This window comes from Stenotrophomonas sp. YJH_SMC_48-3 (assembly GCF_059369375.1).
The window spans coordinates 54355-112025 of record NZ_JCAFSQ010000013.1 but is presented as its reverse complement, the minus strand read 5'-3'; the positions used below and the strand labels follow the sequence as shown (position 1 = coordinate 112025).

Below are 57671 nucleotides of genomic sequence, written 5' to 3'. Positions count from 1 at the left end.
GTGCGCGGCCGCAGTCTGGGTCGCCGTAGCTGTCATCGTCCTGTCAGCGGTTTGTGCGGTGCAGCGTAAATGGTCGCCAGGCATGGCCCGGCGGGCGGCCCCGGCGTCATGCGGTAGCATTCGCTTCCCCTCCCACCGTCGTGCCCATGCGCCTGCTGCTGGTCGAAGACAACCCGGATCTGGCCGATGCGATCATCCGTCGCATGCGTCGCAGTGGCCATGCCGTGGACTGGCAGGCCGACGGCCTGGCCGCTGCCAGCGTGCTGCGCTACCAGAGCTTCGACCTGGTGGTGCTGGATATCGGCCTGCCCAAGCTGGACGGCCTGCGCGTGCTGGCCGGCATGCGCGAGCGCGGTGACAGCACGCCGGTGCTGATGCTGACCGCGCGCGATGGCATCGAGGATCGCGTGCAGGCGCTGGATGTGGGCGCCGACGACTACCTGGGCAAGCCCTTTGACTTCCGCGAGTTCGAAGCACGCTGCCGCGTACTGCTGCGGCGCGCGCGTGGGCAGGCCAGCGAAGTGGTGCAGATTGGCGGCTTCCAGTTCGACAACGCTGCGCACCGGGTCAGCCTCGACGGGGAGCCGATCGAACTGCCCAATCGCGAGTACCGCCTGCTGGAGATCCTGGTCGGCCGTCTTGGTCAGGTGGTCGGCAAGGACGAGATCGGCAACGGCCTGTTCGGTTTCGATGACGAAGCGGGCCCGAATGCCATCGAGTTGTATGTTGGCCGCCTGAGAAAGAAGCTGGCGGGCGCACCGCTGCGCATCACCACGGTGCGCGGTGTCGGCTACCTGCTGGAAGCCAGCGATGGCAGCGCCGACGCCGATGGCTGACGCACGCGCTGCGAACGCCGCACCGGGTTCGCTGCGGCGCACGCTGCTGCTCTACCTCGGCGCGCTGCTGGCGGTATTCGCGGTGGCGCTGCTGTTCGCCGCGCGCGACTATGGCCAGCGTGCGGCAAACCGTTCCTACGATCACCTGCTGGTGTCTTCGGCGCTGTCCATCGCCGATTCGGTGGCGCTGGTCGACGGCCAGTGGCAGGTCGATCTTCCCTATGCGGCGCTGGACCTCCTGGCGATGGCCCCGGAAGACCGCGTGTTCTATCGGGTGGCCGACAGCCGCGGCAACCTGATCACAGGTTATGGCGATCTGCCGTCGCCGCCGCGCCGTCCGGGCACGCAGCCGCAACTGTTTGATGCGGCGTACAGCGGCGAGACCGTGCGCTTCGTGGTGGTCGGCCGCAGTTTCGCCGCGGCCTCGGCGCAGGGCGAGGTGCAGGTGCAGGTGGGCCAGACCCGGCGTGCGCGCGAAGCCGTCGCGCAGGACATGGTCAATCGCGCACTGCTGGCGATCGGCGTGCTGTCCGGCCTGCTGCTGGCGCTGGTGGCGTTTGGCGTGCACCGCGCGTTCCGCCCACTGGTGCGGGTGGAACGCGAGCTGTCGCGCCGCGAACCGTCCGACCTGAAGCCCCTCGACGCGCGCGTGCCGCGCGAGATGGACCAGATGGTGGCGGCGTTGAACCGCTTCATGGAACGCCTGTCCAGCAGCAACGAGACACTGCGCGCATTCATGGCCGAGGCCGCGCACCAGATGCGCACGCCGTTGGCTGCCCTGCGCGCGCAGGCACAGCTTGCGCTGGACGACGACGACCCCGAAGACATGCGGCGCAGCCTGCAGGCGATCGAGCGCAATGCCACCCACATGAGCCGGTTGCTGAACCAGCTGCTCAGCGATGCCAGCGTGATCCATCGTTCGCATCTGCAGCGCTTTGCAGCGGTGGACCTGGCCGAGACCGTGCACCAGGCCCTGCATGAAGCGCTGCCGCAGGCCGGTCCGGCGCCGCGCGTGCAGTTGGCGATGACCGCCGAACCGGCACTGGTGCACGGCGATGCGCTGCTGCTGCGCGAGGCGATCAAGAACCTGGTCGACAACGCACTGAAGTACGGCGGTGACGGCGACCTGCAGATTGCCCTTACCGTGGAAGGCGAGCAGGCCGTGCTGACCATCGCCGACCACGGCGCAGGCATCGCCCCGGCCGATGCCGAGCGCGTATTCGAGCGTTTCGCACGTGGCGAAGGCGCGCCCTCAGGTGGTGCCGGGCTGGGCCTGGCCATCGTCAAGCGCGTGGTCGACAGCCATGGCGGCCGCATTGACCTGAGCAACCGCCCGCAGGGCGGGCTGGTCGCCACCATCCGCCTGCCACGGAGCAGTCCATGATCCGCCTGTTCGCTGCTGCCGTTGCCTTGCTGCTGGCCCTGCCGGTACTGGCCGCGCCCGGCGACGTACGCCGTTTCCCGGCCCAGGCAAAGGCCACTGCGCAGCTGCGCATTCACGGCACCACCGACATCGAAGTGTTCGCGGTGGTGATCGCCGATTACCAGCGCCTGCATCCCGGCACCGAGGTGGTGTACGAGGACATCATCACCCAGGACCTGTACGCGCGTTACCTGCACGACCGCGCCGGACCGGCATCGCCGGACCTGCTGATCTCCAGCGGCATGGATCTGCAGACCAAGCTGGTCAACGATGGCCACGCGCTGCCACACCGTTCGGCGCAGACCGCCGCACTGCCGGCCTGGGCACAGTGGCGCAACGAGGCGTTCGGTATCAGCTACGAGCCGGTGGTGATGGTCTACAACACCCGCATGCTGCCGGCCGCGAAGGTGCCGCACACGCGTCGGCAGCTGCTGGACCGGCTGCGCGCCGAGGGAGCACCGCTGCGCGGCAGGGTCGGCACCTATGACATCGAGCGCAGCAGCGTCGGCTACCTGCTGTCTACCCAAGATGCGCAGCGTGGCAGCATCGCCGGTGCGTTGCTGGGCGCGCTGGGTGACAACGACGTGGTGCGCGAGGAGCGCACCGGCGTGCTGCTGGACAAGGTGGCCAGCGGACAGCTGTCGCTGGTCTACAACGTGCTCGGCTCCTACGCGCAGGCGCGCGTCGATGCGGGTGCCCCGCTCGGCATTGTGGAGCCCGAGGACTACACGCTGGTGGTGCTGCGTACCGCAGTGATCCCGCGTACCGGCCCACACCCGGAAGAAGCCCGGCGCTTCCTCGACTACCTGCTGTCGCCACGCGGCCAGCAGGTGCTGTCGCGCGAGGCACGGCTGATGCCGATCGTGACCGGCAACGCGCGCGGCGATGATGCGCCGGGCCGCAGCCGCCGCCCGATCCAGCTCGGCCCGGGCCTGCTGGTGTACCTGGACGCGCTCAAGCGTCGCCAGTTCCTCGATGCCTGGCGCAGCAGCGTCGAGCCGGCCGGGCGCTGAGGCGGCGACCTGCCCGTACAATGGCGGCATGAGCGAATACACCATCCTGATCGCCGATGACCACCCGCTGCTGCGTTCGGCGGTGGTGCAGTCGTTGCGGCAGAGCCTGCCGCTGGCGCAGGTGCGCGAAGTCGCCAGCGCCGAGGCATTGGCCGAAGCGCTGGATGCCCACCCGGATGTGGACCTGGTGCTGCTGGACCTGACCATGCCCGGCGCGCACGGTTTCTCCGCGCTGCTGCACGTGCGCGGCTCGCATCCGGACATTCCGGTGGTGATCCTCTCCTCCAACGACCATCCGCGGGTGATCCGTCGTGCCCAGCAGTTCGGCGCGGCGGGTTTCATTCCAAAGTCTGCTCCGGCCGAGACCATCGGCGAGGCGGTGCAGGCGGTGCTCGACGGCGGCCTGTGGTTCCCGGCGATGGCCGCCGAACGTTCCGAGGCAGACGCGTTGCTGGCCAGCCGCCTGGCCCAGCTGACCCCGCAGCAGTTCCGCGTGCTGCTGTGCCTGGCCGATGGCCTGCTGAACAAGCAGATCGCCTACGAGCTGGGTCTGGCCGAGAACACGGTGAAGGTGCACGTCACTGCGATCCTGAAGAAGCTCGAATGCCATAGCCGCACACAGGCCGCGGTACTGGTGAAGGCGCTGGAGCCTGAGGGCGACGCCGGCATCGGGTTGTAGTTTCCAGCCAACGGCGCAGCCCCTCGTGGGTGGACACGTAGAGCAGTTCATGGGTGAGGCCGGGCAGGTGGACTGCGCAGGGGCCGCTGCAAGTACGTCCATGTAAGCTCGGTCGCCGCATCCATGCGGCTCACGCCCCTGCGCAGCCCACCTGCCCGGCCACGGACACGTTCCGTGCGCGTCCACCCGCGGAAGAGAAAAGAAGATCAAAAGCAAAGACAGCCTGACAGGCTGCTTTTTGTAGAGCCGAGCCCACGCTCGGCTGCTTTCTGGACGGTCCGTGAAGCCGAGCATGGGCTCGGCTCTACACGAGCAAGCGCAGCGCGCGACCCGCTTTTGATCTTATTTTCTTCTTCGTGGGTGCAGGCCACCGAAATCTGTCGGAGGCCGGTCGGGTTGGGTGCGCGGGGGTGTCAGCCGCATGGATGCGGCTGCCAAGTCTCCAGGGACGGATTCACGGCGTCCCCCGCGCACCCAGCCCGACCGGCCCACCCACGGCTTTTGCTTTCCACGACCAACCAGACACCAACCACGAGGGGCTGCGCCGTTGGCTGGAAACTACCCGCGATGCCGGATCAGCAACTGACTCATCAGCGCCCGCAGCGCCGGCGGCTTCACCGGCTTGGCCATCATTCCCCAACCGCGTTCGGCAGCCATCTCACGCAATCCCGCATCGCGCTCGGCGGTGACCAGCACCACCGGCGGACGGGCCTGCCACAGCTCTGCCAATGTCTCGTACAGCACCGGGCCATGGTGGTCACCCATGCGCACATCCAGCAGCACCAGCTCTGGCACCGCGCCTGTTGCCGCCAGCTGCAGCGCCGCCTGCGGGCCGTCGGCCAGCGCCACCTCGCAGCCCCAGCGCTCCAGCAGCGCGCGGCTGGCGGCGCAGACGTGCGGATCGTCGTCGATCACCCACACCCGGCGACCGCGAAGCGGGTTGTCCGCGGCCGGTTCCTGCATCAGCACCGGCACAGGAGCAGTAGCGGGAATCGCGCTGGCTTCGCCGAACGGCACGCCCACCGCGAACACGCTGCCCTGGCCCAGCTGCGAGCGCAGGCGGATCGGGTGGCCGAGCAGCCGACCGATGCGGTCGACGATCGCCAGGCCAAGGCCGGCGCCGCGCTGCTGGCCGTCGTGCAGGCGGCGGAACTCCTCGAAGATCTCGCCCTGCAGCGCATCGGGAATGCCGGGGCCCTGGTCGTGAACTTCGATCCACAGCAGGCCTTCGCGGCGACGGCAGCCGAGCAGCACGCGGCCACGTTCGCTGTAGCGCAGTGCGTTGGACAGGAAGTTCTGCAGGATGCGGCGCAGCAGCGCTTCATCGCTGACCACCACCGCAGCGGTATCGACCCAGTCGACCACCAGCCCACGTGACTGCGCGGCGATGCCGAACTCGCGTGCCAGCGTCTGCAGCAAAGGCCCGAGCCGGAACGCCTGTACGCGCGTGGGCAGGCTGCCCGATTCCAGGCGCGCGATATCCAGCAGGCTGTTGAGGATCGCATCCTGCGCGGCCAATGCAGCATCGATGTGGTCGCTGGTCTGTTGCTGCGCCGGGTCACTCAGCTTGCCGCGCAGCACCGAGACGAACATGCGCGCCGCGTTGAGGGGCTGCAGCAGGTCGTGCACGGCCGAGGCAACGAAACGGGTCTTGTAGCGGTTGGCCTGCTCGGCTTCGCGGCGTGCTTCGTCCAGGTCGCGGGTGCGTTCGGCGATGCGGTGTTCCAGCGCATCGGCCAGGGAGCGCAGTTCGCGCGCGGCGTTCTTGTAGCTGGTGATGTCGGCATAGCTGGTGACGAAGCCGCCGTCAGGCAGCGGATTGCCACGGATCTCCAGCACCGTGCCGTCGTCCTTCTCGCTCTCGCGCATGTGCGGGCGGCCGCTGCGCAGGTGGTTCAGGCGACGCTCGATTGCTTCATCGACGGGGCCCGGACCGAGCAGGCCACGGCGTGCGTTGAAGCGGAACAGTTCCTCGATCGGCCGGCCCACGCGGACCAGGTCTGCCGGGAACCGGAACAGTTCCAGATAGCGCGAATTCCACGCGACCAGGCGCAGTTCGCGGTCGATCACCACCACGCCCTGCGGCAGGTGTTCGAGGCTGCGGCTGAGTCCGCTGTCGGCGTCGGTGGCCGCCTGCAGCAGGCCATCCTGTGCGGTGCGCAGTTCCTGTGCATGCTGCTTGAGCAGGGTTTCCAGTTCGCGGCGGCTGCGCAGGCGATGCTTGGCCAGGCGTCGGCGCTGCTGCACGAACAGCACCAGGAAGCCCAGCGCCAGCCACGCGGCACCGCCGGTGAGTGCGGCCGCGCGGCCGGCGGCGGTGGCGGCGCCGGCGTCGTGCAGCAGATGCAGGTTCCAGCCTTCGGCGGGCAGCGGCAGGCTTTGCCACAGCATCGGCTGCGGCAGTACGGGATCGAGCAGGCGCACCATGCGGCCACCATCGGCAAGCACGTCTTCAGTACGCGCGCGCAATGGCTGCAACGCGCGGTCGGCGTATTGGCGGGCGTCCAGCATTTCGCGGCGCTCATCGGCGCCCAGCGGGCGCAGCAGGCGGTAGCGCCAGCTGTCACGGTTGGCCAGGAACACCACGTCATGGTCGTCGCTGGCCAGCACCACGTCCGGGCTGCTCAACCATTCCTGTTCCAGCGCCGACAGCTCGACCTTGATCACCACCACGCCGAGCCGCTTGCCACCTTCCTCGATGGCCTGCGACAGGTAGTAGCCGGGTACGCCGGTGGTCATGCCGATGCCGTAGAAGCGGCCGCGGCCCTGCGCCAGTGCCTGCCGGTAGTAGGGGCGGTAGCTGTAGTTCTCGCCGACGTTGCTGGTCGGCTGGTCCCAGTTGCTGGCCGCCACTGCCACGCCGTCGTGGCCGACCAGGGTCAGGGTCGAGGCACGGGTGACTTCATTGGCGCGTTGCAGCTTGAGGTTCAGCCGCTGCTGTTCGGTGGGCGAGGGCGGCACACGCAGGGCGTGCAGCAGATCCGGATCCAGCGCCAGTACCTGCGGCAACGTGCCGAAGCGGTCGATGCGCTGCTGCAGGCCCTGGCCGTACAGCTGCAGCTGGCGTTGCACCTGGCTGCTTTCCTCGCCGAGGGCGCGCCGCCAGGCGTAGTGGCCGGCGGCGACCGCACACAGCACGGTGCCACCGACCATCACCAGGAGGGTCAGCAACAGCATCCGGTGGCGGCTGAGCCGGTACATGGCGGCAGTCTACGCAGGGCCGGCGGGCGTGACGTGCACGCCCGCCGGGGTCTGACGTGGAAGGGGTCAGAAGTGCATCTGCGCGCGCAGTTCGAAGATCTCCGGCGTGCTGTGCACACCGCGACGGCTGGCGTCGACCTTCACATAGTTGGCCTGGAACTTGAAGTGGCTGGTCAGGTACCAGTTCGCGCCCAGGGTCAGGTCGTGCTGGCGGCCACCAAGGATGCTGCCATCGTCGAGGTCCAAGCGGCTGTAACGGGCCACCAGTTCCACCGCGCCGTAGTCGTGCGCCGGCTTGATGTTGGCCACGGCACCTGCGTTGTACGGGCGCGACTCGCCGGTCAGCACCCAGCTGGCCATCGCGTACTGGCCGCTGCCGGTGTAGTCGGGCTTGCCGTCATGGCGGGTGACCGTGGCACGCAGGGCTTCGGCCTGCAGCGAGAACGGACCGCGGATCCAGATGCCTTCCAGGCCGGTGCGGCGGATCTGGTCGGCGGTGACCAGCGCGCCGGAATCGACATAGCGGATGTCGGTCAGGCCGGCTTCCGGGCGTGCACGCAAGCGCGCGCTGGCCTCGTGGTGCACGTCACGGCCATCGCTGTAGCCGCGCGGATTCTCCTGCGAATAGGCCAGGCCCAGGTGAATCACGTCACCCGGCGCCTTCACCGGGGTCCACACCGCACGCACGGCCTGGGTGGTGCCGGGGTTGTCACCCTGCAGGTCCTTGCCGCCATAGGCGCCGGCCTGCAGCAGGTACTGCGGGCGCTCCAGCACCCATTCCACGCCGGTGCGGCGGCCGGCGTAGAAGGCCTGCACGGGCAGCGCGGTTTCCAGGAAGCTGCCGGCGCGCGAAGAGGTGTTCGCGTCCAGGCCGACCGGGGTCTTCATGTAGCCGAAGCGGAAGCGGCCGATGTCGCGGCCGAAGAAGGCCTTGCTTTCAAAGCGCACGAACACGTCCAGCCAGGTATCGGACTGGAAGTCGTAGTAGACCATCGCGTCGTAAACGCCCTTCTTCTTCAGCGTCGCACCGAACTCCTTGCGACGCACCGCGTCGTCATCCTCCAGGCCACTGCCCGAGGAGAAATCGTTGTAGTCGTAGGCGATGTTGGCGGTAGCGGCCAGTTCGGTGCCGTCGCCGAAGGCGTACTTGGTCGGCCAGTTGTCGAAATCGGCGGCCGAGGCGAAGGCGGGAAGGGCGGCCAGCGACAGGGCCAGCAAGGTGGGATTCGGGCGCATGTTGGGTGCGGCTCTCTCGGATTGCGTGTGGACAGGACAACAACGGCCGCAGGGGCCGAAACTTTCGCAAGGACGCGCCCGGCCGTTCAGCCCGGGCCACCGGCCTTCCCGTGTCTGGGCGGTGTGGCGCCAGTGTAGGCACCTGCGCCACCTGAACCGGGGGGCTAGTACCAATAGGTTATCTGCGCCGACGTGCCCAGCGCGTACAAAGGCGTCCATTGGTCGCACCTCCTGCGCGTGCAGCACAGGGCGATCAGTTTCCACGGTAGCGGTTCCCGTGCAGTCCCGGGGCCGTACGTGCCTGAAAACGCCCCTTCCGGAGTCCGCCATGCACATCCCGACCGCAGCCCCGGCGCCTGCAAAGCCGTTGCCGATCTATCGCCAGCTGTACTTCCAGGTGATCGTGGCGATCGTCCTCGGCGCCATCCTCGGCCACTACGAACCGTTGGTGGGCGAAAAGATGAAGCCGCTGGGCGATGCCTTCATCAACCTGGTGAAGATGATCATCGCACCGGTGATCTTCCTGACCATCGTCACCGGCATCGCCGGCATGACCCACCTGCGCACGGTGGGCCGGGTGTTTGCCAAGGCGATGGCGTACTTCCTGTTCTTCTCCACGCTGGCGCTGATCGTCGGCATGATCGTGGCGCACGTGGTGCAGCCCGGCGCCGGCATGAACATCAACCCGGCCGAGCTGGACCAGACCGCGGTGCACAGCTACGTCGAAAAGTCGCATGACCTGACCCTGGTCGGCTTCCTGATGGACATCATCCCGAAGACGCTGGTGAGCGCCTTCGTCGATGGCAACATCCTGCAGGTGTTGTTCATCGCGGTGCTGTTCGGCATCGCGCTGGCCTCGGTGGGCGAGAAAGGCAGGCCGATCGTGAACTTCCTGGAGGCGCTGGTCGCCCCGGTGTTCAAGCTGGTGCACATCCTGATGAAGGCCGCCCCGATCGGTGCCTTCGGCGCGATCGCCTTCACCATCGGCAAGTATGGCGTCGGCTCACTGATCAACCTGGCCTGGCTGGTGGGCTCGTTCTACCTCACCGCCTTCCTGTTCGTGGCGGTGATCCTGGGCCTGGTCTGCCGACTGTGTGGCTTCTCGGTGTTCAAGCTGGCGCGCTACCTGAAGGCCGAGCTGCTGCTGGTGCTGGGCACCTCTTCGTCGGAGTCGGCGCTGCCGTCGCTGATGGAGAAGATGGAACGCGCCGGCTGCAGCAAGTCGGTGGTGGGCCTGGTGGTCCCGACCGGCTACTCGTTCAACCTGGACGGCACCAACATCTACATGACCCTGGCGGCACTGTTCATCGCCCAGGCCACCAACACCGAACTGACCCTGGGACACCAGATCGCCCTGCTGCTGGTCGCGATGCTCAGCTCCAAGGGCGCGGCCGGTGTCACCGGCGCCGGTTTCATCACCCTGGCCGCCACCCTGGCCGTGGTGCCGGAGGTGCCGGTGGCCGGCATGGCGCTGATCCTGGGCGTGGACCGCTTCATGAGCGAATGCCGCTCGCTGACCAATTTCATCGGCAATGCGGTGGCCACCGTGGTGGTCTCGCGCTGGGAAGGTGCGCTGGACCGCAACCGCCTGCAGCTGGCGCTGGACGGCCGCGAGAGCGAACTGCCGCCGCCGGTCGATGCGCTGCCCGAGGCGCTGCCGGCCAAGGGCTGATCCAGGTGTGTGGTACCGCGGGGCCGGCCACGACAGTGGTACGGCCCCGCGGCGTTTCAAGGCGTCCCATGACTGTCATGGGCAACGCCGATGCTGGTCTGGGGCCCCGCCGCATACGGCACGGAATTGTGCGGTCGCAGCATGGCTGCGACAGGATAGCGACAGGTCCAGACGCTCCAACGGGGGTATGATCCCCTGTCCCTTCTGCCCATTCATGTAACCCACATCGATGTCCAACGAAGATTTCAAACAGGCCGCCCTCGATTACCACCGGATGTCCCCCCCGGGAAAGATCAAGGTTTCCGCTACCAAGCCCATGCTGACGCAGCGCGACCTGTCGCTGGCGTATTCGCCGGGCGTGGCGTATGCCTGTGAAGCGATCAAGGCCGACCCGCAGCAGGCCAGCGAGCTGACCGCCCGCGGCAACCTGGTGGCGGTGATCTCCAACGGCACCGCGGTGCTGGGCCTGGGCAACATCGGCGCGCTGGCCGGCAAGCCGGTGATGGAAGGCAAGGGCGTGCTGTTCCAGAAGTTCGCCGGCATCGATGTGTTCGACATCGAAGTGGATGAAACCGACCCGGACAAGCTGGTCGACATCATCGCCTCGCTGGAGCCGACCTTCGGCGGCATCAACCTGGAAGACATCAAGGCGCCGGAGTGCTTCGTGGTCGAGCGCAAGCTGCGCGAGCGCATGAAGATCCCGGTGTTCCATGACGACCAGCACGGTACGGCGATCATCGTCGGCGCAGCGGTGCTCAACGCCATGGCGATCACCGGCAAGAAGATCGAGGACGTGAAGCTGGCGACCACGGGCATGGGCGCCGCCGGCATTTCCTGCGTGAACATGCTGGTGCAGCTGGGCCTGAAGCCGGAAAACATCCTGGCCTTCGACCGCGAGGGTGTGATCCACACCGGCCGTACCGACCTGGACCCGGAAAAGCAGCGCTATGCGCGCGATACCGACAAGCGCACCCTGGCCGAGATCGTCGACGGCGCGGACATCTTCCTGGGGCTGTCGGCACCGGGCATCCTGACCGCCGAGATGGTCAAGACCATGGCCCCGGATCCGGTGATCTTCGCGCTGGCCAACCCGACTCCGGAAATCATGCCGGAGGTGGCGCGCGCCGCCCGTCCGGACGCGATCATCGGCACCGGCCGCTCGGACTACCCGAACCAGGTCAACAACGTGCTGTGCTTCCCGTACCTGTTCCGTGGTGCGTTGGACGTGGGCGCGACTGCGATCAACGAGGAAATGAAGATCGCCTGCGTGCGTGCCATCGCCGCGCTGGCGCGCCGCGCGGCCACCGACATGGGCTCGGCCTATGGCGGCGAGACCCCGAGCTTCGGCCGTGAATACCTGATCCCGCGTCCGTTTGACCGCCGCCTGCTGGTGGAGCTGTCGGCGGCCGTGGCCCAGGCCGCGATGGACTCGGGCGTGGCTTCGCGCCCGATCGAGGACATGGGCGCCTACCGCGACAAGCTGGCCCAGTTCGTCTACCGCACCAGCCTGATGATGAAGCCGGTGTACGACCGCGCGCGCAGCGACAAGCAGCGCGTGGTGTACGCCGAGGGCGAAGAGGAAGTGGTGCTGCAGGCGGTGCAGAACGTGGTCGATGACGGCCTGGCGCATCCGATCCTGATCGGCCGCCCGGAAGTGATCGAGTCGCGCATCGAGCGCCTCGGCCTGCGCCTGAAGATCGGCGAGAACGTTGAAGTCACCAACATCAACGACGACCCGCGCTTCAACGAATACTGGCAGTACTACCACGGCCTGACCGGCCGCCGTGGCGTGACCGTGGCCGCGGCGAAGAACCTGATGCGTTCGCGCCCGACCCTGATCGCAGCGGTGATGGTGGCCCGTGGCGAAGCCGATGCGATGCTGACCGGCATCGTCGGCCGCTTCCACAAGAAGCTGGGCTACGTGCGCAGCGTGCTGCCGCTGGAGCCGAAGGTCACCTCGACCTCGGCGATGACCGGCGTGATCAACCAGCAGGGCGTGTTCTTCTTCGTCGATACCCACGTGCAGGAAGACCCGACCGCCGAGCAGCTGTGCGAAGCAACCCTGCAGGCGGCCTACCGCATGAAGCTGTTCGGCATCGAGCCGAAGGTGGCGCTGCTGTCGCACTCCAACTTCGGCAGCCACGATTCGAAGGATGCACTGAAGATGCGCCAGGTGCGCGAGCTGCTGCTCAAGCGCAACCCGCGCCTGAACGTGGATGGCGAAATGCAGGGCGACACCGCATGGGATGAAGCGCTGCGCCAGAAGCTGCTGCCGGGCTCGACCCTGCAGGGCCGAGCCAACCTGTTCGTGCTGCCGAACCTGGAAGCGGCCAACATCGCCTACAACCTGGTGCGCGTGTTCACCGACGGCGTGGCGATCGGTCCGATCCTGATGGGCGTGAACAAGCCGGTGCACATCCTGACCACCAGCGCGACCTCGCGCCGGATCCTGAACATGACCGCGATTGCGGCGGTCGATGCGCAGATCCGCAAGCAGATCGAAGCGGAAAAGAAGGCGTAAGCCTTCGTTCCGCTGCGATCTGCAGAAACGCGCCCTTCGGGGCGCGTTTCGTTTCCGCCCAGCGGAAACGGGTAGAGTCGACTGTTAGTCGACTGCCTTTCCTACAACCACCGAAAATCCCGCGCGATCGCGCGATAGTCGACTAACAGTCGACTCTACCGGTCCCGATGCCGGTCCCACCGCTGCCACACGCGCTACGCACCCCGGTCATTTCCCTGCAACGCCGCTGCGGCCCAATACGCCCACGCGGCCTGGCCGTGGGAAGGGACCGGACCGGCCTCCCCACCCTGGGCCCGACCAACTTTCCATGGACGAGGGTGTCATGCGCAATCGAGTGACGCGGCGGTACTTCCAGCAGTTGTTCGCGCTGTACGCCGGCTTCGTGCAGTCGCGCTGAGGCCGCGATGCGGTAGCGCCGGGCAATGCCCGGCGAACGTAAAGTGCGTTGGGGCTCAGCGCCGCTTGCCGCGGCGCGCTGGTGCCGGCGGCGGTGCATCCGAACGCGGCTTGGCATACTGCGTCCACAGCGCAGGCAGTGCCTTGCCGGTGTGCTTCTGCCACAGCACCGGTGCATAGCGGCCGTCGCGCAGGGCCTTGTCCAGTGCCAGCACCAGGCCCGGATGTTCGGCGTCGGCCCATTTCAGGAACGCACCGGTGACCCGGTAGCCGCTGTCGAAGTTCTGCCCCGTCTCGACCTTGCCCGGCAGTGCCCAGCCCGCAGCGGCATTGTCCATGCCGTAGCGGTCGCGTGCGTAGTCGGCGATGCCCTCCACCAGCCAACCCGGCACCCGTGCGTCGCCATAGCCCGGATAGCCCTGCACGATGTGCATGGCCTCATGGGTGACCAGGTCGATGTCGTTGGGGTGCTGCGCAAGCCAACCCGGGTTGATGGTGATCGTTGCGGCCTGGTCCTTGTCACCGACGAAGGCGATGCCGGTGTAGGCCGGGTCGATCACGATGCGCACCATCGCCGGCGCGGCCGGGTGGAAGTCCGCACGTTCGCGCAGGTAGGCGAAGAAGAACGTATCGATCACCCGCTTGCGCTGCGGCGCGGCCAGGGCGCCACGGGCGTCCTGGTAGTTCAGCGTCACGCCGTCGCGGGTCAGCTGCGTATCGAACGCCTGGGTCTGGCCGAAACTGGAGAAGGACAGGGCAACAAGGGCCAAGGGCAGAAAACGGAAGCGCATGCCGCTCATTGTACGGTGCCGGCCGCCAGCAGTTCGATCTCCGCCAGCGGCAGCCGTGCCGGTGCCGCCAGGCGCAGGCGGTATTCGCTGTAGCGACCGGGTTTTGCAATGCGGAATGGACGGGTCTGGCGGGCGGATTCGAAGTCTTCGCCGCTGCGCTGGTCGAGCACGGCCCAGCTGCCGCTGCCGTTGCGCGCCTCCAGTGTCCACTCACCGCCCTGGATACGGCTGTCACCGCTGGTCAGCGTGTACATCGTCGGGGTGCCCTCAGCCAGGCCGGCCAGCGCGATGGTTGCACCGCCGCCCAGGCCCACCGTCGTGCCGGCATCGTCATCGACCAGCGCGGGCAGGGCGCGGCCATCGGCCAACGTCGCCTTCGCGCCGCTGCCGAGCAGGTCGTGCAGCAGCTGCGGGCGCTGGCCGCGTGCGGTCAACGAGCGCGGCACATCATCCACGCCACTGCCCCAGCGCGAGGGACGGGGGCCCATCACGAAGTCGAGGGTCGCGCCCTTGGCGATCAGCTCGTGCGGCACCCAGGTCTTCGTCCACGGTTTGCCGTTGATCGTCAGCGACTGCACGTAGACGTTCTCACGCGAGTTGTTGGCCGCGTTCACGGTCAGCACGGCACCACCCTGCAGTTCCACGCGCGCATGTTCGAAGGCCGGCGAGCCGATCACGTACTCCGGTGCGCCCATGCGCAGCGGGTACAGGCCCAGCGATGCCAGCACGTACCACGCCGAGGTCTCGCCGTTGTCCTCGTCACCGGGATAGCCCTGGCCGATCTCACTGCCCACATACAGCCGCGACAGGATCTCGCGCACATGCTGCTGGGTCTTCCACGGCTGCCCGGCGTACAGGTACATCCACGGGATGTGGTGCGCCGGCTGGTTGCTGTGCGCGTACATGCCCATGCGCACGTCGCGCGCTTCGGTCATCTCGTGGATGGTGCCGCCATAGGAGCCGGCCAGTGCCGGGTCGGCGGTTTCCGGCGTGGCGAAGAAGGCATCCAGCTTCGCCGCCAGCTTGTCGCGGCCACCGTACAGCGCGGCCAGGCCTTCGCCATCGTGGGCGGCGGTGAAGGCGAAGGTCCAGCCATTGGATTCGGTGTAGTCGTGGCCCCATACGCGCGGGTCGTAATCCTTGGCGTCCACGCGCCAGCGGCCATCGGCCTTGCGGCCCTGGAAGAAGCCGGCGGCCGGGTCGAACATGGTCGCGTAGCTGGCGGCGCGATAGCGGAAGTACTCGGCCTCGGTGCTGTAGCGCTCGCGTGCAGCCGGCGTGGTGGCGCGCTTGGCCAGTGCATCGGCCATGTTGGCGATGCCGAAGTCATTGAGCGCGCCTTCCATCGTCCATGACATGCCTTCGTGCACGTCCGCGCTGGCGTAGCCACGGAAGGTCGAACGGTCCATGCCCTTGCGGCCGACATGACGGTCGGGCGGGACCACGGTCGCGTTCTTCAGCGCGGCGGCGTAGGCCTCGGCCGGATCGAAGCCGCCGATGCCCTTCAGCCAGGCATCGGCGAAGGCCACGTCCGAGCTGGTGCCGACCATCAGGTCGGCGTAGCCCGGCGACGACCAGCGCGCGATCCAGCCGCCGGCGCGGTACTGCTCGATGAAGCCTTGCACCAGCTGGCCGGCATCGTCGGGCGTAAACAGCGCATAGGCCGGCCAGGTGGTGCGGAAGGTATCCCAGAAGCCGTTGTTGACGAAGACCTTGCCGTCGCGCACGGCCGCATAGCTGCGGGTCGCGCTGCCATCGGTGTTGTCATCGCTGGCGCTGGCCTGGTTGGCGTAGCGCCAGTCGGGTAGGGCCGCGCTGCCCACGTTTTCATGGCCGGAGTTGGGGTACAGGTACAGCCGGTACAGGCTGGAGTACAGCGTGGTCTTCTGGTCGTCGCTGGCGTTGCCGATGTCGAAACGGGCCAGGCGCGCGTCCCATGCATCCTGCGCACGGCTGGCCACGCTCTCCAGCGTATCGGCAGCGCTGATTTCCAGTGCCAGATTGTGCCGCGCCTGCTCGACCGAGATCAGCGAGGTGGCGATGCGCATCGTCACCCGCCGGTCGCTGCCGGCGTCGAACTTGATGTAGCCGGTCGGGCGGCCGGTGTCGAGGCGGCCGCTGCTGCGCCACGGCTTGTCGAAGCTGGCCACCACGTACATGCGGCTGGCTCCGTTGGACAGGCCGCTGCGCGTATCGGTGTAGCCGGACAGCGTCTGCGTGGCGGCGTCCAGGGTCAGGCCACCGCGCGCATCGACATTGTCGAACAGCAGGTTGGCGTCGCCGCCCTCGGGGAAGTCGAATCGGAACAGTGCGGCATGATCGGTCGGCGCGATGGCGGCAGCGATGCCATTGTCAAAGCGCACGTCGTAACGGTACGGGCGGGCGCTTTCGTGGCGGCGGTCGAACGACAGCGCGCGTTTGCGGCGGTCGGCGTCCGGCGCGCCACGGCTGGCCGAAGGCATCACCTGGAAGGTCTGGCGGTCGCCCATCCACGGGCTGGGCTGGTGGCTCAGTGCCAGCGCCTGCAGCTGCGGGCGGTTCTGCGCATCGTTCTGTTCGTTCCAGCGGTACAGCCAGTTCAGTGCGCCGGCATCGGTCACCGGGGTCCAGAAGTTGAACCCGTGCGGCACCGCCGTGGCCGGGAGGTTGTTGCCGCGCGAGAACGTTCCGTTGGCCTGGGTGCCGCGTGTGGTCAGCACCCAGTCCGAGACGCGCTGCGGCTGCTGGCGCGGCTGCGCATCCAGGCATACGTCGTCGATCCAGCCGGAGACCGGCGCACCTTCGGCACTGGCCACCTCCAGCTCGATCGCCACCACGCGGCGGCCTTTCAGCGCGGGCACGTCGCCCAGCCGCACCGCCTTGCGCGCCCACTGCTGTGGGTACAGCGTCTTCGACTCGCCCTGCGCATGGGCGCCAAGGGCCACGCCATGCTGGTCGCGTGCCGTGCCAGCCGAAACGCGGCTGCCATCGTCCAGCAGCAGGTCCAGCGATACATAGGTCGAGGCGACGGTGTCCTTGCCGACGATTTCCGGCAGCACCAGCCACGACAGCGTGGTATCGGCCTCGATGGGCAGGTCGGCCTTGAACAGTTCGCGCCGCGCGCTGCCGCCTTGGCTGCTGTAGCGCAGCGCATGCAGGCCGCTGTAGCCGGCGTCGCGCTTGGCGGCGTAGGGCGCGGCCGGTCCATTGCCGATCGTGACCTGAAGCGCACTGGTGGCCTGCGCCGGGACAGGCTCGCCCGGTTCGAACGAGGTGTGCAGCCCCTGCGCCAGCGCCGGCATCGCAGTGGTCACGCAGGCCAGGGCCAGAGCGAGCGGAAGCAGGGCGCGGCGTGGATCAGACAGGGTCATGCAAGGGTCTCCCGAGAGGCAGGCGGCAGGCAGAACCCGCATCGGCGGACACCACGGACAGCATCGCTCCGCCCGCCGGGAGGGCAGTGGAAGAGGCGATGCCGGTCCGGTGGGGGCGGGCCATGCGATCGGGTCGGATTGGGGTGGGCCGATTCACGGCCTGGCCCGATCCTGCAACAGCGGCAGCAGCCTGACAAGTGCCATTTAGTTCGATCCAAATGCGGCAAATTTCGCAGTCGGCGGGTTTCCAGCGTGAACCCGCTGGATCGATTGAAGGATTTCCGCCAGTGCGAGGCCTTGGATCTGCCGCGCAACCGCGCAAGGAGACGCCCTGCGGCGGGCAAAGACCTGTTGTTGCGCAATGTCGGGGCGGCCCGGATGCTAGAATCACAGGCCTCGCAACCCGTTCATCGACATCCGCCATGAGCCATACCGCCACTGCGCCCGCCAACGCCGAGAAGCGCTACACCGTGCACCGCAGCGATCTGCCGCTGAGCTGCCCGACCCCGGAAATGGCGCTGTGGAACTCGCATCCGCGCGTATACCTGCCGATCGAGGACGAGCCCAATGGCGAAGCGCAGTGCCCGTACTGCGGTTCCGTGTTCGTGCTGGCCGACTAAACGGCGGCCTTTTCGATGCGCCGATTGACCGTGGTGCAGTTGCTGCCGGCGCTGCACTCCGGCGGTGTCGAGCGCTCGACCCTGGAAATCGCTGCGGCCCTGGTCGCTGCCGGCCATCGTGCGCTGGTGGTCTCCGCCGGTGGCCGCCTGGTGCAGCCCCTGCTCGATAGCGGTGCCGAGCACCTCACCCTCGACATCGGCCGCAAATCGCTGCTGACGCTGCGCCACCTGCCGACCCTGCGCCGCCTGTTCGCTGAAGTCGGCGCGGACATCGTGCACGCCCGTTCGCGGCTGCCGGCATGGCTGGGCCTGTACGCGATCCGTGCCATGCCCGCCGCCCAGCGCCCGCACTGGGTAACCACCGTGCACGGGTTGAATTCGCCCAGTCGCTACAGCGCGGTGATGACCAGCGGTGAACGCGTGATCTGCGTGTCCAACACCGTGCGCGACTACGTGCAGCGGCACTATCCGACGGTACCCGAAGCGAAGCTGCAGGTGATTCCGCGCGGCGTCGATGTCACACAGTTTCCGCGTGTGGCCCGCGCCGACCGCCGGCCACGACTGGCGCTGGCAGCCGACTACCCGTGGCTGGCGCAGGTTGGGGGCCCGCTGCTGCTGCTGCCGGGGCGGGGCACCCGGCTGAAGGGACATGCCCATGCGCTGCAATTGCTCGCCGATGTACGTGCAGCTGGTGTGCCGGCACAGCTGTGGATGCTGGGCACCGATGAACCGGGCCGCGAAGCCTACGTGGCCGACCTGCGCCGGCAGGCCACTGCCTTGGGCGTGACCGACGCCGTGCAGATCAGCACGCCGACCGCGCGCATCGCCCAGGCCTATGCAGCCAGCGATCTGGTGCTGCAGCTGTCGGACAAACCGGAAGCGTTTGGCCGCACCGTGGTCGAGGCGCTGTCGGTCGGCCGTCCGGTGCTGGGCTGGGATCATGGTGGCGTCGGCGAACTGCTTCGGCAGCTGCAGCCCGCTGGCGCGGTGCCGCTGGGCGATGCACGCGCGTTGGGTGAACGTGCGCTGGCCCTGCTGGCGCAGCCGCCGTTCTTGCCGACCCGCATCCCGTTTACGCTGCAGGCCATGCAGCGCGATACCCTCCGCCTCTATGCCGACCTCGCTGGCTGACTCCGCCGTCACCGTGCGCGACGACCGCGCCGGGCGCTGGGCGCCGTGGTGGGTGCTGACGTACGTAGCACTGTGGCCATTGCCGGGCATCGCGGAGACCGTGCTGGGCCTTGGCGCGGTCTACGCCGCCGCGCGCATGGTCATGCGCCGCCTGCAGCGCCGCCCGCATCTGTTGAGCACGGCAGCGTGGGCGCTGACCTCCATCCTGTTCCTCGGCTATTGGCTGCCGCAGGCGTTCTCGGCGTTTGATGCAATCGATCCGGCAGCGTCGTGGACGAAGGCGGCTGCCGGCCTGCGCTACCTGCCCTTCATGTGGCTGGTGGCGATCGCGGTGGCCACGCCGGAACGCAGGCGGCTGACCTTCGGTGGCCTGGCGCTGATCACCGGCGCATGGACGCTGGATGCGCTGGTGCAGGCGCTGGCCGGAACCAGCCCGTGGTTCTGGTCGCTTGAGCAGCTGAAGCTTGCGGTGAGTGGTCACGCGTTGTGCCCGGCCACTGAGGCAGCCGTGGTCGATCGCCTCAGTGGGGCACTCGGGCCGTGCAACCTGAAGTTCGGCCAGGTCCTGGCCAGTCTCTCACCGTTCCTGTTGTTGCCGCTGGCGCGTCGCTTTGGCAATCCGGGTTGGGTACTGGCCGCGGCGGCGCTGGGCTGCGTGCTGCTGCTGGCCGGCTCGCGCGCGTCGTGGATCACCTTCGCGCTGGTGCTGGCCTACAGCGGCGTGCGCCAGTTCGGTGTGAAGCGGATGCTGCTGCTGGCGCTGCTCGGCGTGCTGGGCGCCGGCGTGCTCACCGCAGGCGTGCCGCAGCTGCGCGAACGCCTTGCGCGTACCGCGATGGCGTGGGATGGAAGCGAACGCGGTGTCGACGAGGCACTGTCGGGGCGCGCGCGTATCTGGGAAGCCGCCGTCTGCATGATCGAAGAACACCCGTTCAACGGCGTCGGCGCACGCGGTTTCCGCGATGCCTATCCCGCCTGCGTGGCCGAAGAGGGGCTGGCGGTATGGGGGGATGCTCCCGCCCTGCACGCGCATCAGATCGTGCTGGAAATCCTGGCAGAAACCGGGGTGATCGGCCTGCTGCTGTGGCTGGCAGCCGTGGCCCAGGCCTGGCGGGCCTGGCGCTATGCACCGACGGCCGCGCGTGACCGGGCCCGCCCTGCGATGCTGGCGCTGGCGGTCACCGTGTTCCCGCTCAACACGCATCTGGCGTTCTATTCCGCGTTCTGGGGCGGCCTGACCGTGCTGCTGGCAGCCCTGTTCGCCGGCAGCCTGCTGGCCCGCGACGCAGATGATTCCCCGCCGGTGAAGTGACCGCGCATCCGCGCATGGTAGGGATCAACCATGGAGTCGATCAGTAGATCCACGCCATGCGTGGATGAGGCTTTCCCGACCTGAACACGGTGACATCTCCACTATCGGTGCCCCGGCAGTTCGCGCACGCTGGAGGCATGGCCAGCCCCAGACTTCGCTACGGTCGGTATTCCCGAACCGGCAACGTGTACTCATTGACCACGGCAACCCTTGGCCGTGAACCGTTATTCGCCGATGCGGCGAACATGGCGATCCTAATCGACACCCTGCGCTTCGTCGAGCGTAGGGGCTTCAGCCACAGTCTCGCCTGGGTGGTGATGCCTGACCATCTGCACTGGTTGATGGAACTGCGCAGTGGAACCCTGGCCGAGTGCATGGCCCTGCTCAAATCACGCAGCAGCCGACTGCTGAACCGGCGATTGGAGCGACGAGGGGCGCTGTGGCAGCACGGTTACCACGATCATGCCGTACGCAGCGATGAATCCCTTCATGAGAAGGCGATGTACATCCTGGCCAATCCGGTCCGTGCGGGCCTGGCCGGCACGTTGGGTGAGTACCCGCACGCATGGTGCCGTTGGCCGTTGTAGGTGCCGGCACCCGGATTAGAGCATCCACGCATGGCGTGGATCTACTTCAGAATGCTCCGCGTCATCAAATTCACGCCATGCGTGGACGAAACCCTCCCGCCCCACCGTTATTTGTAGAAATCACTCCGGCCGCCGGGCTGGCGCTTGAAGCGGCGGTGGATCCACAGGTACTGGTCGGGAGCCTCGCGCACCATCGCTTCGATGGCCTGGTTGACCCGCGTGGTATCGGCTTCCACATCCTCGCTGGGAAAGTTCTCCAGCGGCGCGCCGATCTTCAGGAAGTACTTCCCGCCCTCGCGGCGGTGGAAGTAAGGAATCACCGCACAACCGGTCATCCGCGCCAGCTGGTGGGTGGCGGTAATGGTGGATGCGGTATGGCCGAAGAAGGGCACGAACACGGTGTCCTTGCCGCGCATGTCCTGGTCCGGCGCGTACCAGAGGAAGCCGCCCTTCTTCAGGTGGCGCACGGTCGCGCGGATGTCCTCGTTGGCGAACATCGCCTTGGCATAGCGCAGGCGGCCGAACTTCACCGCCCACTCGTACACCGGGTTCTTGTGCTTGCGGTACATGCCTGAAAGATCGACGTAGTCGCACAGCAGGCGGCCGCACATCTCCAGGGTCATGAAATGGCCGGACACCAGCAGTACGCCGCGGCCTTCGGCCTGCATCCGCCGCAGATGTTCCAGGCCTTCGATCTGCACCTGTGGGCGGATGCGGTCGATGCTGCCCCACCACGCGCGGATGCACTCGAACACGCCCACACCCAGTGCGTCGAAGCTGTCGCGCACCAGGCGCTGGCGCCAGGCTTCGTCCTTTTCCGGGAAACACAGCCGCAGGTTGACTTCGGCGGCGCGACGGCGGCTGCCGAGCAGGCGCCAGCTGATCCAGCCCACGCCCCGACCGAGCGCACGCTGCAGCATCCATGGCAGGCGGGCGATGGCGAAGGCGCCGAGCATGGCGGCGAACATCGGCCAGTTGCGGGGATCGCGCAGCGACGGACGGACGGCGGTGGTGGCATCGGACATGGCGCCATTCTACCAACCCGGCAGCGTGTCTTTCCCGGGGGGCTCCCGTATCCTTGCCGCATGCGCAAAGACCCTGCCGAATGGATCCTGCGCGGCCTGTACTCGGCCGTGCTCTACATCCTGCTGCCGATCACCGTGTACCACCTGGTCTGGCGCGGTTTCCGGGTCCGTGAATACTTCCGGCGCTGGGACGAGCGCTATGCCTCGTATCCGCAGCCGACCGGCCAGCCGCGGGTCTGGCTGCATGCGGTCTCGGTGGGCGAAGTCAATGCCGCCGCGCCGCTGGTGAATGCCCTGCGCCAACAGCGTCCGGACATCCGCTGGGTCATCACCACCATCACGCCGACCGGTTCGGAGCGCGTGCGTGCGCTGTGGGGGGACGCGCTGGACCACGTCTATCTGCCGTACGACGTGCCGGGCAGCGTCAACCGCTTCCTCGGCCACTTCCAGCCCAGCCTGGCGCTGATCCTGGAAACCGAGCTGTGGCCGAACATGCTGTTCGGCTGCCGCGACCGCCATGTTCCGGTCTATATCCTCAACGCCCGCCTGTCTGCGCGTTCGCTGCGCGGTTACCGGGTGCTGGCGGCGCTGATCCGCCGTGCGCTGCGCACGGTCACCTGCGTGGCCGCGCAGTCGCAGGACGACGCCGCGCGCTTCGTGCAGCTGGGGGCGGCGCGGGAACAGGTGCAGGCCCTGGGCAACCTCAAGTTCGATATCGCCACGCCGGATGTGCAGGGCTTCGTCGAGCAGTTCCACGCCTGCGTGCCCGCCGGGCGCCCGGTGTGGATCGCGGCCAGTACCCATGATGGCGAGGAGCAGGCGGTGATCGACCTGCATCGGCGCCTGCGCCAGCAGCACCCCGACCTGTTGTTGCTGTGGGCGCCGCGGCACCCCGAGCGCTTCCCGAAGGTGGAGGCGCTGGCGCGCGAGCAGGGCTGGAGCGTGGCGACCCGTCGTGCGAAGCAATGGCCCGAGGCCGGCACGGATGTATTCGTCATCGACACCCTGGGCGAGCTGATGCCGTTCTATGCCTGCGCGCAGGTTGCCTTCGTCGGCGGCAGCCTGCAGCCGATTGGTGGCCACAACCTGCTGGAACCGGCGGCAATGGGTACTGCGGCTGTGACCGGCCCCCACCTGCACAACTTCGCCGAGATCTCCCGCCGCATGCGTGAGGCCGGTGCCTTGCTGATCGGCGATGACGTGCAAGCGGTGGGTGACCTGCTGCAGCACCTGCTCCAGGACCCGCAGGCGCGCGAGGACATGGCGCGGGCAGGCTGCACGTTGATCAGCAATGGCCGTGGCGCTTTGCAGCGCACGCTGGCCCTGGTCGCGCCACATCTGCCGCCGCCGCGCGGCTGAGTCCACCGGCCGCACAGGCCTGCGCCCAGTCCGTCGACTGACGTGATCGACTGCATCAATTCTGCTTAGCGGGCGGAGTTCTGTCGCGACAGAACCGGGTGCGCGTCGCTGGGCGTGTCTGCGGTCACATCGCGGCGTGCACGGCAAGGATTCTGATACCGCCCTTCGGCGCAGGCTGCCAGCCTGCTGTCGACCGCGCTTGGACGGATATCAAGGGAGCTTGCGATGGATGGGGGCAGCAGGCCGGAGGGCATCGGTGATGCCCGGCCCGGCATGGAGTATCTTGCAGTGGTGGCGCTGACGCTGCTGCTGGGGGGCAATGTGGTCGCGCTGATCGGCCAGCACACGGCGGCCGAGGCTGGGCCGGCCATCGTGCTGAGCCTGTTGCTGGCCGCACTGGGTACGATGCCACTGCTGTATTGCCTGCACGCCCTCAACCAGCAGCTGCCGGCTGTCGATGGCCTGCAGGGAGTGTTGCGTGCGTGCTGGGGCCGGGCATCCGCCGGTGTGCTCGGCGGCGCGCTGTTGTTGGAACTGGTGGCGACCATGGGTGGCGTGGCGCAATCGCTGGCCCGTCATCTGCGTGCACTGCTGGCCTATTGTGGAGTCGAGGCCGACTACGCGGTGCCGGGTCCGCTGATGGCCAGCCTGGCGGTGCTTCTGATTGGTGTAGTCGGGTTGCTGCCGTGGCGACGAATGGTTCTGGTGGCGTGTGCGCTGTTGACGATGAAGATCGGGACCGGCCTGCTGCTGGTGGCACTGGCAGCCCGTTACATGCACTACGCGCACTGGATTCCCTGGCTGCCGGAGGCGACGGCTCCCTATCGCTTTGGGCTTGGTGGTGTATTGGCGGCGAGCGTGCCGCTGCTGGGTGCGTTCGCCAGCGTGGGCCTGGCGGTTGGATTTCCCGGCTTGGGCGGGCAGGTGAAGGCGCGCCAGTCGCGGCTGCTGGCGGGCATGCTGCTGCTGGCCATGCTGTTGCTGATCGTGGTCGCTGCATTGCAGGCCGGGCTGGTCGAGTTCCCTGCATTGGACAGCACGCGACCGCTGGCGGTAGCCCTGCAACCGCACCCGCAGTTGCAGTGGCTGATGCCGTTGCTGCCGCTGGCCGGCGCGGCCGGATTGGCCGCGCTGCTGCTGGTGCTGCTGCGGGTGGGCCTGTGCTTGGCGATGCAGCTGTGGCCGGCACGGCATGACGAAGCAATCGGCATGCATGTGCAGGCGGTGCCGGTCGCGTTGATTCTGTCAGCGGCGGTGCTGGCTTTCGGCGTGCCCGCGGGCATCCTGCCGGTGCTGCCCGGCCCGGTCGTGCTGGTGGTGATGGCCGCCCTGTGCCTGGCCGTACTGCGCGGGCAGTCACCGTTGGCACGTGGCCTTGCGCTGCTGGCGCCTGTGGCCGCCGGACTGTGCATGCTGGCCGCCATCGGGTGGCTGCGGGCCTGGCCCGGCTGATGGCCGTGCATCGCGCACAAAAAAGCCACCCTCGCGGGTGGCTTTTCGTTGCCGGCTGGCGACGGCTCAGTGCGTCGTCGTTGCCGGATTGCCCGCGTCCTGGGTCAGCAGGCGGTTCACGTCCTGCAGCTCGGCCACGTCCAGTGCACCCAGCGACTGGCTCAGCAGCAGGCGGTTCTGCAGGAAGGTGTAACGGGCCTGGGCGTAGTCCAGCTGCGCCGAGAACAGGATGCGCTGGTTCTGGATCACATCCAGCACGGTACGGGTGCCGACCTCCAGGCCGACCTGCGAAGCGTCGTACGCGCTCTGCGCCGAGACCACCGCCAAGCGGCGGGCTTCCACTTCGCTGATGCCCTGCACCAGGGTCTGGTAGGCATTGCGGGTATTGCGGTCCAGGGCACGCTTCTGCTGCTCGTAGCCGTCCTGGGCGATGTCACGCTGGGCCAGCGCCTGGCGCACGCCCGACTGGGTGGCACCACCGGAGAAGATCGGCACGCTCAGGGTCAGGCCGATGCTGTTGGTGCGTGCGTCCGGCGACAACGAGCCGGCGCCGGTGCTGTCGCCCCAGGTCGCGCTCTTGCCCCAGCTGCCGCCCAGCGACAGGGTCGGGTAATGGCCGCCGCGGGCAGCCTGCACGCCAGCTTCGGCCGCACTGACCTTCAGCTCCTGCGCCTTCAGCGCCGGATTCTGGGTGGTGGCCTGCTGCACCAGCTCATCGATGTTGCCGCGGTTGGCCGGCACTTCCGGGCGGAAGTCCGCCGGCAGGCCACGCAGGTTGGTCACCGGCTGGCCGGTCAGTTCGGTCAGGGCCTGGTAGTTATCGGCCAGGGTGTTCTGCGCAATGATGGTGTTGGCACGCGCCTGGTCGTACTGGGCGCGTGCTTCGTGCACGTCGGTGATCGGCGCCAGGCCCACTTCCAGGCGCTTGTCGGCGAAGTCGAACTGCTTCTTCGCGGCCGCTTCGTTGGTCTGCGCGGCGTTCAGCGATTCGATCGCCACCAGCACGTTGAAGTAGGCCGCCGAGGTGCGCACGATCAGGTTGTCGTTGGCCGATTCGAGGGTGAAGTCCGCCGCCTTGCTCAGCTCACGCTGCGAGCGCAGGTTGTTGATCTGGGTCCAGTTGAACAGCGTCTGGCTGCCGTCGATCGTGTAGGTGCGGCGCTTGTTGGTGAACGAGCCGGAGTTGGCGTCGGCGTTCGGCTCGCTGCGCGTGCGGTTCAGCGCGGCCTGGCCGTTGATCTGCGGCAGCAGGGCGGCACGCGCCTGCACGGCGCCTTCCTTGTCGTACAGCCGGGTCGATTCGGCGGCCGACAGCTGCGGATCGCCGTTGCGGGCCATTTCGTAGACCTGCAGCAGGTCGGCGGCATGGGCGGACAACGGCAGCAGGGCAGTGGCCAGCGCAACAGCGAGGGATCGGCGGATCATTGCGGCTTCCTTGGACTCAGAGGTGGAACTGGGGGGCCGGGGCGGCACCACGCAGGTAATCGATATCGGTCTCGAACAGGGACTCGGAGCTGCCGTCGGCCTTGACCAGCAGGGCCTCCATCGCCGGCGAGCGGCCGTGGATCACGAACAGGCGGCCACCCGGACGCAGCCACGAGGCGAACTGTGACGGCACCACGTCGACCGCACCAGTGACACAGATCACGTCAAAGCGGCGTTCGGTCTGCCAGGACAGGGCATCGGCCACTTCCACGCGGACGTTGCTGCCCAGGCCGGAAGCGTCCAGGCGGGCACGCGCGGCGGCGGCCAGCTCCGGGTCGATTTCCAGGCTCAGCACATCGCGCGCCAGCGCGCCGATGCAGGCGGCCAGGAAGCCGCTGCCGGTGCCGATTTCCAGCACTTCGTCACCCGGCTGCAGGTCCAGCGCCTGCAGGGTACGGCCCTCGATGACCGGCTTCATCATCTTCTGGCCGTGGCCGATCGGCAGTTCGACATCGGCGTAGGCCAGTGCCCGGTGTGCATCGGCGACAAAAGCCTCGCGCGGCAGGCGGGCCAGGACGTCGAGCACCTTGATGTCCAGCACGTCCCAGGGACGGATCTGCTGTTCCACCATCAGTTCGCGGGCGTGGGCGTAATCAATCGTCATGAGGTTCAAATCCAGCGCAGTGGGCCGGCCATTTTACCGGTGCCGGAGGCCGGCGGCGCGCCCAGAGCATCAGCTGCCGGGGGCCGGGGTCGCAGTGCCGGAAGTCATCGCGACCTCCGGTTCGTTCAGTTTTGGTTATTCAGCTGTTCCGGCCCCTCGCGGCGCGTAGGCGCGCAGGAAGAAGTCGATGCTGGCGGTCACGTGGGCAAGAGGGTCGCATTCCACCGGTGACAGTGGCATGCCGCACATCATATGCATGTGCACTTCGCCCTTGACCAGGGTCAGGAACTGCTCGCCAGCCAGCGAATAGTCGGTGATTTCCAGCTCGCCGCGCTCGGCGCGTGCCCGCAGGAAGTCAGCCAGGGCCTCGCAGGTACGTTCCGGTCCTGCCTTCCAGAACAGCTCGCGCAGGCGTTCGTCGGTCTCCGGCGCCATCATCATGCGCTGGATCGAGATCGCCGCGTCGGAGGTGATCAGTTCGAAGAAGGCCAGACCGATGCCGATCAGCTGGTCGCGCAGCGGGCCGTCCGTGTCGGCCACGAACAGGGCATCGGGCAGCATTTCAATGCACTTTGACTGCACGGCCTCGGAGAACAGGGTCTCCTTGTCGCCGAAGTGGCTGTACACGGTCAGCTTCGAGACGCCGGCCTGGGCGGCGATGGTGTCCATGCTCACGCCGGTATACCCCTGTTCGATGAACAGTACCTTGGCTGCTTCAAGGATCGCCGCGCGCTTGCCCAGATCCTTGGGGCGCCCGGGTCCGGCGGCCTTGGCAGCAGGCTTGGCCGACGGCTTGCGGGAAGTGGAAGAACTCATCGCAACAATACTAGACCAAGCGGTTCGATATTTATACTATACCGGCCGGTTTATTAAATTGGGCCGGCAGTCGCGGCTCCCCCTTGTTGCAACCCTGCGTTTTCAGGACGTTGACCGATGAAGATCGTGCGCTGGATGGGCGGTATGGTGTGGGTGGCTGCGCTGGCAGCCTGTTCGGGACAGGAACAGGCGCCGCAGGCGGCCGTGCCGGTACTGGTGGTTCACCCCGGCGAACAGGCCGGACAGGCGCCGGCGGCATTCCCGGGCACGGTGCGTGCCCGCCAGGAAAGCCCGCTGTCGTTCCGCGTCGGAGGCAACCTGGTCAAGCGCCACGTCGATGCCGGCCAGCGGGTGAAGAAGGGCGACGTGCTGGCCGAACTGGACGTGGCTGACTTCGCGCTGCAGGCCCGTGCCTCACAGGCGCAGCTGGCTGCGGCCGAGGCCGACCTGGTGCGTGCCCGCGATGACCTCAAGCGCTACCAGGTGCTGGCCGACCAGCAACTGGTCAGCCGCTCGCAGCTGGACCAGCAGTCCGCGGCGTTCAAGGCCGCGCAGGGCCAGGCCAATGCGGCCCGCGCCAACCTCGATGTGCTGCGCAACCAGGCTGACTACGCGCAGCTGCGCGCGCCGGCCGATGGCGTGATCGCCAGCCGCGAGGCCGAAGCCGGGCAGGTGGTGTCCGCCGGCCAGACCATCTTCAACCTGGCCGCCGATGGCGGCCGCGAAGTGCTGATCGACCTGCCTGAAGCCACCATCCGCGACTACGCGGTCGGCCAGCCGGTCGAGGTGGAACTGTGGAACCGCCCGGGCCAGCGCCTGCCCGGTACGATCCGCGAGATCGCCGCCGCCGCCGATCCGCAGGCACGCACCTATGCCACCCGCGTCAGCCTGGCCGCCGATGCGCTGGCCGATGTCGAACTGGGCCAGAGCGCGCGCGTCTACAGCAGCGCCGGTCGCCACGGTACCCTGCAGCTGCCGCTGGGCGCGCTGCAGCGCGGTGTCAACGGTGCCGCCAGCGTGTGGGTGGTCGATCCGGCCAACAGCACGCTGAAGGCCGCCTCGGTCACCACCGGTGCGTTTGGCAGCGAGACCGTGCCGGTGCTGTCCGGCGTGAACGCGGGTGACTGGGTGGTTGCCGCCGGTGGCCACCTGCTGCGAGCGGGCCAGCCGGTGATCGCCGTGGACCGGCAGAACCGCCCGGTGCTGAAGCCGGCCGCGCCGGCCGCTGCCGCCAAGGCCAGGGAGTAAGCCGGTGCGCCGCTTCAATCTTTCCGAGTGGGCGCTGGCCAATCGCCCGCTGGTGCTGTTCGCGATGCTGGCCTTCGCGCTGATCGGCGCGTGGTCGTACAAGCACCTGGGCCAGTCCGAGGATCCACCATTCACCTTCAAGGCGATGGTGGTGCGCACGCTGTGGCCGGGCGCCACCGCCGAGCAGGTCTCGCGCCAGGTGACCGAGCCGATCGAGAAGGCGCTGATGAACACCGGCGAGTACGAGTTCATCCGCTCCTATTCGCGCCCCGGCGAATCGCAGGTCATCTTCATGGCCCGCGACAGCCTGCGTTCCAGGCAGATCCCGGACCTGTGGTACCAGGTGCGCAAGCGCGTGGGCGACATCCGTGCGACGCTGCCGCGCGAGATCGTCGGCCCGTTCTTCAACGATGAGTTCGGCGACACCTACGGCAACATCTATGCGTTGACCGGCAAGGGCTTCGACTACGCGGTGATGCGCGACTACGCCGACCGCATCCAGCTGGAACTGCAGCGCGTGCCCGATGTCGGCAAGATCGACCTGGTCGGCCTGCAGGACGAGAAGGTCTGGATCGAGCTGTCCAACACCCGCCTGGCCACGCTGGGTGTGTCGATGCAGCAGGTACAGCAGGCGCTGGCCGACCAGAATGCGGTCACCGGCACCAGCTTCTTCGAGACCGCCACCGATCGCGTGCAGCTGCGCGTGACCGGCCAGTTCAACGACATCGAAGCAATCCGCCAGTTCCCGATCCGTGCTGGCGACCGCACCGTGCACCTGGGTGACATCGCCGAGGTCAAGCGCGGCTTCGCCGATCCGGCGTCGCCGAAGATGCGCTTCATGGGCGAAGAGGCGATCGGCCTGGCGGTGGCGATGAAGGATGGCGGTGACATCCTCAAGCTCGGTGCCAACCTTGATGCCGAGTTCCAACGGCTGCAGAAGACCCTGCCGGCCGGCATGCAGCTGCGCAAGGTGTCCGACCAGCCGCAATCGGTGGAAGAGTCGGTCGGCGAGTTCGTGCAGGTGCTGACCGAGGCGGTGGTGATCGTGCTGCTGGTCAGCTTCTTCTCGCTGGGCCTGCGCACCGGCCTGGTGGTGGGCGTCACCATTCCGCTGGTGCTGGCGATGACCTTCTTCGTCATGCACTACTTCGACATCGGCCTGCACAAGATCTCGCTGGGCGCGCTGGTGCTGGCGCTGGGCCTGCTGGTGGACGATGCGATCATCGCGGTGGAGATGATGGCCACCAAGATGGAGCAGGGCTACGACCGCCTGCGCGCGGCCAGTTTCGCTTGGGAATCGACTGCGTTCCCGATGCTGACCGGTACGTTGATCACCGCAGCCGGCTTCCTGCCGATCGCCACGGCGGCATCGAGCACCGGTGAATATACGCGTTCGCTGTTCCAGGTGGTGACCATCGCGCTGGTGGTGTCGTGGATCGCGGCCGTACTGTTCATTCCCTACCTGGGTGACAAGATGCTGCCGGACCTGTTCAATCCGCAGCCGCCCAAGCCGGGCAGCCTGTCCGCGCGCTGGCATGCCAAGCGCCAGCAGTGGGCCGACCGCTACCCGGCGCTGGCCAACCTGATTGCGCCGCCGCAGCATGGGCACGACCATGATCCGTACCAGCGCCCGTTCTATCGCAGCTTCCGCCGCTTCCTCGATACCTGCCTGCGCCATCGCTGGTGGGTGATCGCCGCGACCATCGCCCTGTTCGTGTTCTCGCTGATGATGTTCCGCTTCGTGCCCCAGCAGTTCTTCCCGGACTCGACCCGGCCGGAGCTGATGGTGGACATCGAGCTGGCCGAGGGCGCCTCGCTGCGCTCGACCCAGGCCCAGGCCGAGAAGCTGGAAAAGCTGCTGTCCCGCCGCGAGGGCATTGCCAACTACGTGTCCTATGTGGGCACCGGTTCGCCGCGCTTCTATCTGCCGCTGGACCAGCAGCTGCCGGCGACCAACTTCGCCCAGTTCGTGGTGTTGGCCAAGGACATCAAGGCGCGCGAGAGCACCCGCGACTGGCTGCTGCACGAGGTGATCCCGAAGTTCCCGGACGTGCAGATGCGCGTGACCCGCCTGGAGAACGGACCGCCGGTCGGCTATCCGGTGCAGATGCGCATCTCCGGCGAGCACATCGAGAAGGTGCAGGCGATCGCGCGCCAGGTCGAGGCCAAGGTGCGGGAGAACCCGCACGTGATGAACGTCAACCTGGACTGGAGCGAGCCGAGCAAGGTGGTGCGCCTGGTGGTCGACCAGGAGCGCGCCCGTGCGCTGGGCGTTAGCAGCGCCCAGGTCAGCCAGTTCCTGTCCAGTTCGTTGGCCGGGCAGTCGGTGAGCGTGTATCGCGAAGGCAATCGCCAGATCGAGATGCTGCTGCGCGGGCCGTCCGATGAGCGCAACCAGCTGGAGCTGCTGTCCAGCCTGTCGATGCCCACCGCCAACGGTGGTAGCATCACGCTGTCGCAGGTGGCGACGATGGAGTACGGCTTCGAGGACGGCATCATCTGGCACCGCAACCGGTTGCCGACGGTGACCGTGCGCGCCGACATCAGTGATGGCATGCAGGCGCTGGACGTGGTTCATCAGATCCTGCCCACACTGGATGGCATCCGTGCCGAGCTGCCCAGTGGTTACCTGCTGGAAACCGGCGGTACCGTGGAGGATTCGGCACGTGGCCAGAACTCGATCAAGGCCGGCATGCCGCTGTTCCTGGTGGTGGTGGCCACGCTGCTGATGCTGCAGCTGCGCAGCTTCTCGCGTGCAGCGATGGTGCTGGTGACCGCGCCGCTGGGCATCATCGGCGCGACCCTGTTCCTGCTGCTGTTCCGGGCGCCGTTCGGCTTCGTCGCGCTGCTGGGCACGATCGCACTGGCCGGCATGATCATGCGCAACTCGGTGATCCTGATCGACCAGATCCAGCAGGACATCGATGCCGGGCATGACCGCTGGCATTCGATCATCGATGCCACGGTGCGCCGTTTCCGCCCGATCGTGCTGACCGCGCTGGCGGCGGTGCTGGCGATGATTCCGCTGTCGCGCAGCGCGTTCTACGGCTCGATGGCGATCTCGATCATGGGCGGCCTGATCGTCGGTACGGTGCTGACGCTGGTGTTCCTGCCGGCGCTGTATGCGGCGTGGTTCCGGGTGAAGCCCGATGAATCCGGGGCGTAACGCCCCGGGTTCCACGGCCACCGCCTCTGGTAGGTGCCAACCTTGGTTGGCACTGCGGCTTGCATCCACGCATGGCCCGGATTGATCTGCTCGCGGGATCTGCTTTCTGTAGAGCCGAGCCATGCTCGGCTGCTCTTCGCGCGATGACGGGATGAGTCGAGCATGGCTCGACGCTACAGAAGCATCCACGCATGGCGTGGATCTACCGCGATTTGCCATCGCTCGGTAGGTGCCAACCTTGGTTGGCACGGATGCATGCATCCACGCATGGCGTGGATCTACTGCAGCTGCAGGCCGGCCCTCAAGACCGGCAGCAGCCATTCGATGAACACCTGAACACGCTGCGCGCGGTGTTGCCGATGCGGTTGCAACAGCGTCACCGGCAAGGGCTGCGCTACGTGCTGTGGCATCACCTCCACCAACGCGCCGGATTGCAGTTCGGCCTGCACGTCGTAGCGCGGAATCTGCAGCAACCCCAACCCCGCCACACAGCACGCAATCGATGCCTCGGCGCTGTTCACCCGCACCCAGCCGGGCATCGGCAGCGTGCGCAGTTGGCCGCCGTCCTGCCACTCCCACGGTTCCACCCGTGCCGTGGTCGGCGACGCGTAGTTCACCGCGCGGTGCTGCGGCAGGTCGGCAGGATGCTGCGGCATGCCGTGTTCGCGCAGGTAAGCGGGCGCGGCGACGTTGACGAAGTCGAGCTGGCCCAGCGTGCGCGCCACCAGGCTGGAATCGCCCAGTTGACCGACCCGCAGCACCGCATCGCAACCGTCCTCGATCAGGTTTACCGCGCGGTCGGTCATGCCCAGGTCCACTTCCACCTGCGGATACTGCGCGAAGAATTCGGGCAGCGCCGGTGCGATGATGCGGCGGCCGATGCGGCTGGGCACGTCGATCTTCAGCAGACCGACCGGTTGCGCATCGTCTTGACGGAACAGCGATTCGGCGTCCTCAACCTCGGCGATCAGGCGCAGGCAGCGGGCATGGAACACGTCGCCATCATGGGTGGTGGACACCCGGCGGGTCGAGCGCTGCAGCAGGCGGGTGCCGAGCCTCTGTTCGAGCTCGGCCACCGCCGCCGAAACGGTCGAGCGGGGCAGGCCGAGCTGGTCGGCGGCGCGGGTGAAGCTGGCGCACTCCACCACCCGGGTGAAGATGCGGAAGCGATCGATCCGGTCCATTGTTCGCTTGCTCTGGAAAGTTAAGTCAATGTGGCGGGCTTTATCCGCTTTTTCTGCACGATATCGTCGTCAGGGCAGGGTTGCCACCCCGGGTAGCCCCCTCCCGAGACCGAAGCCATGACCGAGCATTCCCTCAAGGGCAAGACCGTGCTGATCGCCGGCGGCGCCAAGAACCTGGGCGGCCTGATCGCCCGCGACTTCGCCGCACAGAGCGCCAAAGCCATCGTCATCCACTACAACAGTGCCGCTACCCAGGCGGATGCAGAAGCGACTGTAGCCGCAGTGCAGGCCGCCGGCAGCAAGGCGGTGGCCCTGCAGGGGGACCTGACCTCGGCGGCAACGATGGAGCGCTTGTTCGCCGATGCCGTGGCCGCAGTCGGCCGTCCCGACATCGCCATCAATACGGTCGGCAAGGTATTGAAGAAACCGCTGCTGGACATCAGCGAAGCGGAGTACGACGAGATGAGCGCGGTCAACGCCAAGGCGGCGTTCTTCTTCCTCAAGGAAGCCGGCCGCCACGTCAACGACGGTGGTCGCATCTGCACCCTGGTCACCTCATTGCTGGGTGCCTACACGCCGTTCTATTCCAGCTACGCCGGTACCAAGGCGCCAGTCGAGCACTTCACCCGCGCGGCGTCGAAGGAGTTCGGTGAGCGCGGCATCTCGGTGACTGCGATCGGGCCCGGCCCGATGGACACGCCGTTCTTCTACCCGGCTGAGAGTGCCGATGCGCAGGCGTACCACAAGACCGCGGCCGCGCTCTCGGCGTTCACCCGCACCGGGCTGACCGACATCGCCGATATCGTGCCGTGGATCCGCTTCCTGGTCACCGATGGCTGGTGGATGACGGGGCAGACCATCCTGGTCAATGGTGGGTACACCACCAAATAATGCAGCCACGCCTGGCGTGGCTGCCTGCTACCTGTAGAGTCGAGCCATGCTCGACTGCTGTTGCATGAGCCGAGCATGGCTCGGCTCTACAGGTGTTGCCCGATGGGTCAGCGCAGCTTGGCGAGCACGGCGTCGGTGGCAGCGGCGGTACTCACCGCCTGGCCCTTGGCGGCCAGATCGGCGGTGAACACGCCATCGTCCAGCACGGCGTGCACTGCAGCTTCCACCGCCGCAGCCTCGGCTTCCAGCCCCAGCGAATGGCGCAGCAGCATCGCGGCGCTGAAGATCGTCGCGTACGGATTGGCGATGCCCTTGCCGGCGATGTCCGGGGCCGAACCGTGGATCGGTTCGTAGATGCCGACCGCACCCGGCTCACCCAGCGAGGCCGACGGCAGTAGGCCGAGCGAGCCGGCCAGCATCGAGGCTTCGTCGGTGAGGATGTCGCCGAACATGTTCTCGGTGACGATCACGTCGTACTCGCGCGGCTTGGCCAGCAGGTGCATGGCCATCGAATCGACCAGCTGGTGCTCCAGCGCCACCTCCGGGAACTCCTCGCGGCCGATGCGAGCGGCCACGTCACGCCACAGGCGCGAGGTCTCCAGCACGTTGGCCTTGTCCACCGAGGTGACCTTGCCACGCCGCTGCTGGGCCAGGCGGAAGGCACTGCGCAGCACGCGTTCGATCTCGGCCACCGTGTAGCGGCACAGGTCGCTGGCGCTGTCGGCGTCGCGGGTCTTGTCGCCGAAGTAGATGCCACCGGTCAGCTCGCGCACCACCACGAAGTCCACGCCCTGCAGCAGCTCGGCCTTGATCGGCGAGGCATGCAGCGCGGCTTCGTGGGTGCGCACCGGGCGCAGGTTGGCGTACAGGCCCAGCGCCTTGCGGATCGCCAGCAGGCCCTGTTCGGGGCGCACCTTGGCATTCGGGTCGGACCACTTCGGGCCGCCGACCGCGCCCAGCAGCACGGCGTTGGCGGCCTGGCAGGCTTCCAGGGTCGACGCCGGCAGCGGTTCACCGTGGCGGTCGATGGCAACGCCACCGATGTCGTGCTCGCTGAAGGTGAAGGTGTGGTTGAAGCGCTCGGCGACGGCCTTCAGGACGGCCACTGCCGCGGCGGCCACTTCCGGGCCGATGCCATCACCGGGCAGGACAACAATTTCAGCGTGCATGCTCACTCTCGTAGCGTTCGATTTCAGGGACACGGCCCAACAGATACCCCAACTGGTCCACGCCTTCCAGCAGGCAGGTCTGCGAGAAGCCATCCAGCGGGAAGGAATAGACGCGGCCATCGGGCGTGCGCAGTTCGCGCGCAGCCACGTCGATGGTCAGCGCATCGTCCGGGCGCTGCATCAGCGCCTGCACGTCGGCCTCGTCCAGCACGATCGGCAGCAGGCCGTTCTTCAGCGCGTTGCCGCGGAAGATATCGGCGATCTCGCTGCTGACGATGGCACGCAGGCCCAGGTCGGTCAGCGCCCACGGCGCATGTTCGCGCGAAGAACCGCAGCCGAAGTTGCGGCCCGCCAGCAGGATGCTGCGGCCGGCGTTGTGCGGCTGGTTGAAGGCGAAGTCGGCCACCGGCGAACCATCAGCCTGCCAGCGCCAGTCATTGAACGCGTTGCGGCCCAGGCCGGCACGCTCGGTGGTGGACAGGAACCGTGCCGGGATGATCTGGTCGGTGTCGATGTTGGTCTGGCGCAGCACCACGCTGGCCGAGGTCAGGGTACGGAAACCGGCCATCACGCCACCTCCTGTGCGAACAGTTCGCGGGTATCGGCCACGTGCCCGTTGACCGCGGCCCACGCCGCGCTCATCGGCGAAGCCAGCAGGGTGCGCGAACCGGGGCCTTGGCGGCCCTCGAAATTGCGGTTGCTGGTGCTCACGGCCAGCTGGCCGGGCGCGACCAGATCGCCGTTCATGGCGATGCACATCGAACAGCCCGGCTCGCGCCACTCGGCCCCGGCAGCGCGCACGATCTCGTGGATGCCCTCGGCCTCGGCCTCGCGCTTGACGATCTCCGAACCTGGCACCACCAGCATGCGCACCCGCTCAGCGACACGGCGGCCGCGCAGCACCTGCGCGACCTCGCGCATGTCACTCAGGCGGCCGTTGGTGCACGAACCGACGAACACCACGTCCACCGGCGTGCCGGCCAGTGCCTTGCCGGCCTGGAAGTGCATGTAGTCCAGGCCTTTCTGTGCGGCGGCATCGTTGGCGGCGGGAATCGGCGCATCCACCGCGATGGCGGTGCCCGGATGCGTGCCCCAGGTCAGGGTCGGGCGGATGTCGGTGGCGTCGATGCGTACTTCGCTGTCGAAGCGCGCGCCGTCATCACTGCGCAGCTGCTGCCAGCGCGCCACCGCAGCCTCGAAATCGGCGCCCTTTGGGCCGCGCGGGGTGTTGGCGACGAAGTCGAAGGTGACCTGGTCGGGCGCGACCATGCCGGCGCGTGCACCGGCCTCGATCGACATGTTGCACAGGGTCATGCGCTGTTCCATGTCCATCGCTTCGATGGTGCTGCCACGGAACTCGATGACGTGGCCGGTGCCGCCGTTGACGCCGATCACGCCGATGATGTGCAGCACCACGTCCTTGGCGCCGACGCCGGGCGCCAGCGGGCCATCGACGGTGATCGCAAAGGTCTTCGCCTTGCGCTGAAGCAGGCACTGCGTGGCCAGCACATGGCCGACTTCGCTGGTGCCGATGCCGAACGCCAGCGAACCGAAGGCCCCGTGGGTGGATGTGTGGCTGTCGCCGCAGACGATGGTCATGCCCGGCTGGGTGAAGCCCTGTTCCGGCGCGATCACGTGGACGATGCCGCGATTGTCCGAGGCCATGTCGAACAGCTCGATGCCGTGCTCGGCGCAGTTGCGTGCCAGCGTGGCGACCTGTGCCTCGGAGGCGGCGCTGGCATAGGGTAGCGTGCCGTCCGCGGCGGCCGGCAGGGTCGGCGTGGAGTGGTCCATCGTCGCCTTGGTGCGGTCCGGGCGGCGCGGCGACAGGCCGCGCTCGCGCAGCTCGGTGAACGCCTGCGGCGAGGTCACCTCGTGGATCAGGTGCAGGTCGATGTACAGCACGGCGGGCGCGCTGTCGGATTCGGGAACCACCACGTGGGCGTCCCACAGTTTGTCGTACAGGGTGCGGGGAGCGGAAGTCATGCGTATGCCTGGCAGAAGTACGAAATAGCGAACATCAGTAAAGAAAGCGGAACGGTCAAGTCAGCGACGGCGGGCGAGCACGCGCAGCCGCACATAGTCCGCCAGCGGCTGGCCGGCGGCGTTGCGCGGCAGCTCGGCCAGCAGCGCGCTCGCGGCCTCGCGCACCGTAGCGCGTGCCTCGGCTGGCAGGTCGTCCAGCAGCGGCGCGGCGAACACGCGCAGCCAGCCGGCCACGCCGGTCGGCAATGCCGTTGGGCGCGGCGTGCACTCGATCAGTTGCACCTGGAAGCCATGCTGGCGCAGGCGGTCGGCGTAGGTATCGGCCGTCGGGAAATACCACTGGAAGGTGCTGGCGCCATGGCCGTGGGCCACGCGCGCGGCCTGTACCGCCGCGATGATCGTGGCCACGTTGCCATGGCCACCGAATTCGGCGACAAAGCGGCCGCCGGGGCGCAGGGCGCGGCGCACGCCTTCCAGCACGCGGTCGGGAGTGCCCATCCAATGCAGTGCCGCGTTGCTGAACACTGCATCGAACTCGCTGTTGAACGACAGTGCGTGGCCGTCCATCACCTGGGCATCGACACCGCGCGCGCGGGCGGCGATCACCAGTTCCGGCGAGGCATCCACGCCGTGGATGCGCGCACCGCTCAGCGCCAGTTCGGTGCTGAGCACACCATCGCCACAGCCCAGGTCGAGGATGCGTTCACCCGCGCGCGGGTCGAGCAGGCGCGAGACCGCGCCGCCGAGCAGAGGCACGAAGCCGGCATCGATCGCATAGTCCTGGGCATTCCACTGCTGGCCAGCGGCGCTGGCCGGGGTGGGGGTGTCGAAGGCGCTCATGGCGGGTTCCTCAGGCGGTGGCGGGGGTGGGAACGTCGGTGCTGCTGTGGGCGGCGGCCTGGCGCTGGCGCAGCAGACGATTGGCAACATCCAGCCAGGCCAGCGCGGAGGCTTCGATGATGTCCTTGCTGGTGCCGGTGCCGTCGTACTCCACGCCCTCGTGGCGCACGCTCAGGTTGGCTTCGCCACGCGCATCGGCGCCGATGCCGACGCTGTGCACGTGGTAGCTGTCCAGCATCAGCTGCACGCCGGTGGCGGCCGACAGCGCGCCGAACAGCGCATCGACCGGGCCGTCGCCCTGTGCGGTTTCGGCCACGCGGTTGCCGTCCGGGTCGGACAGTTCGACCAGCGCGTTGGCGCGGCTGCCCACATCGCTGATGGTCATCGAGGCCAAGCGGTAGCCCTGTGCATTGGAGCCGCCCTGCATCAGCGTCTGCAGGTCGGCATCGGTGACCACGCGCTGCTGCTCGCACAGGCCCTTGAACTGCTCGAATACCAGCTTCAGTTCGTCTTCGTCCAGCCAGAAACCCAGCGCGCGCAGGCGCGCTTCGACGGCGGCGCGACCGCTGTGGCGGCCCAGCACCATCTGCGAATCCTCCCAGCCCACGTCTTCCGGACGCATGATTTCGTAGGTGCCGCGATGGCGCAGCATGCCGTGCTGGTGGATGCCCGATTCGTGGGCAAAGGCATTGGCACCGACGATGGCCTTGTTGCGCTGTACCGGCATGCCGACCAGGCGCTGCAGCAGCTGCGAGGTGCCGACGATGCGCGGGGTGTTGATCGAACTGTCCTGCTCGTAGAAGGCCTGGCGCACCTTCAGCACCATCGCGATCTCTTCCAGCGAGCAGTTGCCGGCGCGCTCGCCGATGCCGTTGATGGTGCACTCGACCTGGCGCGCGCCACCTTCGATGGCGGCCAGCGAGTTGGCCACGGCCAGGCCCAGGTCGTTGTGGCAGTGCGCGCTGAAGATCACATTGGCGGCGTTCGGAACGTCGGCGACGCCGGCGATGACCTGCTGGAACATCGCGCGGATTTCTTCCGGCGTGGTGAAGCCGACGGTGTCGGGCAGGTTGATGGTGGTGGCGCCGGCGGCAATGGCCACGCGCGAGACTTCGATCAGGTAGTCCAGCTCGGTGCGGGTGGCATCCTCGGCCGAGAATTCGACATCGTCGATGTACGAGCGTGCCAGCGATACATGCTTGCGTACCGATTCCAGTACCTGCTCGCGGGTCATCCGCAGCTTGTGTTCGCGGTGCAGCGGGCTGGTCGACAGGAACACGTGCAGGCGCGGGTTGGCCGCGGCTTCCAGTGCACTTGCCGAGGTCTCGATATCGGCCTGCAGGCAGCGCGACAGCACCGCCAGGCTCAGGCTCGGTCGGCGCAGTTCGCGGCCGATCAGTGCCATCGCCTCGCGGTCGGACTGCGAGCTGGCCGGGAAGCCGGTTTCGATGATGTCCACACCCAGTTCGTCCAGCGCACGCGCCATCACCAGCTTCTGCGGCGGGCTCATGCTGCAGCCGGGGGACTGCTCGCCGTCACGCAGGGTGGTGTCGAAGATGCGGATGCGCGGGGTGGTAATTCGTTCGATGGTGGTCACAGGGAAATCTCCTCGACAGCGGGCGTTGCGGCTTGCAGGTGGGAAGGGGAAGAGGTGGGGGAGGACGGCGCGCTGGCCCTGGCGGGCGAGCGGGGTGTTTCGCTGCGCCGTCGCCGCGGTTTGCGCGGCGGGCGCGGCCGGATGTCGGTAAGCAGGCCGGCCAGCACGCCGGCATCGATGTTGCCGCCGGAGACCACTGCGCACTTGCGGCGGCCCGCGACGCGGCGGCCGGCAGCCAGCGCCAGCGCGCCGGCGCCCTCGGCGATGATGTGTTCTTCCAGCGCCAGCCGCACCAGGGTTTCGCGCAGCTCGGCTTCGCGCACGATCACCACGTCGTCCAGCAGCGAGGTGCACAGGCGGCGGGTCAGGAAGCCGGGGATCTTCACTCGCACGCCATCGGCCAGCGAGGCGACGGGGGCGATCTCGCGGGCATCGCCACGGATCGCGCGCGCCATCGAATCAACGCCTTCTACCTGTGCACCAACCACGCGCACGCCCTGTGATTTCAGCGCCAGGGCTACGCCGGAGGCCAGTCCACCGCCGCCGATCGGCACGATCACCACGTCAGGGGCATGCGCGGCCAGTTCGATGCCGACCGTGCCCTGGCCGGCGATCACGTCGGCATCATCGAACGCGGACAGGAAGCGGTAGCCGTGGCGCCGCGCCAGTTCGACCGCGAAGGCGTAGGCCTCGTCGTAGCTGTTGCCGTGCTGGCGCACGGTGGCGCCCCAGTGGGCGACGCCGGCAATCTTGGTGGCGGGTGCACCATGGGGCATCACAGTGATGGCCGGCACATCCAGGCGATAGGCCGCCCACGCAACGCCCTGGGCGTGGTTGCCGGCCGAGGCGCAGATCACCGGCCGGGTATCGCCGCGCTCGCGGCCGGCCAGCAGCGCGTTCAACGCGCCGCGCACCTTGTAGGAACCGGTGCGCTGCAGGTTCTCCAGCTTCAGCCAGGTACCGAAGCGCTCGGCATGGTGCAGCGGAGTGGGCGGCAGGAAGCGGCGCAGGCGGGCCTGCGCCGCCAGTACGTCGGCAACGCTTACGTCGCCGGCATCGCTTTCCTGGCTGGCATCAGCGGCCGGCATGGGCCACCAGCGCGGTGCGGGCGACCGCCGCATGCGGGCACGGGCGGCGAAGAAGACGCCTCCGTACCGGCACCGTGGTCGCTACGGTACGGGTGTTCATGGCGATACTCCTTCCACGGCGGTGACCTGTACGGACACGCAGTCGTAGATCTTCTCGATCTGCCGGCACAGCGTTTCCGCCGGGCGCTGGCCATCCACGACCAGCTGCAGGTGCCAGCGGCCATCGTCGGCAGCTACCGGCGCGCCGCTGATCGCACGCGGCGCGAAGCCGCGACGTTCGGCCATGCCGATCACGCGCAGCAGCGCGCCTTCGGCCGGGTGCAGCACCAGGTCAAGCCGGTATTGCATTGGGGGTCTCCTGGCGGGCATGGGCGGGATTGCTTTCCAGCATCGTGCTGTTGGCGGTGTTCGGCGGCACCAGCGGCCACACGTTGGCGCGTGCATCGATGGCCACGTGCAGCAGGGCCGGGCCCGGCTCGGCCAGCAGCGCGGCCAGGCCGCCTTCCACGTCGTCGCGGTTGTCGATGCGGGTGGCGGCGATGCCGAACACCTGCGCCAATGCCACGAAGTCCGGGTTGTCGGACAGGTCGATCTCGCTGTAACGCTCGGCGAAAAACAGTTCCTGCCACTGCCGCACCATGCCCAGCGAACTGTTGTCCAGCAGCACGATCTTCACCGGCAGGCGGCAGCGGGCGATGGTCGCCAGCTCCTGCACGTTCATCATGAAGCTGCCATCGCCGGACACCAGCACCACGGTGCGGTCGGGGCAGGCAAACTGCGCACCCATCGCCGCCGGCAGGCCGAAGCCCATGGTGCCCAGCGCGCCGCTGGTCAGGTGGTTGCGCGGGTGGTTGAAGCGGCAGTGCTGGGCCACCCACATCTGGTGCTGGCCGACATCGCAGGCGATCACCGCATCGGCCGGGGCCAGCTCGCTCAGGCGCTTCAGCAACGCCGGTGCGTAGATGTGCTGGCCCGGTGCGTCGTAGCGTGCGGCGAAGCGATCGCGATGCTGCGCACAGCGCTTGCGCCACGCCTCCTGGTGGGCCTTGGGGGAGGGGAAGGCCGCACGCAGGGCGCGGATGGCGTGACCGACGTTGCCAGGCACGGCGACATCGGCGCTGCGCAGCTTGGAGATCTCGTAGGCGTCCGCATCGATGTGGACCACACGGGCGAACGGGGCGAACTCGGCCAGCTTGCCGGTGGCACGGTCGTCGAAACGCGCCCCCAGCACCAGCAGCAGGTCGCTTTCCTGCACCGCCATGTTGGCCGCGCGAGTGCCGTGCATGCCCAGCATGCCCAGCGACTGCGGATGGCTGGCCGGCAGGGCACCCAGGCCGCGCAGGGTCATCACGGTGGGGATGGCACTGGCCTCGACGAAGTCGCGCAGGTCCTGCACGGCATCGCCCAGCGCGATGCCGCCACCGGCGTAGACCACCGGCTTCTCGGCTGCGGCCAGCGCGGCGATGGCCTCGGCGATGGCGGCCTCGGCCGGCGCCGGCGGCGGTTCGACGCTGCTGGGCACATGCGCCGGCAGATGGCTGGCATCGGCCAACTGCACATCCTTGGGCAGGTCGATCAGCACCGGGCCGGGGCGACCCTCACGGGCAATGCGGAACGCATCGGCCACCACGCGCGGCAGGTCATCGACGCTGCGCACCAGCCAGCTGTGCTTGACGATCGGCATCGTCAGGCCGAACACATCCAGTTCCTGGAAGGCGTCGGTGCCCAGCAGCGGCGTGCCGACCTGGCCGGTGATGCAGACCATCGGTACCGAATCGAGCATCGCATCGGCAATGCCGGTGACCAGGTTCGAGGCGCCCGGGCCCGATGTGGCTACGCAGACGCCGACCTGGTTGCTGGCGCGGGCGAAGCCGTTGGCGGCCAGCGCCGCGCCCTGCTCATGGCGTACCAGGATGTGCTTCAGCGACGAATCCACCAGCGCGTCGTAGAACGGCATGATGGTGCCACCTGGATAGCCGAACAGCGTGCGGACGCCTTCGGCCTCCAGCGCCTGGGTCAGCCAGCGCGCGCCGTTGGGCGGCGCGCTGCGATGTGTCGAAGAGTTCATGGGGGAACCTTGCAAAGCGGGTGGGGGAGGGCCGCGCGTTTACGCGGCCTGTCCTTGCAACCAGACCATCTTGGCGCGCAGTTCCTTGCCCACCTTCTCGATCGGGTGCTCCAGGTCGGCCTGCTTGAACCTGTTGTAGTTCGGCAGGCCCGCTTCGTACTCGGCCACCCAGTTCTTGGTGAAGGTGCCGTCCTGGATGTCCTTCAGTACTTCCTTCATGCGTTCCTTGGTGCCGGCATCGATCACACGCGGGCCGCTGACGTAGTCGCCGTACTGCGCGGTCTCGGAGATGAACTCCAGCATGCGCGAGATGCCACCTTCGTAGAACAGGTCCACGATCAGCTTCAGTTCGTGCAGCACTTCGTAATAGGCGATTTCCGGCTGGTAACCGGCTTCCACCAGGGTCTCGAAGCCCGCCTGCACCAGCGCCGAAGCGCCACCGCACAGCACCGCCTGCTCGCCGAACAGATCAGTTTCGGTCTCTTCCTTGAAGGTGGTCTGGATCAGGTTGGCGCGGGCGCCACCCAGGCCGGCTGCATAGGCGAGTGCGTACTCGGCGGCCTTGCCGCTTTTGTCCTGGTAGACCGCCCAGATGCACGGCACGCCGCGGCCGATTTCATATTCACGACGGACCAGCGCGCCCGGGCCCTTCGGTGCGACCAGCACCACGTCGAGGTCGTCGCGCGGCTTGATCATGTCGAAGTGCACGTTCAGGCCGTGCGCGAACAACAGCACCGCACCCTGTTTCATGTTCGGCGCCAGCACATCGTCGTAGAGCTTCTTCTGCACCATGTCCGGCGTCAGCACGGCGACCAGGTCGGCATCCTTCACCGCATCGGCCGGTGCTTTCACGGTGAAGCCATCGGCCTGCGCCTTGACCTCGGTCGGGCCGCCCGGACGCAGGCCTACCACCACATCGAAGCCGGATTCGCGCAGGTTCAGTGCGTGGGCGCGGCCCTGGCTGCCGTAGCCGATGACGGCGATCTTGGTCTGGGGCAGGTCGTTGGTGCTCATGGGGGAGGTTCCTTGCGGTGGGAAGAAAAAAGAACGGCCGGTCGTCGAGGTGACGTACCGGCCGGTCAGGGGAAAGCGGTGGAGGAGGCGCTGCGCATCGCACAGGCACAGCCACCACGAGGCGTGGTGGTGGTCCGGGGCCGGGCTTTGCACTGAGCGTTGGTCATGGTGGTTGCGTCTGAAACCAGGTCCTGAAATGAAAAAACCCGCACCGGGGCGGGTGCGGGTTTTGATGAGTTCCGGTGTGTTTGTTGCTTACACGCTGGCTCGTCCCGCACCTGGTGGCTGGGTAATAAGTACGAGCACAAGAATCGAACGCAGCGAGGCGGCGCCGGTGTCGGCGGCTTCAATGTGGGTTCGCAGTGGCGTGTTGTGATGCAACATGTGATCGAGAGAAACACAGCCGTTTTGGCGGTGTCAACCCTCGCGACGGTTTTTTTATCGGTTTCCAGTGAATCCAGCGCAATCGCTTGCGGCACAAGGATGGTTGCTGCTGAAAGTGTTTCGGTGAACCCGAATTCACTCCTTTCTGGGCGGTTTTTGCGCGGAATCCGTTGGATTCTTCCACCCCAGGATCAACGTCCATGACGTCTGTCCGATACCGCGTGAAGGCCGCAGCGGCGAAGATCGGGGAACCACCCGTCCATCGGAACCCGACCGTGTCCCGACGCCTTGCCCGTTCCCTGCTCGCCGCCGCCGTGCTGGCTGCCGTGCCCGCGCTGTCCTTTGCCGCCGACCGCATTACCGGCCACACCTTCGCCTCCCGTTCGGAGGTGATCGCCCCCCATGCGATGGCCGCCACCTCGCAGCCGCTGGCCACCCAGATCGCGCTGGACGTGATGAAGGGCGGTGGCTCGGCGGTGGATGCCGCCATCGCGGCCAACGCAGCGCTGGGCCTGATGGAGCCCACCGGCAACGGCGTCGGCGGCGACCTGTTCGCCATCGTCTGGGACCCGAAGACGCAGAAGCTCTATGGCTACAACGGCTCGGGGCGCTCGCCGAAATCGCTCACCCTGGCCGAGTTCCAGCGCCGTGGCCTGAAGGACATTCCGGCCACCGGCCCGCTGCCGGTGTCGGTGCCCGGCGCGGTCGATGGTTGGTTCGCGCTGCACGAACGCTTCGGCCGCAAGCCAATGGCTGACAACCTGGCGCCGGCCATCCGCTACGCCCGCGAGGGCCACCCGGTGGCCGAAGTGATCGCCTACTACTGGGACCGCTCGGTACCCAAGCTGTCGCAGTACCCGGGCTTCAAGGAGCAGTTCACGATCAACGGCCACGCCCCGCGCAAGGGCGAGATGTGGAAGAACCCGAATCTGGCCAGCACGCTGCAGAAGATCGCCGATGGCGGACGCGACGCCTTCTACAAGGGTGACATCGCCCGCACCATCGGCGACTATTTCAAGGCCAACGGTGGCTACCTGAGCTATCAGGACATGGCCGAGCACCACGGTGAATGGGTCGAGCCGGTCAGCAGCAACTACCGTGGCTACGACGTCTGGGAGCTGCCACCCAACAGCCAGGGCATTGCCGCGCTTCAGATCCTCAACGTGCTGGAAGGCTACGATTTCTCGAAGATCCCGTTCGGCTCACCCGAGCACGTGCACCTGTTCGTCGAAGCGAAGAAGCTGGCCTTCGCCGACCGTGCACGCTTCTACGCCGACATGGCATTCCAGCCGGCGCCGGTGCAGAAGCTGATCTCCAAGGAGTACGCCGCGCAGCGCCGCGCGCTGATCTCGATGGACAAGGCGTTGAAGGAAGTGCAGCCGGGCACGCCGAAGCAGCTGGAGGAGGGCGACACGATCTACATGACCGTGGCCGACGCCGACGGCATGATGGTCTCGCTGATCCAGTCCAACTACCGCGGCATGGGCAGCGGCATGGCGCCGCCGGGGCTGGGCTTCATCCTGCAGGATCGTGGCGAGATGTTCGTGCTGCAGAAGAACCATCCCAACGGCTACGCGCCGGGCAAGCGCCCCTTCCAGACCATCATTCCGGCGTTCATCACCAAGGGCGGCAAGCCGTATGCCAGCTTCGGCGTGATGGGCGGCGCGATGCAGCCGCAGGGCCACGCGCAGATCGTGATGAACCTGGTGGACTTCGGCATGAATCTGCAGGAAGCCGGTGATGCGCCGCGCATCCAGCACGAAGGCTCGACTGAACCGACGGGTCAGGCCACGGCGATGACCGATGGTGGTGAAGTGAATCTGGAAACCGGCTTCCCGTACGAGACGGTGCGCGCGTTGATGCGCAAGGGGCATCGCATCGTGTTCGCCGATGGCCCGTATGGCGGGTACCAGGCGATCATGCGTGATCCCGAGACCGGTGTTTACTACGGTGCTTCGGAGAGCCGCAAGGATGGGCAGGCGGCGGGATATTGAGGTTTTCCGGCGACCGGGCTGAGCCCCCTCTGCGGTGGTAAGGGTTTCAGTGATGCTTGGTTTGGCCGGGCGGGTGGATTGTCTGGGGGCCGCTGCAAGTACGACCATGTAAACTCGGTCGCCGCTTGCTCGTGTGCACTGTCCTGCGCACACGGCAAGACCGGGGTTGGGCATCCGGCCCAACCCGCCCGAGGCATGCCTCGGGCCCATGCGGCTCACGCCCCCAGCCAACCCACCCGCCCGGCCACGGACAGTTTCCTGCGGCCGCCACCGCAGGAAGAGAAAGAAGAAGATCAAGAGCAAAGGCAACAGCAACAGCAACAGCCGCGCGCTGTGGGTTGGGGTCGGACCCGTTTTCCGAAGGAAAACGGATCCGACCCCTTCTTGTTTTCCGATACACCTGATCCACGCATGGCGTGGATCTACTGCCGTCACCGGGAAATTGCCGGAGGCGGGGAGGGGGCCGATGGCGGGACCGTCCACGGCATGGATGCCGTGGCCGAGCCTACAGGGACGTACTTGCGGCGTGTCCCGCCATCGGCCCCCTCACCGCCAGACCAGCAGAAATCCAGAGCCGCTTTTGAAGTTGTTGTTGCCGTTGCTTGAAAAAAGCGGTGCAGCCGCAGGCTGCAAAACCCCCTCAATCCTGATCGTGCGCGCGCGCTGCCTCCGCCTGGGTTTCCTCCTGCGCCGCCATCTCGCGTGCAATCCACGCATCGATCATGTGCCGCTGGCGCTGCGCCTGCCGCCGCTCCCGGGTGTATTCCTGGTCCAGCACCCGGTACAGGGACACCATCACAAGAAGCATCAGCAGCGCGAACGGCAGCGCAGCGATGGTGATCATGCCCTGCAGCGCCTCCAGTCCCCCTGCCAACAGCAAGGAACCCGCCACGAGCGCAATGCCGACACCCCACGCCACTTTGTGCTTGCGCAATGGCTCGCCCGCGCCGTCCGTGGACATGCTGGCCAGCACAAGTACCGCAGAATCAGCCGAGGTCACGAAGAAGATCATCAGTAGCACCAGCGCAATGCACGACAGCAGCAACGGCAGCGGCATGCTGTCGAACATGGTGAACAGCACCGTTTCATAGCCGTTGCCCAGTGCCTGCAGCAGGTCGGCCTGGCCGAAGATCTGCATCCAGATCGCGGTGCCACCGAACACCGAGAACCAGAAGAAGCCCAGCAGCGTCGGTGCCAGCACCACGCCGATCACGAACTCGCGCACGCTGCGCCCGCGCGAGATGCGCGCGATGAACGAACCCACGAACGGTGCCCAGGAGATCCACCAGGCCCAGTAGAAGATCGTCCAGTCCGCGACCCAGGTGCTGGACGAGAACGGTGACATGCGCAGGCTCATCGTCACCAGCTGATTGAGATAGGAGCCCAACGTCGTCGTGAAGGTGTTGAAGATCGCGCCAGTCGGGCCGAGTACCAGCACCAGCGCGAGCAGCAGTGCAGCCAATGCAAGGTTGAAGTTGGACAGCCATTTCATGCCGCGGCCGACGCCGCTGAGCGTGGACGCCATGTACAGTACGAAAGCCACTGCGATGATGGTCAGCTGCAGCGGCACGCCCGCCTGCACGCCGAACACGCGTTCCACGCCGGCCGCGATCTGTACCGTGCCGAAGCCCAGTGCTGTAGCCACGCCAACCGCGGTGGCGACGACCGCGGAGATGTTGACCATATGCCCGATCCAGCCACGATGGTGACGGCCGATGATCGGTTGCAACATATCGCTGATCTGGCCACGGCCGTTGCGGTTGAACTGGAACCAGGCCATTGCCAGGCCGATCAGCGCATAGATGGCCCAGGGGTGCAGGCCCCAATGGAAGAACGCATAGCGCATGGCGGCGCGCGCGGCGTCCATGCTTTCGGGCGCCAGCCCCTCCGGTGGCTTGCTGAAGTGCGAAATGGGCTCGGCGGCGCCCCAGAACACCAGGCCGATGCCCATGCCGGCAGCGAACAGCATCGACATCCAGCTGGCCCGCGAGAACTCCGGTTCGGCGTCCTCTCCGCCGATGCGCAGGTTGCCGAACCGGCCAAAGGCCAGGTACATCAGGAATACCAGGGCCAGGAACACGACCAGCAGGTAGAGCCAGCCGATGCCGCGGATGAGTTCGCCGAGGATGCTCTGCACCACGGTATTGAAGGGACCGGGTGCAACACCGGCGAGCAGCACCAGCAGCAGAACCAGTGCAATGGAAACGCGAAACACCATGAAGGGGCTTCTCCGATCAAGGGATTGAGGGGAGCGAGCAGAGCTTGCTGCGAGGGGCCGGCGACATGCAGCACAGACCGGGCAGGGGCCGCGAAGGCGGCGGGGAAACACCGGCCGCAGCGGCACGATGCGCGTGCACGTTACTGAATGCGATGTCACGGTTCTGTTAATACAGAAACAGCGGATCCACGCCGTGCGTGGATGGAACAGCCATGGGCTACAGCACGTTCTGTGCTCTAATGCACACCAAGAAGCGGGGGTACCGGGCCATGTGGCCACGGTTGAGACAGTCCCTTGGAACCTGATCCGGCTCATACCGGCGTAGGGAAGCTTTGCAATGCAGCCGTGCCCGGACTCCGCCCAAGGACCGTCCGCGCGGGGTCGCAGTGCGCCGCCGCTTCGTCCCTGACCTTCCTGGACGATGCCCGATGAACGCACAGCTCTCCGCCCTGCAGCAACAGGCCCAGCAACTCTCCGAATCCGTGACCCGGCCCATTCCCGGATCGCGCAAGATACACGTGGCCGGCTCGCGCCCGGATCTGCTGGTGCCGATGCGCGAGATCGCGCTGACCCGCACGCCGACCCTGTTCGGCGGCGAAGAGAATGCGCCGGTCACGGTCTACGACACGTCCGGCCCCTACACTGATACGGGCGTACGCATCGATCTGTCCGCAGGCCTGCCGGCGCTGCGCCGCGGCTGGGTGGAGGAACGCGGCGATACCGAACAGCTCGAAGGACTGAGTTCTTCGTTCGGCCGCGACCGCGAGCATGACCCGAAACTCGATGCCGTGCGGTTCCCTGCGCGCAGCCTGCCACGCCGTGCGCGAGCCGGCGCGAACGTCACCCAGATGCACTATGCGCGGCGCGGCATCATCACGCCGGAAATGGAGTTCGTCGCCATCCGCGAGAACCAGCGGCTCGACGCGGTCCGCGATGCCGGCCTGCTGCAGCAGCACCCGGGCGAGTCGTTCGGTGCTTCAATCCAGAAGGTGATCACACCCGAATTCGTGCGCGACGAGATCGCACGCGGCCGCGCGGTGCTGCCCAACAACATCAACCATCCGGAGAGCGAGCCGATGATCATCGGCCGCAACTTCCTGACCAAGATCAACGCCAACATCGGCAACAGCGCGGTGTCCTCGGGCATTGCCGAGGAAGTGGAGAAACTGGTGTGGGCGATCCGCTGGGGCGGTGACACGGTGATGGACCTGTCCACCGGCAAGCACATCCATGAGACCCGCGAGTGGATCATCCGCAACTCGCCGGTGGCGATCGGTACCGTGCCGATCTACCAGGCGCTGGAGAAGGTCGACGGCCGTGCCGAAGCACTTACCTGGGAGATCTTCCGTGACACGCTGATCGAGCAGGCCGAGCAGGGCGTGGACTACTTCACCATCCACGCTGGCGTGCTGCTGCGCTACGTGCCACTCACCGCCAAGCGCGTGACCGGCATTGTCAGCCGTGGTGGCTCGATCATGGCCAAGTGGTGCCTGGCGCACCACAAGGAGAATTTCCTCTACACGCATTTCGAAGACATCTGCGAGATCATGAAGGCCTATGACGTGACCTTCTCGCTGGGTGACGGCCTGCGCCCGGGCTGCATCGCCGATGCCAACGACGCCGCGCAGTTCGGTGAGCTGGAAACGCTGGGTGAGCTGACGAAGATCGCCTGGAAGCATGATGTGCAGACCATGATCGAAGGCCCCGGCCATGTGCCGATGCAGCTGATCAAGGAGAACATGGACAAGCAGCTGCGCGAGTGCGGCGAGGCGCCGTTCTATACGCTGGGCCCGCTGACCACCGACATCGCGCCGGGCTACGACCACATCACCAGCGCGATCGGTGCGGCGATGATCGGCTGGTTCGGCACGGCGATGCTCTGCTACGTGACGCCGAAGGAGCACCTTGGCCTGCCCAACCGCCAGGATGTGCGCGACGGCATCATGGCCTATCGCATTGCCGCGCACGCAGCCGACCTGGCCAAGGGGCATCCGGGCGCGCAGGTGCGCGACAACGCGCTGAGCAAGGCGCGTTTCGAGTTCCGCTGGGAAGACCAGTTCCACCTCGGCCTGGATCCGGAGAAGGCCAAGGAGTTCCATGACGAGACGCTGCCGAAGGATGCGCACAAGCTGGCCCACTTCTGCTCGATGTGCGGCCCGCACTTCTGTTCGATGAAGATCACCCAGGATGTGCGTGACTACGCCGAAGCCGGCATGAAGGAGAAGTCGGCGGAGTTCCGCGCGGCCGGTGCCGAGGTCTATCGCCAGGAGTGATGCGGAAGCGGGGGTGCCGGCCAGCGGCCGGCACTACCGCTCATCACGCCGCTCCCGGCTATCCTCCGCCCATCTTCCTGGGGAAAGGACGCCATGCCTGTTGCCATCACCACCCGTTGGCTGGCCATTGCCCGCCGTCATCCTTCGGCCTGGCTGTTGGGCGCCCAGCTGATCGCGGTGCTGCTGTACCCCGCGCTGGATGACACCGCTGCGGGCCGCGCGGCGCTGGGCATGTTCGGCATGGCGGTGCTGGGCCTGGCATTGTGGGTGGTGCAACGCAGCCCGCTGGGCACCTGGCTGGCACTGCTGCTGGCCATTCCCTCGGTGGTGTTCTCGCTGGCCGGTGCACTGCTGGACCGCACTGCGCTGCTGACCACCGCGCAACTGCTGGAGAGCCTGCTGTACTTCTATACGGCCGGTGCGCTCATTGCCTACATGCTCCAGGACCATAAAGTCACCCGCGATGAACTGTTCGCCGCAGGCGCCACATTCACGCTGCTGGCCTGGGCCTTCGCATTTGCTTTTGCCGTGTGCCAACAATGGTATCCGGGCAGTTTCCAGGGCTCCGGCGGCGGTGCACAGCGCACCTGGATGGAACTGCTTTATCTGAGCTTCAGTTTGCTCTCGGGTGTTGGCTTGAGCGACGTAGTACCCCTGCATCCGCAGGCGCGTGCCCTGGTCATGCTGGAGCAGTTTTCAGGCGTGATGTACGTGGCTTTGGTGGTTTCGCGACTGGTCGGATTGACCATGCTGCGGCGCGTGTGAAAATGAACGCCAGATAAAAATTCCGCGCCCCGCAGGGCGCGAATGGTGCAGCAAATTATGTGAATGCGTCGGCGAGAGAGAGCCTGGATGTCGACCACGCGATAGGCGAGGTAACCCGCATAGGCTAGTATTCGCCCGCTTCATTGTTTTTGCGGTATGCGCCGATGCTGTGTGCGGAATCTGGCTTTTTGTTGTCCCCGGTTGGGGGCGGTATTGCTGGTGAAACCTGCCCAGGCCCGTCCCTACTGTATCCCGGAAAATGAACAGCAGCGAAATCCAGCCGCCCGAGGCTGACCGTATCCAGGTTGGCGAATGCGTCGTCACTTTGTCCTCGCGAGAGGTCGAAGTTGAAGGTGCGCGTCGTCCGCGCCGGCTGACGCCGAAAGCGCTGGGTGTGCTGCGCGTTCTGCTGCGGCAGCCCGGCCGCGTGGTCACCCGCGAGGAGCTGTTTGCCGAAGTGTGGCCCGACACGCTGCCCACCAATGACGTGCTGACCCAGGCCGTCACGCAGCTGCGCAAGGCATTCGCCAACGACGACGACAACGGCCAGACCTATATCGAGACCATCGCCAAGAGCGGTTATCGGTTGCTGGTGCCGGTGCAGGTGCTGGAGGCGCCTGAGGCTGCCGTGGACAGCGGCGAGCTGGCCGATCTTCCGTTGCCGCCCGCGGACGCCGGTGGCAGGGCCGCGGTCGGTACGGTGCCGGTGCCGGGGCTTCGCCGGGCGTGGCGACGGGTCCGGCGCCAGGCACTGTTGGCAATCGGCATATTGATGCTTGGCACGGTGATCGTGCTGACGATGCTGCTGTTGCGGCAGCCGCCGGAAGCCAGTTCACCGGTTGATGCGGCCGTGGAGAACGGCGTTCGCGTGATCGGCAGCCCGCAGCGGCCTTACCGGCTGATCACAGCGACCAGTGGTTTTGAGACGTATCCAACACTTTCGCCCGACGGTTCCCAGGTGGCCTACGAAGGGGCCAACGACGACGGGGGGGACGGCGGTGCGATCAAGGTGCAGACCTCGGGCAATGCGCCCGCGCGCCAGTTGCTGACGCCTCCGGCCGGTGCCAACGACCGTTTCCCGAGCTGGTCGCCGGATGGGCGCGAGATCGCGTTTGCACGATTCAGCGCCGGAGGCGGCTGCCAGGTGCTGATCGCCAGTGCCACAGGTGGTGCCGTGCGCCAGGCAACCCGCTGCGACGGCACCGAGCTGCTCAGTTTTGACTGGACCCCGGATGGCCGGGGGCTGGTGTTCGGCAGCATGGTCGGACGCTATGCGCATCGCGGCATCCGCGTGCTGGATCTGGCCAGTGGCCAATGGCGTGAGCTGGATTACCGCGTCGATGCCGATGATTTCGACTATGCGCCGCGCTACTCGCCAGACGGTAAGTGGCTGGTGTTCGTGCGCAATCCGCAGATGGGTGATCTGTGGCGGATGCCCGCCGGCGGCGGTACCCCCGAGCAGCTGACCAATGAAGCGGCCGAGCAGCGAGGCTGGGCCTGGCTGGGGGATGGGCGCACCATCGTGTTCGGCCGTCGCGTGGACAGTGAAGTTCGCCTGTACTACCTCGACGTCGAGCGCCGCACGCTGCGCGACGCTGGCCTGGATGATGCGCAGTGGCCTGCGGTATCCCGGCATGGCAACGTGCTGGCGTTTGTCCACCGGCGGGCGCAGTTCGGCGTGTTCAAGGTTCCGATCGAGGGAGGACGTGCGGAACGACTGTTCGCGTCCAGTGGCCGTGATGGTCAGCCGATGGCCGCGCCCGATGGCCGCCAGCTGGCCTTCACCTCCGATCGCTCCGGCAGTTTCGCCTTGTGGTGGGCTGACATGCAGCGGCCGGACTCGCTGCGGCTGATCGAAGGCCTGCGGCCGGAGGCCCGGCAGGCACCGGACTGGGCCGCCGACAGCCGGCACCTGCTGGTGGTTGGCCGCGATGACCATGGACGTACCGTGGTCTACGAAATCTCGCCGCGTGATGAGCGGCTGCAGCCACTGCCGGTGCCCGCCGAACAACCGCTGCAGGCGCTTTACGGGGCCGGCGATGACCAGCTGCTGGTGGTGGAGCGGGATGCCGACCAGCGCACGCGCTTGAGCCTGTTCGACCGCAGCTCTCACCCCTGGCGCCGGCTGGCCAGCATTGATGGGGTGTCGCAGGCACGTTTTGATCGCGCCAGCGGACGGGTGCTGTTCACGCGCCTCGCCGCTGGTGGGCTGTGGTCGGTCGATCCGGCACTGTCACCGGCCAGTGTGCGGCAGATCACTGAAGACCTGCCGAGTCGGTGGCGCTATCGCACCTGGACCGTCGTGGGGAACGGTGGCATCGGTTACCTCGGCACGTCCACGCAGTGCGGCACGACCCTGGTCCTGATCCAGGACGGTACCGAAGTGCCGGAACGCTGCCTTGATCCGCAGCGGCTCAGCGCGGGCAATGGACTCAGTGCCAGCGCCAACGGGCGCGATCTCTACGTGGCGCTGGCGGTCAGTGACGGCGCTGACATCGGCATCATGCGGCTGCCCGAGCAAGCCCCGGCGCTGTTCCCTGCCTTCTCCAGAATGTTGATTTTGAAGAAGAATTTCTCTTCGTAATTTTTTCGTGTGGTTCTCGCCACGAATTCGTGGCGATCTCGGCAGTCTTTCCTGACGAGGCCCCACCAGATTGGGCAAAACGGAGGCCTGTACTAGGCAAATCCGTGGTGCCCCCATGCGTCAACTCTCGCTGGCCGATCGCGGCCAAACCATCTCCCTCGACAAGGCCCTGGACGACGTCGCACCGACCTGCCTGGGCGTTGCCCGGCTGGGCAGTCTGCAGACCGCAGGCAGCAGCTTCACTGTGTGGATGCAGGTGCGCGGCAGTTCCTGGGTGGAAGCCAAGGAAGGACGCTTCCGTTTGCGCCAGGGCGAGTGGATCGCCTTCGAGAAGGAATCGCGGCCGCTGGTGCAGGCCGGTCGCAACGGTTTGTGCCTGGGCCTGAACCTCACCGTCGAAGCGCTGCGCGTGCTGGCCGAGATGGCCGACTGTGGCCTGTATGCCGGGCGTGGTCGCATGAACCGCGGCGATGCACGTGTTGCGCTGCGCCTGTGGCGCGATGCGCTGGCCAGTGGCCAGCCGGCGGAGGCATTGCGCCCGCTGCTGCTGCATCTGGCGGGCCTGCAGCGCGGGCTGGCCGACAACGTGCAGCGTTGCCCGGGTCGCTCGCGCAGCCGCAAGCGCCAGGTGTTTGGCCGCATGCAGCGCGCCCGCCTGTACCTGGAAGGCAACAGCCACCGCGTGGTGCGCATCGGTGAACTGGCTGAACTGACCAACTTCTCCAGCTGGTATCTCTCCAAGACCTTCCAGAGCCTCTACGAGGAAAGTCCGCAGTCGCTTTCGGCACGGTTGCGCCTGGAACGGGCGGCCGATCTGTTGCGCGATACCGACATGATGGTGGGCGAAGTTGCTGCCGCCAGCGGTTTCGACAACTGCTGCAGCTTCGCCAGGGCCTTCCGCGCCCGTTACGGGCAGTCGGCTTCGCGCTTCCGTGAGAACGGCGGGCTGCTGCCGCCACATTCTGCAAACTCTCCGGTTGGGTCGCGCAAATGCAGCGTCGCAACGCAATCGTAACGTGCTGGGGCGTTTTAACACGCTACTAACACGTACCTTGGAGAGATTGATGAACGTTCGTATTCCTGCAGTGCGGCTCGGCTTGTTGCCGGCCGGCATTGCGCTTGCCTTGGCACCGTCCTTCGCTTCGGCGCAGGACGCAGCTGCCGGCGGCACGACCGACCTGGACCGCATTTCGGTTACCGGTTCGCGCATCCGCCAGGCGAGCATGGAAACCGCGCAGCCGGTGATCGCGCTGCAGCGCGCCGACATTGAAAAGCAGGGCTTCACCAGCGTCGGCGACATCGTGCAGAACCTGTCGGCAACCGGTTCGCCGGCGATCAGCCGCGCCGATGCCCTGAGCTCGGGCGAAGAAGTCGGCGGCCAGTACGTTGATCTGCGCAACCTCGGCCCGCAGCGCACCCTGGTACTGCTGGACGGCAAGCGCATGGGCGTCAGCTCCGGCGGTTACACCGATCTGGCCTCGATCCCGACCTCGATCGTCGAGCGCGTGGAAGTGCTGACCGACGGCGCATCGGCCATCTACGGCTCCGATGCCATTGCCGGCGTGGTCAACATCATCACCCGCAAGAACTTCGATGGCCTGGAAGCCAGCGTCTACCGCGGCCAGTACGGCCAGGGCGACGGTGACAAGGAAACCTACAACTTCGTCTACGGCATGACCAACGACCGTGGCTCGTTGACCTTGGGTGCCGAGTACAGCGACGAGAAGCCGGTGCTGGCCAAGGACCGCCGCTTCAGCGCCTATGCCAACGGCCCACGTCATCCGTTCCCGACCGAAGATGACGCCAACGGCTGGTCGGCGATCACCGAGAAGGGCGTACTGGTCAACGGCGGCAAGAACTACGTCGTGAACCCTGGCGCCGATCCGACCGATTTTGCCAACTACCATGAGCTGACCAACGCCGACCTGTCCAACCCGACGCAGCAGATGTATCTGTCGACCGGGATCAAGCGTCGCTCTGTGTTCGCCAACGGCCAGTACGATTTCACCGACAACATCCGCGGTACCGCCAACGTTCTGTATACAGAACGCGAGGCGCTGCAGCAGATCGCCGGTTACCCGTACCGCTCCAGCGCGTATGGCACCAAGCTGTCCAAGGACAGTGCGTTCAACCCGCTGGACCAGGATGTCGACTTCATGCGTCGCACCTGGGAAATGCCGCGCCAGACCAAGTCCGAGCTGAATACCTTCCGCTTCTCGGCCGGCCTGGAAGGCTCGTTCGAGTTCGGCGATAAGTACTTCGACTGGGATGTCGGTTACGTCTACAACCGTAACAAGGGCACCAAGACCGGCACCGGCAACCTGTTCATCCCGAACGTGAAGAATGCCGTCGGCCCGTCGTTCGTCGAGAACGGCGTTGCTTACTGTGGTGCCCCGGGTGCGGTCATCGCCGGTTGCACCCCGTGGAACCCGCTGCTTGGTTATGGCATCGACGGCGCTGGTTCGCTGTCCAACCCGGATCTGCAGAAGTATCTCTTCCTGCCGACTCACGACACGTCGCTGACCACCTCCAAGGTCTACAGCGCCAACCTGTCCGGCGCGCTGTTCACCCTGCCGGCCGGTGACCTGTCGTTTGCAGCAGGCTACGAGCACCGCGAAGAGCAGGCCGAATACAACCCGGATGCGCTGCTGCAGTCGGGCCTGAGCACCGACCTGGCCGGTGCGTCCACCGCCGGTGGCTACAAGCTCAACGAGTTCTTCCTCGAGCTGAACGTGCCGATCCTGGCCGACCTGCCGTTCGCCAAGGAACTGTCGGTCGACATGGCCGGCCGTTATTCGGATTACAACACCTTCGGCAACACCTTCAACAGCAAGTTCGGCCTGAAGTGGAAGCCGATCGATGACCTGCTGGTGCGCGGTACCTACGCCACGGGCTTCCGTGCGCCGACGGTGGCTGACCTGTACGGCGGCACCTCGCAGACCTTCGACAAATACACCGATCCATGCGACACCCTGTTCGGTGCCGCGGTACGTAACCCGCAGGTTGCCGCGCGCTGCGCCGGTGCCGTCCCGGCCAACTTCCGCCAGGAAGCATCCGGCGGTATCGATGCCACTGGCCCGGGGTCTCAGTCCAACTACGCCTACCTGTCCGGCTCCAATGCCGAACTGCTGCCGGAAACCTCCAAGACCTGGACCGTCGGCCTGGTGTACAGCCCGAACTTCGTACAGGGCCTGGACATCAGCCTGGACTGGTGGAAGATCCGCATCGACAACGTGATCGCGGCCGAGTCGGTTACCTCGATCCTCAACCAGTGCTACATTCTGGGCAACGCCAACGCGTGTGATCGTGTCACCCGCGATCCGGAGAATGGCTCCCAGGTGACCGACGTCACCCGCACGCTGATCAACGGTGGTTACCAGGAAACCGCTGGTTACGATCTGGGCATCAAGTACCGCCTGCCGGAGTTCTCCTTCGGCAACATCATCATCGACTGGAAGACCACCTACGTCGATTACCTGGAGTACAAGCGCGACAATGAAGAGCAGACTGCCGTCGAGCAGCACACCGGCTGGGGCACTGGCGACTGGGGTGGCAACTTCCGCGTGCGTTCGAACCTGAACATCGATTGGAGCCTGGGCAACTTCGGTGTCAACTGGGGCATGCGCTACTACTCCGGGCTGAAGGAAGAGTGTTCCTACGACCGCACCGGTGGCGCCGAGTGTAACAACCCGG

The 57671-nt window shown here is 66.9% G+C and carries 40 protein-coding genes and 1 riboswitch (1 of these 41 running past the window's edge); of the genes, 21 read left to right on the top strand and 19 right to left on the bottom strand.

Translation table 11 applies throughout. The features are described from left to right. Nucleotides 1-146 precede the first annotated feature (146 nt). The 4 genes from AC5P65_RS18460 to AC5P65_RS18445 are packed head-to-tail and all read left to right on the top strand — an operon-like array spanning nucleotide 147 to nucleotide 3951. Nucleotides 147-836 (top strand): response regulator transcription factor, encoded by a 690-nt coding sequence (locus tag AC5P65_RS18460; RefSeq protein ID WP_019662067.1) that lies wholly within the window; start codon nucleotides 147-149, stop codon nucleotides 834-836. Beyond that, nucleotides 829-2220: a sensor histidine kinase gene (locus AC5P65_RS18455; RefSeq protein WP_031270791.1), complete on the top strand. Its 1392-nt coding sequence runs from the start codon at nucleotides 829-831 to the stop codon at nucleotides 2218-2220. The genes AC5P65_RS18460 and AC5P65_RS18455 overlap by 8 nt, the downstream gene beginning before the upstream one ends. Next, the gene (locus tag AC5P65_RS18450; protein ID WP_111098060.1) at nucleotides 2217-3272 is read left to right on the top strand and encodes an ABC transporter substrate-binding protein; all 1056 of its coding nucleotides are present in this window, start codon (nucleotides 2217-2219) and stop codon (nucleotides 3270-3272) included. The genes AC5P65_RS18455 and AC5P65_RS18450 overlap by 4 nt, the downstream gene beginning before the upstream one ends. A 28-nt stretch (nucleotides 3273-3300) precedes the next feature. Further along, nucleotides 3301-3951: a response regulator gene (locus AC5P65_RS18445; RefSeq protein WP_111098066.1), complete on the top strand. Its 651-nt coding sequence runs from the start codon at nucleotides 3301-3303 to the stop codon at nucleotides 3949-3951. Nucleotides 3952-4509: 558 nt separating this feature from the next. Here AC5P65_RS18445 and AC5P65_RS18440 read toward each other — a convergent pair. Together AC5P65_RS18440 and AC5P65_RS18435 are read right to left on the bottom strand one after the other, a co-directional pair. Beyond that, a complete protein-coding gene (locus AC5P65_RS18440; RefSeq protein WP_111098061.1) occupies nucleotides 4510-7152 on the bottom strand; it encodes a hybrid sensor histidine kinase/response regulator in 2643 nt (880 codons plus the stop codon). Nucleotides 7153-7218: 66 nt separating this feature from the next. Beyond that, the gene (locus tag AC5P65_RS18435) at nucleotides 7219-8388 is read right to left on the bottom strand and encodes an OprO/OprP family phosphate-selective porin (RefSeq protein ID WP_111098062.1); all 1170 of its coding nucleotides are present in this window, start codon (nucleotides 8386-8388) and stop codon (nucleotides 7219-7221) included. A gap of 328 nt (nucleotides 8389-8716) precedes the next feature. On the opposite strand from AC5P65_RS18435, the gene AC5P65_RS18430 reads away from it, so the two are divergent. Continuing rightward, nucleotides 8717-10060: a dicarboxylate/amino acid:cation symporter gene (locus AC5P65_RS18430; protein ID WP_021204354.1), complete on the top strand. Its 1344-nt coding sequence runs from the start codon at nucleotides 8717-8719 to the stop codon at nucleotides 10058-10060. Nucleotides 10061-10289: 229 nt separating this feature from the next. Beyond that, nucleotides 10290-12581, top strand: coding sequence for an NADP-dependent malic enzyme (locus tag AC5P65_RS18425; RefSeq protein ID WP_021204353.1), 2292 nt, complete (start codon nucleotides 10290-10292; stop codon nucleotides 12579-12581). Between the two features lie 452 nt (nucleotides 12582-13033). On the opposite strand, the gene AC5P65_RS18420 is transcribed toward AC5P65_RS18425, so the two are convergent. Continuing rightward, on the bottom strand, nucleotides 13034-13777 hold the full coding sequence (locus tag AC5P65_RS18420) for a basic secretory protein-like protein (RefSeq protein WP_111098063.1): 744 nt from the start codon (nucleotides 13775-13777) through the stop codon (nucleotides 13034-13036). Continuing rightward, complete coding sequence (locus AC5P65_RS18415; RefSeq protein WP_111098064.1) at nucleotides 13774-17118, bottom strand: GH92 family glycosyl hydrolase; 3345 nt, start codon at nucleotides 17116-17118, stop codon at nucleotides 13774-13776. The genes AC5P65_RS18420 and AC5P65_RS18415 overlap by 4 nt, the downstream gene beginning before the upstream one ends. Before the next feature lie 422 nt (nucleotides 17119-17540). Here AC5P65_RS18415 and AC5P65_RS18410 point away from each other — a divergent pair, with 422 nt between their 5' ends. From AC5P65_RS18410 to AC5P65_RS18395, 4 genes are all read left to right on the top strand, one after another. Further along, nucleotides 17541-17738 carry a zinc-finger domain-containing protein gene (locus AC5P65_RS18410; protein ID WP_005410967.1) on the top strand — a complete coding sequence of 66 codons (198 nt, stop codon included), beginning with the start codon at nucleotides 17541-17543 and terminating at the stop codon, nucleotides 17736-17738. A gap of 15 nt (nucleotides 17739-17753) precedes the next feature. Then, nucleotides 17754-18869, top strand: coding sequence for a glycosyltransferase (locus AC5P65_RS18405; protein ID WP_019662058.1), 1116 nt, complete (start codon nucleotides 17754-17756; stop codon nucleotides 18867-18869). Beyond that, nucleotides 18850-20181 (top strand): O-antigen ligase family protein, encoded by a 1332-nt coding sequence (locus AC5P65_RS18400; protein WP_021204349.1) that lies wholly within the window; start codon nucleotides 18850-18852, stop codon nucleotides 20179-20181. The genes AC5P65_RS18405 and AC5P65_RS18400 overlap by 20 nt, the downstream gene beginning before the upstream one ends. Nucleotides 20182-20318: 137 nt before the next feature. Next, the gene (locus AC5P65_RS18395; RefSeq protein ID WP_021204348.1) at nucleotides 20319-20768 is read left to right on the top strand and encodes an REP-associated tyrosine transposase; all 450 of its coding nucleotides are present in this window, start codon (nucleotides 20319-20321) and stop codon (nucleotides 20766-20768) included. A gap of 107 nt (nucleotides 20769-20875) precedes the next feature. On the opposite strand, the gene AC5P65_RS18390 is transcribed toward AC5P65_RS18395, so the two are convergent. Beyond that, on the bottom strand, nucleotides 20876-21793 hold the full coding sequence (locus tag AC5P65_RS18390) for an LpxL/LpxP family Kdo(2)-lipid IV(A) lauroyl/palmitoleoyl acyltransferase (protein WP_058983548.1): 918 nt from the start codon (nucleotides 21791-21793) through the stop codon (nucleotides 20876-20878). Nucleotides 21794-21853: 60 nt separating this feature from the next. On the opposite strand from AC5P65_RS18390, the gene waaA reads away from it, so the two are divergent. Both waaA and AC5P65_RS18380 read left to right on the top strand, forming a co-directional pair. Continuing rightward, nucleotides 21854-23152: a lipid IV(A) 3-deoxy-D-manno-octulosonic acid transferase gene (gene waaA / locus AC5P65_RS18385; RefSeq protein ID WP_111098065.1), complete on the top strand. Its 1299-nt coding sequence runs from the start codon at nucleotides 21854-21856 to the stop codon at nucleotides 23150-23152. Nucleotides 23153-23377: 225 nt separating this feature from the next. Continuing rightward, the gene (locus tag AC5P65_RS18380; protein ID WP_241744897.1) at nucleotides 23378-24604 is read left to right on the top strand and encodes an APC family permease; all 1227 of its coding nucleotides are present in this window, start codon (nucleotides 23378-23380) and stop codon (nucleotides 24602-24604) included. A 66-nt stretch (nucleotides 24605-24670) separates the two neighbouring features. Here the strand turns inward: AC5P65_RS18380 and AC5P65_RS18375 are convergent, their stop codons facing one another. The 3 genes from AC5P65_RS18375 to AC5P65_RS18365 all read right to left on the bottom strand — a co-directional run bounded on the left by AC5P65_RS18375 (nucleotide 24671) and on the right by AC5P65_RS18365 (nucleotide 27509). Next, nucleotides 24671-26029 carry a TolC family outer membrane protein gene (locus AC5P65_RS18375; protein WP_005419128.1) on the bottom strand — a complete coding sequence of 453 codons (1359 nt, stop codon included), beginning with the start codon at nucleotides 26027-26029 and terminating at the stop codon, nucleotides 24671-24673. 16 nt (nucleotides 26030-26045) lie between these two features. Next, nucleotides 26046-26693: a protein-L-isoaspartate O-methyltransferase family protein gene (locus AC5P65_RS18370; RefSeq protein WP_019662052.1), complete on the bottom strand. Its 648-nt coding sequence runs from the start codon at nucleotides 26691-26693 to the stop codon at nucleotides 26046-26048. 135 nt (nucleotides 26694-26828) lie between these two features. Continuing rightward, nucleotides 26829-27509, bottom strand: a complete 681-nt coding sequence (locus AC5P65_RS18365) for a TetR/AcrR family transcriptional regulator (RefSeq protein ID WP_019662051.1) — start codon at nucleotides 27507-27509, stop codon at nucleotides 26829-26831. A 117-nt stretch (nucleotides 27510-27626) separates the two neighbouring features. Here AC5P65_RS18365 and AC5P65_RS18360 point away from each other — a divergent pair, with 117 nt between their 5' ends. Next, nucleotides 27627-28757, top strand: a complete 1131-nt coding sequence (locus tag AC5P65_RS18360) for an efflux RND transporter periplasmic adaptor subunit (protein ID WP_111099200.1) — start codon at nucleotides 27627-27629, stop codon at nucleotides 28755-28757. 4 nt (nucleotides 28758-28761) lie between these two features. Continuing rightward, the gene (locus AC5P65_RS18355; protein WP_111099201.1) at nucleotides 28762-31923 is read left to right on the top strand and encodes an efflux RND transporter permease subunit; all 3162 of its coding nucleotides are present in this window, start codon (nucleotides 28762-28764) and stop codon (nucleotides 31921-31923) included. Nucleotides 31924-32201: 278 nt separating this feature from the next. Here the strand turns inward: AC5P65_RS18355 and AC5P65_RS18350 are convergent, their stop codons facing one another. Continuing rightward, entirely contained in the window at nucleotides 32202-33107 is a 906-nt protein-coding gene (locus tag AC5P65_RS18350) for a LysR family transcriptional regulator (protein ID WP_021202147.1), read from the bottom strand. Nucleotides 33108-33224: 117 nt separating this feature from the next. Between AC5P65_RS18350 and AC5P65_RS18345 the strand changes: the two genes are divergently transcribed. Beyond that, entirely contained in the window at nucleotides 33225-33998 is a 774-nt protein-coding gene (locus AC5P65_RS18345; RefSeq protein WP_111099202.1) for an SDR family oxidoreductase, read from the top strand. A 107-nt stretch (nucleotides 33999-34105) separates the two neighbouring features. On the opposite strand, the gene leuB is transcribed toward AC5P65_RS18345, so the two are convergent. The 9 genes from leuB to ilvC form a co-directional block, all read right to left on the bottom strand. After that, entirely contained in the window at nucleotides 34106-35167 is a 1062-nt protein-coding gene (gene leuB / locus AC5P65_RS18340; RefSeq protein ID WP_021202145.1) for a 3-isopropylmalate dehydrogenase, read from the bottom strand. After that, nucleotides 35157-35735 carry a 3-isopropylmalate dehydratase small subunit gene (leuD, locus tag AC5P65_RS18335; protein ID WP_021202144.1) on the bottom strand — a complete coding sequence of 193 codons (579 nt, stop codon included), beginning with the start codon at nucleotides 35733-35735 and terminating at the stop codon, nucleotides 35157-35159. The genes leuB and leuD overlap by 11 nt, the downstream gene beginning before the upstream one ends. Beyond that, entirely contained in the window at nucleotides 35735-37153 is a 1419-nt protein-coding gene (leuC, locus tag AC5P65_RS18330) for a 3-isopropylmalate dehydratase large subunit (protein ID WP_021202143.1), read from the bottom strand. Before leuC ends, leuD begins: the two co-directional genes overlap by 1 nt. 60 nt (nucleotides 37154-37213) lie before the next feature. After that, nucleotides 37214-37993 (bottom strand): class I SAM-dependent methyltransferase, encoded by a 780-nt coding sequence (locus tag AC5P65_RS18325; RefSeq protein WP_180832760.1) that lies wholly within the window; start codon nucleotides 37991-37993, stop codon nucleotides 37214-37216. Nucleotides 37994-38003: 10 nt separating this feature from the next. Then, nucleotides 38004-39590, bottom strand: a complete 1587-nt coding sequence (locus tag AC5P65_RS18320) for a 2-isopropylmalate synthase (RefSeq protein WP_180832761.1) — start codon at nucleotides 39588-39590, stop codon at nucleotides 38004-38006. Beyond that, nucleotides 39587-40678: a threonine dehydratase gene (locus AC5P65_RS18315; RefSeq protein WP_111099069.1), complete on the bottom strand. Its 1092-nt coding sequence runs from the start codon at nucleotides 40676-40678 to the stop codon at nucleotides 39587-39589. Before AC5P65_RS18315 ends, AC5P65_RS18320 begins: the two co-directional genes overlap by 4 nt. A 96-nt stretch (nucleotides 40679-40774) precedes the next feature. Further along, nucleotides 40775-41026: an ACT domain-containing protein gene (locus AC5P65_RS18310; protein WP_005410947.1), complete on the bottom strand. Its 252-nt coding sequence runs from the start codon at nucleotides 41024-41026 to the stop codon at nucleotides 40775-40777. After that, complete coding sequence (ilvG, locus tag AC5P65_RS18305; protein ID WP_058983527.1) at nucleotides 41010-42746, bottom strand: acetolactate synthase 2 catalytic subunit; 1737 nt, start codon at nucleotides 42744-42746, stop codon at nucleotides 41010-41012. Before ilvG ends, AC5P65_RS18310 begins: the two co-directional genes overlap by 17 nt. A gap of 39 nt (nucleotides 42747-42785) precedes the next feature. Next, nucleotides 42786-43760 (bottom strand): ketol-acid reductoisomerase, encoded by a 975-nt coding sequence (gene ilvC / locus AC5P65_RS18300; protein WP_021202138.1) that lies wholly within the window; start codon nucleotides 43758-43760, stop codon nucleotides 42786-42788. A gap of 659 nt (nucleotides 43761-44419) precedes the next feature. Between ilvC and ggt the strand changes: the two genes are divergently transcribed. Further along, a complete protein-coding gene (gene ggt, locus AC5P65_RS18295; RefSeq protein WP_111099071.1) occupies nucleotides 44420-46138 on the top strand; it encodes a gamma-glutamyltransferase in 1719 nt (572 codons plus the stop codon). A gap of 640 nt (nucleotides 46139-46778) precedes the next feature. On the opposite strand, the gene AC5P65_RS18290 is transcribed toward ggt, so the two are convergent. Next, entirely contained in the window at nucleotides 46779-48356 is a 1578-nt protein-coding gene (locus AC5P65_RS18290) for a BCCT family transporter (protein ID WP_111098781.1), read from the bottom strand. Between the two features lie 245 nt (nucleotides 48357-48601). Further along, nucleotides 48602-48702: riboswitch (TPP riboswitch) on the top strand. Nucleotides 48703-48784: 82 nt separating this feature from the next. On the opposite strand from AC5P65_RS18290, the gene thiC reads away from it, so the two are divergent. The 5 genes from thiC to AC5P65_RS18265 all read left to right on the top strand — a co-directional run. Next, nucleotides 48785-50629, top strand: coding sequence for a phosphomethylpyrimidine synthase ThiC (gene thiC, locus AC5P65_RS18285; RefSeq protein ID WP_111098780.1), 1845 nt, complete (start codon nucleotides 48785-48787; stop codon nucleotides 50627-50629). A gap of 93 nt (nucleotides 50630-50722) precedes the next feature. Then, a complete protein-coding gene (locus tag AC5P65_RS18280; protein WP_019662036.1) occupies nucleotides 50723-51394 on the top strand; it encodes an ion channel in 672 nt (223 codons plus the stop codon). 259 nt (nucleotides 51395-51653) lie between these two features. Then, nucleotides 51654-53978: a winged helix-turn-helix domain-containing protein gene (locus AC5P65_RS18275; protein WP_111098779.1), complete on the top strand. Its 2325-nt coding sequence runs from the start codon at nucleotides 51654-51656 to the stop codon at nucleotides 53976-53978. A gap of 115 nt (nucleotides 53979-54093) precedes the next feature. Next, complete coding sequence (locus AC5P65_RS18270; protein WP_019662034.1) at nucleotides 54094-54993, top strand: helix-turn-helix transcriptional regulator; 900 nt, start codon at nucleotides 54094-54096, stop codon at nucleotides 54991-54993. Between the two features lie 49 nt (nucleotides 54994-55042). After that, nucleotides 55043-57671, top strand: the 5' portion of a protein-coding gene (locus tag AC5P65_RS18265) for a TonB-dependent receptor domain-containing protein (protein ID WP_180832762.1). 236 nt of this gene lie beyond the right edge of the window; only the first 2629 of its 2865 coding nucleotides appear in the window; it begins with the start codon at nucleotides 55043-55045; the stop codon falls past the right edge of the window.

Excerpts from the sequence above, each read along its gene's own strand:
- AC5P65_RS18460 (WP_019662067.1), top strand. The coding sequence starts at position 147 with ATGCGCCTGCTGCTGGTCGAAGACAACCCGGATCTGGCCGATGCGATC.
- AC5P65_RS18455 (WP_031270791.1), top strand. The coding sequence starts at position 829 with ATGGCTGACGCACGCGCTGCGAACGCCGCACCGGGTTCGCTGCGGCGC.
- AC5P65_RS18450 (WP_111098060.1), top strand. The coding sequence starts at position 2,217 with ATGATCCGCCTGTTCGCTGCTGCCGTTGCCTTGCTGCTGGCCCTGCCG.
- AC5P65_RS18445 (WP_111098066.1), top strand. The coding sequence starts at position 3,301 with ATGAGCGAATACACCATCCTGATCGCCGATGACCACCCGCTGCTGCGT.
- AC5P65_RS18440 (WP_111098061.1), bottom strand. The coding sequence starts at position 7,152 with ATGTACCGGCTCAGCCGCCACCGGATGCTGTTGCTGACCCTCCTGGTG.
- AC5P65_RS18435 (WP_111098062.1), bottom strand. The coding sequence starts at position 8,388 with ATGCGCCCGAATCCCACCTTGCTGGCCCTGTCGCTGGCCGCCCTTCCC.
- AC5P65_RS18430 (WP_021204354.1), top strand. The coding sequence starts at position 8,717 with ATGCACATCCCGACCGCAGCCCCGGCGCCTGCAAAGCCGTTGCCGATC.
- AC5P65_RS18425 (WP_021204353.1), top strand. The coding sequence starts at position 10,290 with ATGTCCAACGAAGATTTCAAACAGGCCGCCCTCGATTACCACCGGATG.
- AC5P65_RS18420 (WP_111098063.1), bottom strand. The coding sequence starts at position 13,777 with ATGAGCGGCATGCGCTTCCGTTTTCTGCCCTTGGCCCTTGTTGCCCTG.
- AC5P65_RS18415 (WP_111098064.1), bottom strand. The coding sequence starts at position 17,118 with ATGACCCTGTCTGATCCACGCCGCGCCCTGCTTCCGCTCGCTCTGGCC.
- AC5P65_RS18410 (WP_005410967.1), top strand. The coding sequence starts at position 17,541 with ATGAGCCATACCGCCACTGCGCCCGCCAACGCCGAGAAGCGCTACACC.
- AC5P65_RS18405 (WP_019662058.1), top strand. The coding sequence starts at position 17,754 with ATGCGCCGATTGACCGTGGTGCAGTTGCTGCCGGCGCTGCACTCCGGC.
- AC5P65_RS18400 (WP_021204349.1), top strand. The coding sequence starts at position 18,850 with ATGCCGACCTCGCTGGCTGACTCCGCCGTCACCGTGCGCGACGACCGC.
- AC5P65_RS18395 (WP_021204348.1), top strand. The coding sequence starts at position 20,319 with ATGGCCAGCCCCAGACTTCGCTACGGTCGGTATTCCCGAACCGGCAAC.
- AC5P65_RS18390 (WP_058983548.1), bottom strand. The coding sequence starts at position 21,793 with ATGTCCGATGCCACCACCGCCGTCCGTCCGTCGCTGCGCGATCCCCGC.
- waaA (WP_111098065.1), top strand. The coding sequence starts at position 21,854 with ATGCGCAAAGACCCTGCCGAATGGATCCTGCGCGGCCTGTACTCGGCC.
- AC5P65_RS18380 (WP_241744897.1), top strand. The coding sequence starts at position 23,378 with ATGGATGGGGGCAGCAGGCCGGAGGGCATCGGTGATGCCCGGCCCGGC.
- AC5P65_RS18375 (WP_005419128.1), bottom strand. The coding sequence starts at position 26,029 with ATGATCCGCCGATCCCTCGCTGTTGCGCTGGCCACTGCCCTGCTGCCG.
- AC5P65_RS18370 (WP_019662052.1), bottom strand. The coding sequence starts at position 26,693 with ATGACGATTGATTACGCCCACGCCCGCGAACTGATGGTGGAACAGCAG.
- AC5P65_RS18365 (WP_019662051.1), bottom strand. The coding sequence starts at position 27,509 with ATGAGTTCTTCCACTTCCCGCAAGCCGTCGGCCAAGCCTGCTGCCAAG.
- AC5P65_RS18360 (WP_111099200.1), top strand. The coding sequence starts at position 27,627 with ATGAAGATCGTGCGCTGGATGGGCGGTATGGTGTGGGTGGCTGCGCTG.
- AC5P65_RS18350 (WP_021202147.1), bottom strand. The coding sequence starts at position 33,107 with ATGGACCGGATCGATCGCTTCCGCATCTTCACCCGGGTGGTGGAGTGC.
- AC5P65_RS18345 (WP_111099202.1), top strand. The coding sequence starts at position 33,225 with ATGACCGAGCATTCCCTCAAGGGCAAGACCGTGCTGATCGCCGGCGGC.
- leuB (WP_021202145.1), bottom strand. The coding sequence starts at position 35,167 with ATGCACGCTGAAATTGTTGTCCTGCCCGGTGATGGCATCGGCCCGGAA.
- leuD (WP_021202144.1), bottom strand. The coding sequence starts at position 35,735 with ATGGCCGGTTTCCGTACCCTGACCTCGGCCAGCGTGGTGCTGCGCCAG.
- leuC (WP_021202143.1), bottom strand. The coding sequence starts at position 37,153 with ATGACTTCCGCTCCCCGCACCCTGTACGACAAACTGTGGGACGCCCAC.
- AC5P65_RS18325 (WP_180832760.1), bottom strand. The coding sequence starts at position 37,993 with ATGAGCGCCTTCGACACCCCCACCCCGGCCAGCGCCGCTGGCCAGCAG.
- AC5P65_RS18315 (WP_111099069.1), bottom strand. The coding sequence starts at position 40,678 with ATGCCGGCCGCTGATGCCAGCCAGGAAAGCGATGCCGGCGACGTAAGC.
- AC5P65_RS18310 (WP_005410947.1), bottom strand. The coding sequence starts at position 41,026 with ATGCAATACCGGCTTGACCTGGTGCTGCACCCGGCCGAAGGCGCGCTG.
- ilvG (WP_058983527.1), bottom strand. The coding sequence starts at position 42,746 with ATGAACTCTTCGACACATCGCAGCGCGCCGCCCAACGGCGCGCGCTGG.
- ilvC (WP_021202138.1), bottom strand. The coding sequence starts at position 43,760 with ATGAGCACCAACGACCTGCCCCAGACCAAGATCGCCGTCATCGGCTAC.
- AC5P65_RS18290 (WP_111098781.1), bottom strand. The coding sequence starts at position 48,356 with ATGGTGTTTCGCGTTTCCATTGCACTGGTTCTGCTGCTGGTGCTGCTC.
- thiC (WP_111098780.1), top strand. The coding sequence starts at position 48,785 with ATGAACGCACAGCTCTCCGCCCTGCAGCAACAGGCCCAGCAACTCTCC.
- AC5P65_RS18280 (WP_019662036.1), top strand. The coding sequence starts at position 50,723 with ATGCCTGTTGCCATCACCACCCGTTGGCTGGCCATTGCCCGCCGTCAT.
- AC5P65_RS18275 (WP_111098779.1), top strand. The coding sequence starts at position 51,654 with ATGAACAGCAGCGAAATCCAGCCGCCCGAGGCTGACCGTATCCAGGTT.
- AC5P65_RS18270 (WP_019662034.1), top strand. The coding sequence starts at position 54,094 with ATGCGTCAACTCTCGCTGGCCGATCGCGGCCAAACCATCTCCCTCGAC.